At 67.6% G+C, this 48,957-nt stretch carries 44 protein-coding genes (1 of these 44 cut by a window edge); 23 read left to right on the top strand and 21 right to left on the bottom strand.

Going from position 1 to position 48,957, the window contains the following annotated elements:
• Positions 1–52 precede the first annotated feature (52 nt).
• From QMG61_RS09385 to QMG61_RS09365, 5 genes are all read right to left on the bottom strand, one after another.
• Positions 53–931, bottom strand: coding sequence for a hypothetical protein (locus QMG61_RS09385; RefSeq protein WP_283494080.1), 879 nt, complete (start codon positions 929–931; stop codon positions 53–55).
• 315 nt (positions 932–1,246) lie between these two features.
• Complete coding sequence (locus tag QMG61_RS09380; RefSeq protein WP_283494079.1) at positions 1,247–2,227, bottom strand: C-terminal binding protein; 981 nt, start codon at positions 2,225–2,227, stop codon at positions 1,247–1,249.
• Positions 2,228–2,992 carry an amino acid ABC transporter ATP-binding protein gene (locus QMG61_RS09375; protein WP_283494078.1) on the bottom strand — a complete coding sequence of 255 codons (765 nt, stop codon included), beginning with the start codon at positions 2,990–2,992 and terminating at the stop codon, positions 2,228–2,230.
• The gene (locus QMG61_RS09370; RefSeq protein WP_283494077.1) at positions 2,989–3,942 is read right to left on the bottom strand and encodes an amino acid ABC transporter permease; all 954 of its coding nucleotides are present in this window, start codon (positions 3,940–3,942) and stop codon (positions 2,989–2,991) included. The genes QMG61_RS09375 and QMG61_RS09370 overlap by 4 nt, the downstream gene beginning before the upstream one ends.
• Complete coding sequence (locus QMG61_RS09365; protein WP_283494076.1) at positions 3,942–4,811, bottom strand: ABC transporter substrate-binding protein; 870 nt, start codon at positions 4,809–4,811, stop codon at positions 3,942–3,944. Before QMG61_RS09365 ends, QMG61_RS09370 begins: the two co-directional genes overlap by 1 nt.
• A 161-nt stretch (positions 4,812–4,972) precedes the next feature.
• Between QMG61_RS09365 and QMG61_RS09360 the strand changes: the two genes are divergently transcribed.
• Positions 4,973–6,601: a thiamine pyrophosphate-binding protein gene (locus QMG61_RS09360; protein ID WP_283494075.1), complete on the top strand. Its 1,629-nt coding sequence runs from the start codon at positions 4,973–4,975 to the stop codon at positions 6,599–6,601.
• Positions 6,602–6,655: 54 nt separating this feature from the next.
• Here the strand turns inward: QMG61_RS09360 and QMG61_RS09355 are convergent, their stop codons facing one another.
• From QMG61_RS09355 to QMG61_RS09345, 3 genes are all read right to left on the bottom strand, one after another.
• Entirely contained in the window at positions 6,656–7,330 is a 675-nt protein-coding gene (locus tag QMG61_RS09355; protein WP_283494074.1) for a GntR family transcriptional regulator, read from the bottom strand.
• A gap of 70 nt (positions 7,331–7,400) precedes the next feature.
• On the bottom strand, positions 7,401–8,294 hold the full coding sequence (locus QMG61_RS09350) for a LasA N-terminal domain-containing protein (protein ID WP_283494073.1): 894 nt from the start codon (positions 8,292–8,294) through the stop codon (positions 7,401–7,403).
• A gap of 64 nt (positions 8,295–8,358) precedes the next feature.
• A complete protein-coding gene (locus QMG61_RS09345) occupies positions 8,359–8,580 on the bottom strand; it encodes a PLDc N-terminal domain-containing protein (RefSeq protein ID WP_283494072.1) in 222 nt (73 codons plus the stop codon).
• Between the two features lie 170 nt (positions 8,581–8,750).
• Here QMG61_RS09345 and QMG61_RS09340 point away from each other — a divergent pair, with 170 nt between their 5' ends.
• On the top strand, positions 8,751–9,392 hold the full coding sequence (locus tag QMG61_RS09340; RefSeq protein ID WP_283494071.1) for a ScbR family autoregulator-binding transcription factor: 642 nt from the start codon (positions 8,751–8,753) through the stop codon (positions 9,390–9,392).
• Here the strand turns inward: QMG61_RS09340 and QMG61_RS09335 are convergent.
• The gene (locus QMG61_RS09335) at positions 9,389–9,922 is read right to left on the bottom strand and encodes a TIGR02611 family protein (RefSeq protein ID WP_283494070.1); all 534 of its coding nucleotides are present in this window, start codon (positions 9,920–9,922) and stop codon (positions 9,389–9,391) included. The two genes, QMG61_RS09340 and QMG61_RS09335, sit on opposite strands and share 4 nt — an antisense overlap.
• A 20-nt stretch (positions 9,923–9,942) precedes the next feature.
• On the opposite strand from QMG61_RS09335, the gene QMG61_RS09330 reads away from it, so the two are divergent.
• Positions 9,943–10,353 (top strand): Hsp20/alpha crystallin family protein, encoded by a 411-nt coding sequence (locus QMG61_RS09330; protein ID WP_283494069.1) that lies wholly within the window; start codon positions 9,943–9,945, stop codon positions 10,351–10,353.
• Positions 10,354–10,507: 154 nt separating this feature from the next.
• Positions 10,508–12,586, top strand: a complete 2,079-nt coding sequence (locus QMG61_RS09325) for a hypothetical protein (RefSeq protein WP_283494068.1) — start codon at positions 10,508–10,510, stop codon at positions 12,584–12,586.
• A 90-nt stretch (positions 12,587–12,676) separates the two neighbouring features.
• Here QMG61_RS09325 and arsB read toward each other — a convergent pair whose 3' ends face one another.
• A complete protein-coding gene (gene arsB / locus QMG61_RS09320) occupies positions 12,677–13,786 on the bottom strand; it encodes an ACR3 family arsenite efflux transporter (RefSeq protein WP_283494067.1) in 1,110 nt (369 codons plus the stop codon).
• Positions 13,787–13,882: 96 nt separating this feature from the next.
• Between arsB and QMG61_RS09315 the strand changes: the two genes are divergently transcribed.
• Positions 13,883–14,266: an ArsR/SmtB family transcription factor gene (locus QMG61_RS09315; protein ID WP_283494066.1), complete on the top strand. Its 384-nt coding sequence runs from the start codon at positions 13,883–13,885 to the stop codon at positions 14,264–14,266.
• A 335-nt stretch (positions 14,267–14,601) separates the two neighbouring features.
• A complete protein-coding gene (locus QMG61_RS09310) occupies positions 14,602–15,291 on the top strand; it encodes a M23 family metallopeptidase (protein ID WP_283494065.1) in 690 nt (229 codons plus the stop codon).
• A 174-nt stretch (positions 15,292–15,465) separates the two neighbouring features.
• On the opposite strand, the gene QMG61_RS09305 is transcribed toward QMG61_RS09310, so the two are convergent.
• A complete protein-coding gene (locus QMG61_RS09305) occupies positions 15,466–15,789 on the bottom strand; it encodes a metal-sensitive transcriptional regulator (RefSeq protein WP_283494064.1) in 324 nt (107 codons plus the stop codon).
• Between the two features lie 164 nt (positions 15,790–15,953).
• Here QMG61_RS09305 and QMG61_RS09300 point away from each other — a divergent pair, with 164 nt between their 5' ends.
• The 6 genes from QMG61_RS09300 to QMG61_RS09275 all read left to right on the top strand — a co-directional run bounded on the left by QMG61_RS09300 (position 15,954) and on the right by QMG61_RS09275 (position 22,051).
• Complete coding sequence (locus QMG61_RS09300; RefSeq protein ID WP_283494063.1) at positions 15,954–16,193, top strand: heavy-metal-associated domain-containing protein; 240 nt, start codon at positions 15,954–15,956, stop codon at positions 16,191–16,193.
• Positions 16,190–18,511, top strand: coding sequence for a heavy metal translocating P-type ATPase (locus tag QMG61_RS09295; RefSeq protein ID WP_283494062.1), 2,322 nt, complete (start codon positions 16,190–16,192; stop codon positions 18,509–18,511). Before QMG61_RS09300 ends, QMG61_RS09295 begins: the two co-directional genes overlap by 4 nt.
• A 74-nt stretch (positions 18,512–18,585) precedes the next feature.
• A complete protein-coding gene (locus tag QMG61_RS09290) occupies positions 18,586–19,083 on the top strand; it encodes a hypothetical protein (RefSeq protein ID WP_283494061.1) in 498 nt (165 codons plus the stop codon).
• Between the two features lie 256 nt (positions 19,084–19,339).
• Positions 19,340–20,233 carry a prolipoprotein diacylglyceryl transferase gene (gene lgt / locus QMG61_RS09285; protein ID WP_283494060.1) on the top strand — a complete coding sequence of 298 codons (894 nt, stop codon included), beginning with the start codon at positions 19,340–19,342 and terminating at the stop codon, positions 20,231–20,233.
• 20 nt (positions 20,234–20,253) lie between these two features.
• Entirely contained in the window at positions 20,254–20,529 is a 276-nt protein-coding gene (locus tag QMG61_RS09280) for a hypothetical protein (RefSeq protein ID WP_283494059.1), read from the top strand.
• A gap of 10 nt (positions 20,530–20,539) precedes the next feature.
• The gene (locus QMG61_RS09275) at positions 20,540–22,051 is read left to right on the top strand and encodes a multicopper oxidase family protein (protein ID WP_283494058.1); all 1,512 of its coding nucleotides are present in this window, start codon (positions 20,540–20,542) and stop codon (positions 22,049–22,051) included.
• Here the strand turns inward: QMG61_RS09275 and QMG61_RS09270 are convergent.
• From QMG61_RS09270 to lnt, 5 genes are all read right to left on the bottom strand, one after another.
• The gene (locus tag QMG61_RS09270) at positions 22,039–22,968 is read right to left on the bottom strand and encodes a DMT family transporter (RefSeq protein WP_283494057.1); all 930 of its coding nucleotides are present in this window, start codon (positions 22,966–22,968) and stop codon (positions 22,039–22,041) included. The genes QMG61_RS09275 and QMG61_RS09270 overlap by 13 nt on opposite strands.
• An 80-nt stretch (positions 22,969–23,048) precedes the next feature.
• Positions 23,049–23,330, bottom strand: coding sequence for a DUF2933 domain-containing protein (locus tag QMG61_RS09265; RefSeq protein ID WP_283494056.1), 282 nt, complete (start codon positions 23,328–23,330; stop codon positions 23,049–23,051).
• Positions 23,327–26,578, bottom strand: a complete 3,252-nt coding sequence (locus QMG61_RS09260; RefSeq protein ID WP_283494055.1) for a beta-phosphoglucomutase family hydrolase — start codon at positions 26,576–26,578, stop codon at positions 23,327–23,329. The genes QMG61_RS09265 and QMG61_RS09260 overlap by 4 nt, the downstream gene beginning before the upstream one ends.
• A gap of 3 nt (positions 26,579–26,581) precedes the next feature.
• Positions 26,582–28,840, bottom strand: coding sequence for a copper-translocating P-type ATPase (locus tag QMG61_RS09255; protein WP_283494054.1), 2,259 nt, complete (start codon positions 28,838–28,840; stop codon positions 26,582–26,584).
• A gap of 172 nt (positions 28,841–29,012) precedes the next feature.
• Entirely contained in the window at positions 29,013–30,611 is a 1,599-nt protein-coding gene (gene lnt / locus QMG61_RS09250; RefSeq protein WP_283494053.1) for an apolipoprotein N-acyltransferase, read from the bottom strand.
• A gap of 201 nt (positions 30,612–30,812) precedes the next feature.
• On the opposite strand from lnt, the gene QMG61_RS09245 reads away from it, so the two are divergent.
• Positions 30,813–31,169, top strand: coding sequence for a hypothetical protein (locus QMG61_RS09245; protein ID WP_283494052.1), 357 nt, complete (start codon positions 30,813–30,815; stop codon positions 31,167–31,169).
• 69 nt (positions 31,170–31,238) lie between these two features.
• On the opposite strand, the gene QMG61_RS09240 is transcribed toward QMG61_RS09245, so the two are convergent.
• The 5 genes from QMG61_RS09240 to xylA form a co-directional block, all read right to left on the bottom strand.
• The gene (locus QMG61_RS09240) at positions 31,239–31,565 is read right to left on the bottom strand and encodes a CHY zinc finger protein (protein ID WP_349358221.1); all 327 of its coding nucleotides are present in this window, start codon (positions 31,563–31,565) and stop codon (positions 31,239–31,241) included.
• 6 nt (positions 31,566–31,571) lie between these two features.
• Positions 31,572–32,450: a DsbA family protein gene (locus tag QMG61_RS09235; protein WP_283494051.1), complete on the bottom strand. Its 879-nt coding sequence runs from the start codon at positions 32,448–32,450 to the stop codon at positions 31,572–31,574.
• Between the two features lie 128 nt (positions 32,451–32,578).
• A complete protein-coding gene (locus tag QMG61_RS09230) occupies positions 32,579–33,901 on the bottom strand; it encodes a GNAT family N-acetyltransferase (protein WP_283494050.1) in 1,323 nt (440 codons plus the stop codon).
• Positions 33,902–33,964: 63 nt separating this feature from the next.
• On the bottom strand, positions 33,965–35,449 hold the full coding sequence (gene xylB / locus QMG61_RS09225; RefSeq protein ID WP_283494049.1) for a xylulokinase: 1,485 nt from the start codon (positions 35,447–35,449) through the stop codon (positions 33,965–33,967).
• Between the two features lie 177 nt (positions 35,450–35,626).
• The gene (gene xylA, locus QMG61_RS09220) at positions 35,627–36,817 is read right to left on the bottom strand and encodes a xylose isomerase (RefSeq protein ID WP_283494048.1); all 1,191 of its coding nucleotides are present in this window, start codon (positions 36,815–36,817) and stop codon (positions 35,627–35,629) included.
• Positions 36,818–37,089: 272 nt separating this feature from the next.
• Here xylA and chvE point away from each other — a divergent pair, with 272 nt between their 5' ends.
• From chvE to QMG61_RS09170, 10 genes are all read left to right on the top strand, one after another.
• Positions 37,090–38,220, top strand: coding sequence for a multiple monosaccharide ABC transporter substrate-binding protein (chvE, locus tag QMG61_RS09215; RefSeq protein ID WP_283494047.1), 1,131 nt, complete (start codon positions 37,090–37,092; stop codon positions 38,218–38,220).
• Positions 38,221–38,308: 88 nt separating this feature from the next.
• Positions 38,309–39,838 (top strand): multiple monosaccharide ABC transporter ATP-binding protein, encoded by a 1,530-nt coding sequence (gene mmsA / locus QMG61_RS09210; protein ID WP_283494046.1) that lies wholly within the window; start codon positions 38,309–38,311, stop codon positions 39,836–39,838.
• A 6-nt stretch (positions 39,839–39,844) separates the two neighbouring features.
• Positions 39,845–41,032: a multiple monosaccharide ABC transporter permease gene (mmsB, locus tag QMG61_RS09205; protein ID WP_283494045.1), complete on the top strand. Its 1,188-nt coding sequence runs from the start codon at positions 39,845–39,847 to the stop codon at positions 41,030–41,032.
• Positions 41,033–41,037: 5 nt separating this feature from the next.
• On the top strand, positions 41,038–41,661 hold the full coding sequence (locus QMG61_RS09200) for a sugar O-acetyltransferase (protein ID WP_283494044.1): 624 nt from the start codon (positions 41,038–41,040) through the stop codon (positions 41,659–41,661).
• A gap of 208 nt (positions 41,662–41,869) precedes the next feature.
• On the top strand, positions 41,870–43,315 hold the full coding sequence (locus tag QMG61_RS09195) for a GH1 family beta-glucosidase (protein WP_283494043.1): 1,446 nt from the start codon (positions 41,870–41,872) through the stop codon (positions 43,313–43,315).
• Between the two features lie 46 nt (positions 43,316–43,361).
• Positions 43,362–44,531 carry an ROK family protein gene (locus QMG61_RS09190; protein ID WP_283494042.1) on the top strand — a complete coding sequence of 390 codons (1,170 nt, stop codon included), beginning with the start codon at positions 43,362–43,364 and terminating at the stop codon, positions 44,529–44,531.
• 238 nt (positions 44,532–44,769) lie between these two features.
• Positions 44,770–46,047, top strand: coding sequence for a multidrug effflux MFS transporter (locus QMG61_RS09185; RefSeq protein ID WP_283494041.1), 1,278 nt, complete (start codon positions 44,770–44,772; stop codon positions 46,045–46,047).
• A gap of 59 nt (positions 46,048–46,106) precedes the next feature.
• Positions 46,107–46,826, top strand: a complete 720-nt coding sequence (locus tag QMG61_RS09180; protein ID WP_283494040.1) for a phosphatase PAP2 family protein — start codon at positions 46,107–46,109, stop codon at positions 46,824–46,826.
• Positions 46,827–46,920: 94 nt separating this feature from the next.
• On the top strand, positions 46,921–48,204 hold the full coding sequence (locus QMG61_RS09175) for a saccharopine dehydrogenase family protein (protein WP_283494039.1): 1,284 nt from the start codon (positions 46,921–46,923) through the stop codon (positions 48,202–48,204).
• On the top strand, positions 48,201–48,957 hold the 5' portion of the coding sequence (locus QMG61_RS09170; RefSeq protein ID WP_283494038.1) for an NAD(P)/FAD-dependent oxidoreductase. The gene runs 617 nt beyond the window's last position; 757 of the gene's 1,374 nt are visible here — the first part of the coding sequence; its start codon is at positions 48,201–48,203; its stop codon lies beyond the right edge, outside the window. The genes QMG61_RS09175 and QMG61_RS09170 overlap by 4 nt, the downstream gene beginning before the upstream one ends.

Here is a 48,957-nt window from a genome sequence, read left to right as displayed (position 1 = left end):
GGCCGGAGGCGCAGTGCGCCTCCGGCCAGCGGCCTCGTTCGGTTTCGTGCTGTTACTGATCGGCCTTGGCGTGCGCCCCGGCCGGAGCGCCAGCGTCAGCGCCCGCGTCCGCCTCGGCGGTCATGCCGGCGTGGGCATCCGCGTGCGCGCTGCCCGTGGAGCGGGAGTGGGCGCCCGCGTGGGTGCCGCCGCGCGCCTGGATTCGCTCGGCGATCTTCTGGACGTCGCTACCATAGTCGCCGTCGACGGCGACCTTCAGGATCACCTGGGCTGCGGCATCCTGCTCGGACTCCGGCGTGTTCTTCAACTCCGTCAGGGCGGACTGCAGATCGGCCGGGAGCTTCGAGAACAGCCCGGGGTTGTCGACGACACCGAGGGCCAGCTTCGTCACCGAGGGGGCGGCGGTTGCGCCCGGTCCGGCATCATCACCGAGCACGACGTGCAGCGCGGCGGCAAGCGGATGCTTCGGGTCCTTCTGCACGGCGGTCACGATCTGGGTGACCTGCTCGCCGTAGCCGCCGGCGAGCGCGGTGGTCCGGATGGTCTCAACGGCGGTGGCCCGGTCGGTTTCCGACGCGTCCTTGAGGGTGGTCAGGTCGGCCTGCAGGTTGGCCGGCAGGCTCGCGTAGAGGTCGGCGTTGTCGACGAGTGTGGCCGCGACCCTCTGCGCCTTGTCGTTCAGATCCTGTCCCCGGGCGAGGTCGCCGCGGAGTTCCTTCTGGACCGTGGCGAGGAATGCGACGCCTGAGGCGGCCTCGGCGGATGCGTCGGCACTGGCCGTGTGCTCGGGTGCGGCGGTGAGCGGGGCGGCGCTTGCGCCCTGCACGCCGGCACCGAGAAGGGCTCCGGCAGCCAGCACGGAGGCGGCGCCGATGGTGAGGCGCTTGGAGCGGGACGCACGGGGCGTCTGGAAGATCTTGTTCTCGTTCACGGTGGTTCCTTTCGATTGCGGCGGCCGTCCCGGCGAAAAGCCCGAGCCGACAGCACGTCGTCACCGGGTGAGCTTAGGCAGCCGGAATGTGCCGCCGGTCACTGCAGGCTGGGAAACCCCACCACCGGGGCACATCGCCACCCGGCGCGTCGAAACGGCAGCGGCGTCACTGGGCCCGGCGGCGGTCGTCCGGAATGGCCTCTCACCGGGGAATACGCTCACCAGCGCAGCCGGATCGATCGGGTGGCGGTCCGGCCGGACCGTCCATCGCGCGGGCACGGAGATTACGCTCCGCGCGGACACGGCCTCGACGCGTCAGCGCGGATCGACCACCGGAACGGTCTCCGGAACGCCCGTCTCGGCGAGCAAGACCACATTCTGCGCCTGGATGCGGACGTACTCCGCGAGGGTGTGGGCGGAGAGGAACCCGACGTGCGGCGTGACGATCGTGCGCTCGTGCGTGATCAGCGGATGGTCGGCGGGAGCCGGCTCGGTGTCGAGAACGTCCAGTCCCGCCGCCGTGATCTGTCCGCGATCCAGCGCCAGGGCGAGGGCGGGTGAATCGATCAGCTGGCCGCGGCTGACATTGATCAGATAGCTGCCCGGCTTCATCCGGGCGATCGACTCGGCGTTGATGATCCGGTGCGTCTCGCCCGTCAGCGGCAGGTGCAGTGAGAGCACATCGGCGGAGGCGAGCACCTCGTCGAAGCCCGCCAGGCGCACGCCGAGCGATTCCAGGCGCGCGGCAGCCTCCGGGTTCTGCGCGAGGTACGGGTCGTAGCCGACGATCTCGCCGAAGAGGGGCGACGCGAACTCGGCCAGCTTCGCGCCGATGCGGCCCAGGCCCATCAGGCCGAGCGTCTTCTCGCTGAGGCGGGGCGGGGTCACGTCCGGTCGTGCGTTCCAGTCCTGGCCGACGACTCGCTCGAAGAACGGAAGGTCGCGGACCGTCGCGAGGATGAGTCCGAGCGCATGAGTGGCAACCTCTTCGGTCGCGACACCGGGCAGGTTGGTCACCCAGACGCCGGCGGCGCGGGCCGCGTCGAGGTCAATGTGGTCGAATCCCATCGAGATGAGCGAGATGATCCGCAGCTCAGGCAGCCCGGCGATCACCCAATCCGGAATCGGCGCGTAGCCGACCAACAGAGCCTGGGCGCCTCGCGACTCGGCCAGGATCCGCTCCGGGTCGAGCGTTTCAAGGAATCGAACCTCGAAGCCGTGGCGTTCGAGAAGACGGATGCCCGGGGTCGGGTCGATGTCCTCGTTGTCGGTGTAGATCGCCAGCGGCTTCGCCATCTACAGCACCTTCGACAGGAACGTCTGGGTGCGCCGGTGCTGCGGGTTCGTGAGTACGTCCCGCGGGGCGCCCTGCTCGACGACGACGCCGCTGTCCATGAAGACGAGGTGGTCGCCGACCTCGCGGGCAAAAGCGATCTCATGGGTGACGACGATCATGGTCATGCCGCTGTCGGCCAGGTCACGCATGACATCGAGTACCTCGCCGACGAGTTCCGGGTCCAGGGCGCTCGTCGGCTCATCGAAGAGCATGAGTTTGGGTTTCATGGCCAGGGCGCGGGCGATCGCGACGCGCTGCTGCTGGCCGCCGGAGAGCTGCGACGGGTATTTCTGAGCCTGGTCCGCGAGGCCGACGCGTTCCAGGAGCCGCATGGCGTGCTCCTTGACCTCCGCCTTCGGCAGGCGCCGCACATCCATCGGCGCCAGCATCACGTTCTGCAGCGCGGTCATGTGGGCGAAGAGGTTGAAGCGCTGGAACACCATGCCGATGTCGCGTCGTTGGTCCGCGACCTCGTTCTCGTTCCGCTCATAGAGCTTGCCCGCTCGCTCGCGGTACCCGACGAGCTGGCCGTCAACCGACAGCCGGCCCGCGTCGATGCGCTCGAGGTGGTTGATGCAGCGCAGGAAGGTGGATTTTCCCGAGCCAGAGGGGCCGAGCAGGCAGAAGACCTGGCCGGTTCGAACCTCCAGGTCGATGCCCTTGAGCACCTCGACGTGGCCGAACGACTTGTGCACGTTTTCTGCTGTCACCATGGGAGTGCTCATGAGCCGGCTCCACCTTTCCTGTCGACGTCGGGTCGGTCGGCCGGCTCGCGCACCGGAGAGGTGACCCGGCCCGGCTTGAGATTGCGCAGGATTCGCCGGCGGCGAGGCGCTATCCCGGCGACCCCACGGGCGAACCGCTTCTCCAGCCGCATCTGGATCAGTGTGGAGACCGTCGTCAGCGCGAGGTACCAGATGCTGGCGACGATGAGCAGTTCGAAGATGTAGAAGTTGCGGGATGAGATGACCTGCGCCCGGTTCAACAGATCCGGCGCCGCGATCACCGTGACCAGCGAGGTCATCTTCAGCATGGTGATGAGCTCGTTGCCCATCGGCGGAATGATGACCCGCATGGCCTGGGGCAGCACGATCTTGAACATGGTCGACCGGCGGCGCATCCCCAGCGCGCTGGCGGCTTCGCTCTGGCCGTGGTCGACCGAGAGGATGCCACCGCGAACGATCTCGGCCATGTAGGCGCCCTCGTTGAGGCCGAGACCCAGCAGGGCCGCCACGAAGGCGGTGATCACCGTGTTCGTGTCGAGACCGAATTCTCCGAATCCGAGCCGGGGGAAGAACAGGGCGAGGTTGAACCAGAGCAGCAGCTGCACGAGCACCGGGGTGCCGCGGAAGGCCCAGATGTAGCCGCCGGCAACCGAATTCAGCACCCGGTTCGGGGACAGGCGCATGACCGCCACGGTGACGCCCAGGGCCACACCGATGATCATCGAGAGCACGGTCAGCGAGATGGTGACCCACAGCCCGCTCAGGATGGTCGGACCGAAGAGGTTCGCCGCAATGACCGACCAGTCCAGGTTCTCATTCGTTGCGACGGCGTAGATGAAAGCAACCAGCGCGGCGAGCACGATGACGCCCGAGATCTGCTGTCCCCAATGTCGAACCGGGATGGCGCGAATCGGAGTCTTCGCGTCAGTGGACGCCGGCTGGCCGCTCATTACAGGGTGCCGCCGTTGACCGTGACGTCGGTGACCGCACCGGAGCCCAGCTCGTGCTTGTCGAGGATCGACTGGTACCGGCCGTCTTCGATCAGCTTCTCAACGGTTGCCTTGACCGCGTCCCGGAGGTCGGTGTCGTCCTTGCCGAACATCGGGCCCATGACCACCGGCAGGAGCGGCTGGTCATTGCCGATCTCGAACTTGCCGCTGCCGCCGTCGGCCGCCGCGTTGTAGCGGGCGACAGCATCCTGGGAGAAGGAGGCGTCGGCGCGTCCACTGAGCACCTGCAACATGGCGTCGGCGTCGGTGGCGAGAGCCGTCACGGTGATGGGGTCAGCGGTGCACTCTGCGGTGTTGAACCTCTCCAGCAGGCTGACCTGGGTGGAGGCTTCCAGCGCGGCGACCTTGAGCCCGCAGAGATCCTCGACGGTCTTGACGTTCTTCGGGTTGCCGGCCGGCACCACGATGCCCTGGCCGGTGAGGAAGTAGTCGACGAAGTCGTATTTGGCCTGGCGCGCCTTGGTGTCGGTCATCGCGGCGACGACGACGTCGATGCGGTTGGCGTCGAGGGCAGGGAGCAGGCCGTCGAAGGCCATGTTCGTGATGTCGACCTTGAGGCCGAGCTCATCACCGATGGCCTGGAAGAGAGCCATGTCCAGGCCGACGATCGTGGTGTTGTCGGCATCCAGGTACTCGAACGGCGGGTAGAAGGCCTCGGTACCGATCTTGAGCACGCCCGCCTCCTTGATATCCGCGGGGAGCATCGCACGGAGGGTGGAGTCCGCCGACGCGGAGGCGTCAGTGCCGGCCGCCGTGGAATCTCCGGCCGAGCAGCCGGCCAGCACGAGAGCGGAAACCGCAAGGGTCACCCCAAGAACAATTACCTTTCGCGTACCGCGCATATTCATAGACAGCATGGCTCCTCCTTGAGCGTGAAATCGGGACATCGCTTTGCGTGATGGTCAGACGATCATTGCATGAATGTAGAACATTCTGACGTTCTCGCCAATAATTGTCCTACGATGGAGCAATGTTGACGACAATGATGACTGACGCGGCCCCGACCACCCTCCACCACAACGGCGGGGCGGCGGTCGCTGAGACCCTGCAGGCGCACGGCGTCGACACGATCTTCGGCATTCCCGGCACCCACAACCTCGAAATCTACCGGCACCTCGTGCGCCTGGGCATCAGGCCGGTCACCCATCGCCACGAGCAGGGGGCCGGCTACGCGGCGGACGGCTACAGCCAGGTCGCCGGCAAGCCGGGCGTCGTCATCACCACCAGCGGGCCCGGCACCCTGAACGCCATGGTGGCCGCCGGAACCTCGTACGCGGAGTCCCGTCCGGTGCTCATCATCTCGTCCGGCCTCCCCGCCGGCACCGAACACCTCGACGGCGGCGAGCTCCACGACACGAAGGACACCCTCGCGGCCATGGCGAGCATGACCGAGTGGAGCACCCGGGCGAACACGCCGCGGGAGGCAACCGAGGCGATCGCCCACGCCTTCGAGGTCATGGGCACGGGGCGTCCGCGGCCGGTCTACGTGGAGATCCCGTGCGATGTGCTCGGTCAGGACTGGGACGGCGAAATCGCGCGGGCCGGCACCATCGCCACGCCGGCCCTGGACGACGCGGTCGTGCGGCAGGCGGCCATGCTGCTCGCCGGTGCCGACCGCCCCGCGCTCATCGTCGGCGGCGGCGCACGCGGGGCCGACGATCAGGTGCGCCGGTTGGCCGAGCGACTCTCGGCTCCCGTGATCTCGACCTGCAACGGCAAGGGCGTGCTGGCGGAGGATCACGCCCTGTCGCTGGGTGCGGGCATCCGTCTGCGGAGCGCCCAGGATTGGCTGAATACCAGCGACGCACTGCTGGTGATCGGAAGCGAACTCGGGGACTCCGACCTCTGGGAGGGAAAGATCACCTCGCCCAACGTCATCCGCATCGACATCGCGGCGAGCCAGCTGACCCTGAACGCCCCGGCGCGGGTCGCCATCCATGCCGATGCGGCCGAAGCGCTCGCCGCGATTCAGGCGGTCCTTGACCGGGAGGATGTCGTCGCCGAGGCCGCCGCGGCCTCGATCGCCGAGCTGGCCGAGCTCAAGGCCGCGCTCGCGGCCGAGGCCCGTTCCGAGGGCGAGGCCTGGTTCGACCTCAACCACGAACTCCGCACGGCGCTACCCGCCGACACGATCATCACGGGCGATTCCTCGCAGGTGACCTACTTCGGAACCGTGCACTTCTTCCCGGTTCCCTCGAAGAATTCGTTCCTCTACATGCCCCGGGTGGCCACCCTCGGTTATGCCCTCCCCGCGGCGATCGGCGCGAAGGTCGCCAAGCCCGATGCGCCGGTCGTCGCTCTCCTCGGCGACGGAGCGCTCATGTTCTCCATCCAGGAGCTGATCACGGCGGTCGAGCAGGGCCTGTCGATCGTTGTCGTTGTCGCGAACAACGGCGGCTACCGCGAAATCCGCGACCAGCAGGCGGCACGCGGCATCGCCCCGGTGGGCGTGGACCTGCACGTGCCCGACCTGGTGGCCCTGGCGAACGCGATCGGGGCGATCGGCGAGCGAGCCGCCAACGCGCGGGATGCCGCGGACCGTGCCCGCGCGGCCCTCGGGCGCCCGGGTCCCACCGTGATCACCCTCGACTTCCCCTAGCCTCGCGCGGTGTTCTTCCCGGGCGCGGCAGCTCCGGGAAGAACGGCTGGGCGGCTAGCCTTCGACGGCGTCGAGCCGGGCGCGGAGTCGACGAATGGTTTCGTCGATGTGCTCCTGCACGAAGCGCGCGGCGCCCGCCCGGTCCTCACTGGCGATCGCCTCGTAGATGCGACGGTGCTCGTCGAGGAAGGTTTCATCCTCCGCATAGTCCAGACGGGAGGCGGCGAGGGCGTTGAGAAAGAAGGAGAGCTCCACCGCGAGCTGGGCGTAGAACGCGTCGATGCGTTCGCTGCGGAAACTGCGAACCGTGGCGGCGTGGAAGGCGAGGTCCTTCGCCACGATCTCGCGGTCGTCGCCGCCCTCTGCCGCACGTTCCAGATCGTCGAGCGCCGACTTGATCCCGGCGGTGATCTCCGCGTCGGCGGGGAGGGAGACGGCGCCCACCTCGAGTCCCCGACGAGCGTCGTAGAGGTTGATCAGCGCATCCTTCGTCGGCTCGGCGACGATCGACCCGTGGTGCATCTCGTGGCGGATGAGTCGGCTCTGGCCGAGCAGCAAGACGGCTTCACGCACGGTATTGCGAGAGACCCCGAGAGTGGTGGCGATCGCGTTTTCCCGCAGGGGAGTGCCGGGCTTCAGGTCGCCGTTCAGGATCAGCGTCGTGATGTGGTCTCGCACGTGTTCCGCGGTACTGACCCGCTGAACGGACATCTTCGTCAAACCCTTCATGGGCGTCATTCTATTGCCCACATTGTTGTACGTTCCAACATCGGGACTTCCTGGTCAGCCGCTGTCCGCGTCAGTGCGGCTCGAATTCCGGAACCGGGCACGGCTGGCCGCCGACCAGATTGAGGCAGGACCCGAACAGCGCGGGGTAGCCGTCCGTCTGAGACGGGCCGAACCAGTTGTTGTAGAAGAGCCAGAAGTTCAGATTGCCGTGGGTCGAGCATCCGTCGCCGTCGGAGCCCGGATTTGCCAGGGCCGCCCGGTTGGGCTGGTACGGCGTGTAGTTATAGAGGTTGGCCGTGGCCTGATTTCGAATGCGCACCGGGGTCGCCCCGCAGGAGGCGTCCGGGTTGTAGCCCACCTCGACGACGCCCACCTTGTAGGCGCGCTCGGGTTCCTGGGTGTACTGGCGGAACTGCCAGGCCGCCCGATAGACCTGGTTGAAGAAGCCGAAGTATTCCGTGTCGCAGTCGGCCGTGTCGGGGCAGCCGTACCCGGTCGCGCGCAGGTAGCCGGAGGCGCTCGGCCGGGTCAGCAGGGACTGCTCCTTCTGCAGGAGCACGAGCAGCACGCGCGGGCTGATGGTGCACGCCTTCGCGACCTTGGCGATGATGCGGCTGGCGCGCTCGTCGGCGGCCGGTCGGTAGGCCGTGCAGTGACCGTCGCCCTGGGCGGGCTCGGCCGTTGTGGCCTCCCTGAACTCCCACAGGCACGGCGCGTCGCGCTGGGCGACGCAGTCGCGATGCTCCAGGAAGGACTGGATGTCGGCCTCGGTCATGGCGTCGGGGTTGAAGAAGTTGTAGTCGCTGATGATGGCGCCGGGGTCGAAGTCCGCGGGCGAGGCCTTCGTCTCGATCGGCTTGACGGAGCCGCCGAGTGCGAGGCCGGTGCCGATAACGACAACGACCACGGCGACTGCGGTCACCAGTGTGATGAGTGTGCGGCGCGGCGTGCCCGGGTGCGTCATGGGCATGACCCTATCGGGGCAGAGCGGGAGAGCGCTGGGAGGGAGATCGGGATGGCCCGGCCGGTCACTCCGTGTGCAGGCGATTCCCGATCGCGAACCAGGCGATGGCGCCGAACAGGGGTGCGCAGACCACGGCCAGCACCCAATTCGTGCGGGCGACCGCTCGGAGGTGGACCGCCCCGGCGATCTGCACCAGCGCGCCGACGATCAGGCCGCCGGCGCCCACCACGGCCAGGCCCGCCAGCGACAGGGCCGCCCACTCGATCAAGCTTGAGTCGAATTCCACGTGCGGCCCCGCTAACCCTCGATACCCCCGGTGATGCCGTCGACGTATCGAGGGCGCCGTTTGGCGACGCCACGATTTTCCCCCGCGAAGGCATCCTGTCCCCAAACCATACCAGTTAGTATTCTTTTAAGTGGGAATCGCACCAATTCCTTGTCGACCGGAGGATGGGCATGTCGAAGCAGCAGCGTGGGATCGAAACGCGCGCGGCAATCGTGCGCGGCGCGGCGGAGACATTCCGCCGAAGCGGCTATGGAAGCACGTCGCTCGATGACGTGTCGGCGGCGGCGGGCGTGACCAAGGGCGCGCTCTATTTTCACTTCGATTCCAAGGAGGCGATCGCTCTCGCCGTCATCGCAGCCCAGCACGAGGCCTCGATCGCCCTCGGCCACCGAATGCTGGATGCCTCGATCCCCGGGCTGGAAGCCCTGATCACCATGTGCTTCGAGCTGGCCGGTCAGTTGAGATCCAATCCGGTCGTCGCGGCCGGCATTCGCCTGACCATGGAGTCCTCCCTGTTCTCCGTGCCGATCGACGGACCGTACCGGGATTGGATGACCGTCTGCGAGGAACTCCTCGGACGCGCGATGGTCGAGGGCGACGTCGTGGACGGCACGGATGTCGCGGCGGCGGCCCATTTCATCAGCCCGGCCTTCACCGGGGTGCAGCTCGTCTCGGAGGTGCTCACGGGGCGGGACGACCTGGACCAGCGGGTCGAAGAGATGTGGGCGCTGATCCTTCCGGCCCTGGTCGCGCCGGACCGGCGCGAACTGCTGCTCGGCCTGCCCGCGAGAATGCGGAGTGCGCGCGGCTAATCGGTGGCGGCGGTGCCGCCGGGTACCCGGCGGGTCCTGCCGGCGGCCGTGCCGCGGTCGCGCCACCAGGTCAGGAGCCTGGTCAGGATGCGCCTGAGGAACGCGCTCACCCTGTGGGCTGCCGGGAACTCCGTGCCGAGGACCGCGATCCCGAGGAAGACGATCAGCCAGCCGGGGCCCGGCAGGGGAACGAGGATGAGGCCGACGCCGACGATTCCGGCCCCGAGCAGGCCGACCAGGACGCGGTAGACCCAGCGCACCTTGGGATGAAGCTCGACCCAGGCCCGACTGCGCCTGAGCATGTGTCGGATCGGGTGTCCGGGGTCGCTTCCGCTGTCGATCTCCTCCGGAATGCTCACGCCCATGCCCCGAGGATAGGACCGATCGCTGAGAATGCGCTGCGGGCTGCGGATCTGTTCCCGCCAGTCCGACGCGAGCGACTCCGGGGGTACTGTGTGGGGCAGCCGGGCCTGGTCGGCCCGGCCGGCGGCGGCCCGGCGGGCGGCCACCGTTCCCGTCCGTCGTTGCACCAGAGGAAGGAGAGCTCATCATGGCAGGACCTGCAAAACGCGAACGTTCCGAGGTGTCGGATTCCCTTCGCCGGTTCTTTGACGGCGACTGGGACGTGCCGGCTATTCGGGTGGAGGTCTTCACGGATGGCAACACTCTCGTCGTCAAGGCGGAGCTGCCCGGCATCGATCCGGACAAGGACGTCGACATCTCGGTGAGCGACGGGATGCTGCATATTCGGGCGGAGCGGGAGGAGACGAGCGAACAGAAGGAGAAGGTTGGGTACCGCTCGGAATTCCGCTACGGCACGCTCTCCCGGGACCTCACCCTGCCTCCGGGTAGCGTCGGCGACGACGTGACGGCCAGCTATCGGGACGGGGTTCTCGAGGTGCGGGTTCCCCTGCCCGCCGTTGCCGCCAAGCGGGCGAAGATCCCGATCAGACGGGACTGATTCTCGCCGCGGCCCACCGGCCGTTGACGGGCCGCCTCCCGAACGTGCCGCGTTCGGGGGGTGAATGTGGGCGATTTCTCTTGACACTCGCAAGCTTAACCGGTTTAGTTGAGAACACTGAACCGGTTCAGTGCTCGAACCAGGAGACAAAAAAATGACGTACACCGCCGTTCGCTCACCATTCATCCTCCAGACCGTCGCCCTCACGGCCGCCGTGTCGATGCTTCTCCTCGGAGCGGGCACGGCCGCCGCGGCCGCGTCGCCACCGACATCCCTCGCCCATGGAGGGACCGCCGCCTCGGCGCCCCTGACCAATCTGGGCCACCTCAATTTCCTCCTCGATACCGTGCCGCTGACGGCCGTCGAGGGCCACACGACCTATGACATCGATGTCACGCCGACCGCCCAGGCCCCGTGGACCTACGCGGACAAGAAGGCCGACGGCAGCTACGGCCGGGTCGGCGGCGGATCGCTCGATCCGGCCACGGGCCACTGGAGCCAGGGAGCGTACAACGCCGACGACATCGCCCGCACGGCGGTTGTCTACCTGCGCCACTGGCAGCAGACCGGGGACACCGCCAGCCGGGAACACGCCGTGCAGACCCTCCGCGCGCTGACCTACCTGCAGACCTCCACCGGCCCCAACTCGGGCAATGTCGTGCTCTGGCAGCAGGCCGACGGCACGCTCACGCCGAGCGCAACGCCCAAGGAACTGCCGGACCCGAGCGACTCCGCCGAGTCGTATTGGGTTGCCCGCACGGTCTGGGCCCTCGGCGAGGGCTACGCCGCCTTCGCGGACGCCGACCCGCAGTTCGCCGCGTTCCTCCAGGACCGCCTGCACCTCTCCCTCGACGCGCTCGCACGGCAGTCGCTGGCCAGGTTCGGCCAGTTCGACGTGGCCGACGGTGTGCAGGTGCCCGCCTGGCTGATCGCGGGCGGCGCGGATGCCTCGGCCGAGGCCGCGCTCGGGCTCGCCGCCTACGTCACGGCTGCCCCCGCCGACACCGCGGCACGTACCAGCCTCACCCAGCTGGCCGAGGGCGTCGCGGCGATGTCGTCCGGATCGGTCAGCGAATGGCCCTTCGGCGCGATCATGCCGTGGAACAAATCGCAGACCCTGTGGCACGCCTGGGGCGGGATGGCCCCGGCCGCCGTCGCGACGGCGGCAACCACGCTTGACCGGGCCGACCTGCTCGGCGCGGCCGTGAAGGATTCCGCCCAGTTCACTGCCCAGCTGCTCGCCGCCGGCGGACCGGACAACGCGTGGAGCCCGACCCCCGGTGAGGCTCAGATCGCCTATGGCGTCGACTCGCGGGTGCAGGGTCTGGTCGCCACGGCCAAGGCAGCGAACGCCCCCGGGCTGATCGACCTCGCCGCCGTCACCGCCGGCTGGTTCTTCGGTGCCAACCGCAGCGGCCTGCCCGCGTACAACCCGGCCACCGGCACCGCGATTGACGGAATCGAACACGATGGCCGGGTGAACCCCAATTCCGGGGCCGAGTCGACCATCCATGCCCTGCTCACGATGCTGACTCTGGACGCGAACCCCGCGCTCAAGGCCAAGGCGCTCGGCATCAATGAGACGATCGGCACCAACGGGCTGAGCGTCGTCGAGGCGGAGGCCGGCACGATCACGGGAACCGGCGCCGTCGTCACGCCCGCATCCGCCTGGACAGGCGAGGCCAATCTCTCCGGCGGGGCCTACGTCGCCCTCGCGGCGGGAGACACGCTGAGCATTCCCGTTCCGGCCGCCGACCAGGCGCGCAACGTGTATCCGATCGTCAACCAGACCGAGGCGCCGTCCGGCAACACGGCCTGGTCCGCCGGCCGGACGAAGCTGGGCAGCACCGCCAACGGCGGCGCGGGCGCGCAGGGAATCACGGATGCGCCGGGTCGGCTCTTCCCGCTCTCGCTGAAGCGCTCCCTGCCTGCTGATGCCACCGCCGTCGTCGGCGCCTCCGACGGACCGTCCGCCGTGGACGCACTGCTGATCCAGCCGCTCGTCTCGACCATCTCGGTGACCGGACCGGCCGGGGAGAGCACCGTGTATGTCAGTGCGGCCCAGAAGGCGAGCGTGCGATCCGTGGACGTGCCGCGCGGCTTCCGGCTGCAGCAGCAGGCGTTCGATGCGACCGGCAAGCCGGTGGCCGGTGGAGACGGCACCACGAGCACGGCGTCGTCGGTCCTGGTTGCTGCCGGTGGATTCACCGTGGCGAAGCTGGTGCGCAAGTAGGCGATAACCGCCGCGCAGCACGACGCCCGCCGTTCCCCACCTGAGCGGCGGGCGTCGTGCTGTCCGCGGGCAGCCGCGTGGGGGGAAGGCCTAGACGCGGTCCGGCACCCGCTCGGCGGTGACGGTCGACCGGGGCGCCGCGCCGGGGAAGAGGCGGGGGCGCAGCCACAGGGCCAGGTAGACGAGAGCGACCAGCGCCGGAACCTCGATCAGCGGGCCGACAATCCCGGCGAGGGCCTGGCCACTCGACGCGCCGAAGGTGCCGATGGCCACGGCGATCGCCAGCTCGAAGTTGTTGCCCGAGGCGGTGAAGGCGAGGGTCGTCGTGCGCGGATAGCTCAGACCGACCAGCTTGCCCAGCAGGAATCCGGTCAGGAACGTCACCGCGAAGTACACCAGCAGGGGCAGGGCGATGCGTGCGACGTCCATCGGGCGGGCGATGACCTGGCTGCCCTGGAGGGCGAAGAGGAGCACGATCGTGAACAACAGCCCGTAGAGGGCGAACGGGCCGACCCTGGGCAGGAACCGCTCTTCGTACCACGCGCGCCCACGGGTGGCCTCGCCGACCCGGCGGGACAGGTAGCCGGCCAGCAGCGGAATGCCGAGGAAGACCAGCACGCTGCCCGTGATCGCCCAGACCGAGAACTCCGCGCTGGTGGTGGACAGGCCGAGCCAGCTGGGGAGGACCTGCAGGTAGAACCAGCCGAGGGCGCCGAAGGCGACGACCTGGAAGACGGAATTGACGGCAACGAGGAAGGCCGCCGCCTCCCGGTCGCCGCAGGCCAGTTCGTTCCAGATCAGCACCATGGCGATGCAGCGGGCGAGGCCGACGATGATCAGGCCGGTGCGGTACTCGGGCAGGTCGGGCAGGAAGATCCAGGCCAGGGCGAACATCAGGGCCGGACCGACGAGCCAGTTCATCACCAGCGACGAGATGAGGAGCCGCCTGTCTCCGGCGACGGCGCGGGCATCCGAATAGCGCACCTTGGCGAGCACCGGGTACATCATGACCAGCAACCCGACGGCGATCGGAACGCTGACCGACCCGATCGTGAAGGCGCCGAGGGCCTCGCCGACGCCGGGCGTGTAGACCGCCATCAGCAGGCCGAGGCCCATCGCCGCGAGGATCCAGACCGGCAGGAACCGGTCGGTGAAGCCCAGCCGTGCCGGTGAAGTTGCCTGGGGCGTGGGGGAAGACATGAGGCTCCGTCGTTCGAGCCACACCGGATCGAGTGACGCGCTATGGAGTCTGGCGAATGCATCGATGGATGTCAATTTATGGGGGATACTGTCAACATGTCGTTCCTCGAGACCCAGCCCGCACCGACCGGGGCCCCCGGCCGCGCCTCGACCAAAGAGACGGATGCCGCCTGCTGCGCCCCGGCGACGCGCGACGCGATCGGAGCGGACGCCGCCGAGGGGCTGGCGAGGTCGCTCAAGGCCCTCGCCGACCCCGCGCGGTTGCGCCTGGTCTCGATGGTGGCCGCCCACGCCGACGCCGAGGCCTGCGTCTGCGACCTGACCGAGCCGCTCGGGCTCAGCCAGCCGACCGTGTCGCACCACCTCAAGGTGCTCGTCGAGGCCGGACTGCTCACGCGTGACAAACGCGGCACCTGGGCGTACTACCGTCTCGTGCCGGGGGCACTCGAATCGCTCGCGGCGCGAATCACCGCGGTCTGACGTCGCTCGTCTGACCGTCGCCGATTGACCGCCGACGATTTGACCGCTGACGGCTGACCGCCCCTGACGAGTTCGGGGCGGAGTTTGGCGGCACCGTGATGGCATTCACAGGATCACGAGGTATCCTCAAGTCTTGCGCGCCTGACCCGATGCCGATCCAGGTGTGCCCCAGGACACTTCCCGACGCGGGAGCGTCGTTCCCTTGGGCCAGCTCCATGCCGTGAACGCATCCCCGTCTGCTGAGGTCTCCGCTCCCCGACCCTAGACGAGAGATGCCACGATGCCCCACAACATTTCCCCTGCGCCTTGCCTGAACACGCCGACCGAGAGTGCCTATGCGGACGCGTAGGCCTGGCGCTTTCGCCTTCCTCGCGATGGTGTTCGCGGCCCTGCTCACGACGGTGCTCGCCATCCCGGCCCAGGCCGTCGAACGGGAAACCGTGACCGGGCCGGCGGTCAACGCCGCGGCGTCGGAGGCCGACCCGGTGCAGAGCCTGACTGCCGGCAACGTGATCGTGGCGGCGATCGCGCGCGACGGCTACTCCGTCGAGCAGGCGCCGGTCGCCGTGGCGAGCACCGCAGCCTCGACCGGACCGGCCGTGCAATGGCCGTTCCCGACGGCGGTGCGGCTCTCCGACCGCTTCGGTCCGCGGGACTCCCCGTGCGCCGGCTGCTCGTCGTTCCACAAGGGGCTCGACCTGTTGCCGGGGGAGGGAACCCCCGTTCATGCGATAGCCGACGGCGTTGTGCGCGAGGTGTCGGCCTACGACGACGGCGGCCTGGGCGTGCACGTCGTACTCGACCACACTATCGACGGACAGCTCGTCAGCAGCGTCTACGCGCACTTCCAGGCGGGCTCGCTCGCCGTGGCCGTCGGGCAAGCCGTGTCCGTCGGCGACCAACTCGGCGCCGTGGGCAACACCGGGCAGAGCACCGGGCCGCACCTGCACTTCGAGATCCTCCTCGACGGGGTCACCCCCACCGATCCGTTCGCCTGGCTGACCGAGCGAGCCGGACCGCAGTAAACCCGCCATGACCGGCGGGGCGTACGCGATCAGGTGGAGGGAATCGGAACCTCGGCGTGCAGGTACGCGGGTGCTCGGTTCGCTCGCCGGGCAGTGAGTCGCGCTCTGACCGCACTCGCAACGGCCGAAACAGACTCCCGTTGGTACGATCAGCGTGCCCGGCGACCGCCCGCGTCAGGACTTGACCAGGCGCGAAATCGCGTCGGATGCCTCGCGCATCCTGGCATCCGCCTGATCGCCGCCGACGATCGCGGCCTGCAGTAGGCAATGGTTCAGATGCTCGTCGAGCAGCCCCAGGGCCACCGACTGGAGCGCGCTGGTCATCGCCGAAATCTGGGTGAGGATGTCGATGCAGTATTTCTCCTCGGCCACCATGGCCTGCAAGCCTCGGGCCTGCCCCTCGATTCGGCGCAGTCGCGTGAGGTAATTGTCCTTGTTGGACAGGTACCCGCGGCCACCGTCCTGAGCCGTGACTGTGGTGGCGGTTGCTGTGGTCATGTTTGCTTCCCCAATGGTTCGGCGCGAGTCATGCTTGTCGCATGTCACTCAATATATACCCCCGGGTGGTATCTGCGCCCGGAACGGAGTATGATTCTTTCATACCCCCGGGGGGTACTTTTAATTCCCGGGGACCGTAACCGATTGGGAGAGAAGTGAAGAGCATGAGCGCTACGAACAGGGTCGTCGGCAGCTATGGGGTATCGGGGATGACCTGCGGGCACTGCGTCGGCAGCGTCACCGCGGAAGTGGGTCGGCTGGCGGGCGTGGAGAGCGTCTCCGTCGATGTGGTTCCCGGTGGCGTGTCCACGGTCACCGTGGAGAGTGCCGTGCCGCTCGACCGCACGGCAGTGGCTGCGGCAGTCGACGAGGCAGGGTACGAGCTGCTCGCTGAAACACGATGAGTGGCCAGCAGATCGATCTCGTCGTCAGTGGCATGACCTGCGCCTCCTGCGCCACGAGGATCGAGAAAAAGCTCAATCGGATGCCCGGGGTCGAGGCCTCCGTCAACTTCGCCACCGAGAAGGCCCGCGTCCTGATGCCGGAGGGCACGACGGTGGCGGATGCGATCGCCACGATCGAGGCGACCGGCTACTCGGCCAAGCTTCCTCGGGTGGTTGAACAGGAGGAGACGAGCGCGGACGAGGCCGAAGCGCCGGATCCTGAGCTTCAGAGCCTGCGGAGCAGGCTGATCATCTCGACGGTCCTGGCCGTGCCCGTGATTCTCCTGTCGGCGATTCCGCTGCTGCAGTTCGCGAATTGGCAGTGGCTCGCCCTGATGCTCGCCGCACCGATCGCGGTGTGGGGCGCCTGGCTATTTCATCGCGCGGCGTGGATCAACATCCGCCACGGCGCGACGACGATGGACACATTGATCAGCGTCGGCGTGATCGCAGCATTCGGCTGGTCGCTCTACGCGCTGTTTTTCGGAACCGCGGGCGTCGCCGGATACACGATGGCGTTTGAGTTCACGGCCAAACCACAGGGCGGCGGTGCGGACATTTATCTCGAGGTCGTCTCCGCGGTCACCGTGTTCCTGCTTGCCGGCCGATACTTCGAAGCCAAGGCAAAGAGAAGCTCCGGCGCAGCATTGAAGGCGCTGCTCGAGTTGGGGGCGAAGGAAGCCACCGTCGTGCGCGACGGCGAGGAGATTCTGATTCCGACCGCGTCGCTCGAACTGGGCGACCTGATCATCGTGCGTCCGGGCGAGAAGATCGCAACCGACGGTGTGGTCGTCGAGGGCAACTCCGCAGTGGATGCCAGCATGCTCACCGGTGAGGCCGTGCCCGTTGAAGTGGGACCCGGCGACGCCGTCGTCGGTGCGACGCTCAACGCCGGCGGCCGACTCGTGGTTCGAGCTACCCGGATCGGCGCCGATACCGAACTCGCCCAGATCGGGCGACTGGTCGAACAGGCGCAAACCGGCAAGGCCGACGTTCAGCGCCTGGCCGACAGAGTGTCCTCGGTGTTCGTACCGATCGTGTTTGCACTGGCCATCGGCACGCTCGTCGTGTGGTTGCTGCTCGGCGTCGGACCGGAACTGGCCTTCACGGCCGCCGTCGCGACACTGATCATCGCCTGCCCGTGCGCGCTGGGACTGGCGACACCGACTGCTCTGCTCGTGGGAACCGGTCGTGGAGCTCAACTCGGCATCCTGATCAAGGGGCCGCAGGTTCTCGAGTCGACCAGGCGAGTCGACACCATCGTGCTGGACAAGACCGGAACCGTGACCACCGGACGGATGTCGCTCGCTGCGGTCATCCCCGCAACCGGCGTCGACGAGGAAGAACTCCTCCGGCTGACCGGGTCAGCGGAAGACGGGTCCGAACACCCGATCGCCGCGGCGATTGTGGCGGGGGCGAAGGCCCGTGTCAGCGCGCTTCCGGCAGCGGAGTCGTTCACCTCGGAGCAGGGATTCGGCGTGCAGGCGCTTGTCGAAGGCCACCTGGTCCTGGTCGGACGTCCGCGCTGGCTCGCCGAACAGTGGAACATCGAGCTCTCCGCCGAACTCCGGACGGCTCTGAACGCGTCCGAGGCGCAGGGGCGGACTACGGTCGCCGTCGCGTGGGATGGACAGGCCCGCGGCATCCTCGCCGTTTCCGATGTGGTCAAGCCGACCAGCAGGGCGGCGGTCGCCGAATTCCTTCGCCTCGGCCTGCGACCGATCCTGCTGACCGGTGACAACGAGATCGTGGCTCAAGCGGTCGGCGCGGAGGTCGGAATCACGGAAGTGATCTCCGGGGTGCTCCCCGCCGAGAAGGCGGACGTCATTCTCGCGCTCCAAAAAGAGGGACGCGTTGTCGCGATGGTCGGAGACGGTGTCAACGACGCCGTGGCGCTTGCGAGCGCGGATCTGGGCATCGCGATGGGAACCGGCACGGATGTCGCCATCGAGGCCGGTGACCTGACTCTGGTCAGAGCCGACTTGATCGCGGCAGCGGATGCGATCCGGCTGTCCCGACGCACGCTCACGACGATCAAGGCGAATCTATTCTGGGCGTTTGCCTATAACATCGCCGCGATCCCGCTGGCGATGTTGGGACTGCTCAATCCGTTGATTGCGGGAGGCGCAATGGCGTTCTCTTCGGTCTTCGTGGTGAGTAATAGCCTCCGGCTGCGGGGATTCCGTGGGCTGAAGGTAGACACCACCCTGGTGGGCTCCGGAAGTGCAGGGGCTCTCGCACTCGACCGCGGATCGGATGCACGACGCGCTCACAGCTAGGCCCATGGAAGTTCGATACTCTATGGGGGTATGTCCGGCTCTGGGCCTGCACCAGTCGTCGTAGTGGAGGTGGCATGGCACGGAACAACGCTGCGGCCATACCCCGCTCCGGCGGCCGTGCCGTCCCGGTGATCCTTGCCGTCCTGGCCGGGGTGGCAATGCTCGTCGCCCTGCTGGCGATGCACGCAACGAGCGACACCCTCCCCGCAGTGACCGGAGTCTCATCCGGGTCTTCCGAACCGTCCTCCGGGTCGGCCCGGTTTGTTTCGCCTGTGCCGCCGGCCGGCACCGGCATGATCATCGAGGCGGCAGTGGTTAGCCTCCCCGTGGCCGTCGCCGCGGCGCGAACGTTTTCGATGCCGACGGGCTCCACCGGCACCGTGCCGGACTGCGTCCTGGTCGGGGTGATCTGCGCAGTCCTACTCACCGTCGCCGCGTTGATCGGATTCGGACCACGCGTGCTGAGGCACCACCTGGTGCGTAACATCAGTGTCCTCGTACGCCGGTCTGTGTCTCCGCCTTTGCACATCTACCGGCCGAGCCTGACCGTCCTCTCCATAAGCCGCACGTAGACGGCGGTGCCTGCGCCGAGTGGCGCAGTCCTGCCCAGGATCGAGCCACGGCCCCTGCCATTCGACCCGAGCCCGCTCCCATCCGAGACGCTCAGCTCACCGGAGACGCACCTCTTAGTCGCCGCAGTGACCTTCGCCGCGCTTCTGGCCGCGAATGGTCTCCGTGGACGCGATCATTCACGACACCCCTGATTTCCTCACTGGCTTCCGGATTCCGGGGCCGCCGCCACCTCACCCAGGAAAGCATGCACTTCCTATGAACGTCTTCACCGGCATCTCCAGCCCCGACATCAGCTTCGTCGATCTCGGGCCCTTTCGACTCCATTTTTATGCACTGTTCATTCTCACCGGCATCGTTCTCGCCGTCATCCTCACGTCACGCCGGCTCAGTCGCCGTGGCGGGGAGCCCGGAATCGTCCTGGACATCACCATCTGGGCGGTTCCATTCGGAATCGTCGGTGGCCGTTTTTACCATGTGATCACGCACCCGAACGACTACTTCTTCCCGGGCGCGGACCTGTTCAAGACCCTCTACGTCTGGGAAGGCGGGCTGGCGATCTTCGGCGCCATCGTCTTCGGAAGCCTCGGCGCGTACATCGCCTGCCACCGGGCTGGACTGCGTTTCTTCTCGTTCGCCGACGCCCTGGCACCGGGGATGCTGCTCGCACAGGTGTTCGGCCGTATCGGCAACTACTTCAACCAGGAACTATTCGGCACGCCGACCACCTTGCCGTGGGGTCTGCAGATCGACCCGTCGAGGCCGGCCTTCCCTGCCGGGCTCCCGGCCGACACGCTCTTCCACCCTTTGTTCCTGTACGAGATGATTTGGAACCTCGTCGGCATCGCGGTCATCCTGCTCGCCGACCGACGGTTCGACCTGCGTTGGGGCAAGGCGCTGGGCCTCTACCTCATCGTCTACGGCACGGGCCGGACCTGGTTCGAGTCCTTCCGCCTCGACCCCACCGAATTCGAGCTCCTCGGGGTCAAAATCAACATGGTCATCGCGGCTGTCATCGCGGTCATCGGCCTGGTCCTGATCATCGTCCAATCGCGGCGGCACCCCGAACCCGAGGTCAGTCCCTACTTTCCCGGCCGCGAGTGGTCCGAGCAACCGCCCCCCGTCGACACCGCCCACGCACACCACAAATAGGTCCGAGAACGGAGAACAAGATGGCACAACTCAGACGCAGAACAGCACAGGCAGGGGCGCTGCCGGCACCAAGTGCGGAGGACGAGGCGCGCCGAAACTACCGCCGCAAACGGAGGTTCGTGCGAGCGGGCCAGGCGATCATGCTCGTAGGCGCCCTTATGGCCGTCGTGCATTGGCTGACCCACATCGAAGCGTTCGGACCCGAGCAGCCGGCCGTCTGGCTTGACCTTGTCGCAGGGTATCCGATGGCGGCAATCCTGCTCATCGTGGGTGCCAGTACGGCCGGACGAAAGTAATGAGGAACCCATGAACCACTCCCTGACCCGACGGTCCTTTCTCGGCGTCTCGCTCGCAACCGCCACCACGGCGGCACTGGCGGCCTGCAGCGGCCCGCCACCGTCATCCGGTTCCGTTGTCCGGATCCTGCCGACCGATCCGCTGGTCGCCACGTTTGAGGCGAAACGCGCTGCGAGCGGCCGCACCATCAGCCAGCAGCTGACCGCCGGGATGGTCGGGGCAACCCTCGCCGGGACGGCCGTTTCGACCTGGGGCTACAACGACGCCCTCAACGGCCCGCTCATCCGCGCTCAGGTGGGCGACCTCCTCGACGTCCCCCTGACCAACGGCCTCGCGGAGGCGACGTCGGTGCACTGGCATGGCCTGGCGCTGCGCAACGATGCCGACGGCGTCCCGGGTGTCACCCAGAAGCCAGTGCTGGCCGGGGCAGACTATAGCTACCAGTTCCGGCTCAACCGGCCGGGAACGTACTGGTATCACTCCCATGTCGACACGCAACGGGAACGCGCCCTCTACGGCGCCCTCGTCGTCGATGATCCGAAGGAGCCGCTGGCCTATGACCAGGAGTGGGTGATCGTGTTGGACGACTGGCTCGACGGCATCACCGGAACCCCCGAAGACGTCCTCAGTGAGCTCTCGATGGGGATGGGGATGGCCGGGATGGACATGTCCTCCGGCATGAAATACGCTCTCACGGGCTCCAACAGCGACTATCTCGGTGGTGACGCCGGAGACGTGAAGATTCCCGTGCACCTGTTCAACGGTAAAGCCGCGCAGGAAGCCGAGGTGATTCAGGCCAGCCCGGGCAGCCGCGTCCGCCTGCGCATCATCAACGCGGCCGGAGACACCGCCTATCGGGTAGGCGTGCCGGGGCAAAAGATCACGCTCACGCATTCGGACGGGTTCCCGGTTCGGCAGCAGGAAGTCGACGCGGTTGTGCTCGGCATGGGCGAGCGCATCGATGCCCTTCTCACTGTGAAGGAGGGGTACACACCTGTCCTGGCCCTCGCGGAGGGCAAAGAAGGCGGCGCCCACGGTGTCATCAGCACCAGCGGGGTAGGGTCGGCCCCGGCGGCGGCAGATCTGCCCACGGTCCTCGCGGGCACGGTCATGGACGGGGGGCGGCTGAAGGCCGACGACTCGGTTCTCTTGGACAAGAAGTCTCCGGACCGCACCCACACGATGCGACTGACCGGGTCGATGGAGAAGTACGAGTGGGGCATCAACGGGCGGAGCTTCGACCCCGACAAACCGTTCGAGGGTGCCTTCGACATTTCGCTGAAGGATCGCGTGCGGGTCAAGTTCGTGAATGAGACCACGATGTGGCACCCCATGCACGTGCACGGGCATACCTTCCAGGTTTCCGGCGGCGGGGCGAGAAAGGACACCGTCATCGTCCGTCCCAAGGAAACGGTGACAGTCGAATTCGACGCCGACAACCCTGGACAGTGGATCGCGCACTGCCACAATGCGTACCACGCCGCCCGCGGCATGATGGGACTCTTCTCCTACGTGCGCTGATCTTCCAGGCTGCAATCGGCACGAACGTCACCCACCCGGCCACCCAGGTCGTCGGGTGGGTGACGTCGGAGTTCAGCCCGGGCGCGACCGGACCGCACGAGTCCCGGCAGGATCAGGACGATCATGGACGCGACCACCAGGCCCATACCCGCCAGGCCCCAGGTCGTCTGCTTTTCTCCGAGGACGAACGCCGAGAGCAGGATACCGAAGACCGGAACGAGGAACGTCCACGCCGTCAGGTCGTCGAGCCGGCAGTTCTGGGCCTCGGTGAACCAACCGAGAAATGCCGCGGCGGTCCCCACCAAGGATAAATAGAGCAGCACGGCGATGAACTTCGCACTCCAGTTGATCACGGGCGGGCCGTCGAACAGCCAGGCTGCCAAGGCGAGGATCGCGCCGCCGACGATGAATTGCCAGGCGATGAACGGGAGAATGTCCGACCGCACCTGCCGCGAGATGAGAGTCCCCGCCGTGATCGCGACAGCCGCAGTGATGGAGAGCCACGCTCCTGTCCCGCCGCCGCCCGGCACGGCCACGGCGAGCAGGCCCGTGAAACCGATCGCCATCGGGATGAAGGTGCGAACTGAGATGGCTTCCCGATAGAACCACCAGGCCGGCAGCAGGATCAGCAGCGGCTCGGCACTTGCCAGGACCGAGGCGGCCCCCGTGGACAACCCGACGACGCCGCCGAACATGGCCGCGAAGGCGAATGCCACATTGACGACGCCCATCACGCCGATCAGAAGCCAGGTTCGCGGGGCGCGGGGAACCGCCGCGCCGCGAATCCCGGCGACCGCCAGGAGGGCACCTCCTGCGATCAGCGCCCTCAAGGCGGCGAACCACAGGAGGGGCGCATCGGCCAATCCGATGTTGATCGCGACGAAGCAGGAACCCCACGCGAAGGTTATCCACAGCATCCGGAACGGTTTTGGCTGCCGAAGCCGTGTTTGAGATATGGGCGTGGACACAGTCCCTCCCCTGCCAGACGTGTCCCGGTCTACCTGACGTCGCCGGAGGGTTTCGTGCCCTGGGCGTGGCCGCTCGCGGACCCACCCCCGTGGCTGTGGCCCTTATGCATGAAGAGGTGCATCACCAACATGAGAACAATTCCGGCGTAGGGCAGGGCGACGAGAACGTGCGGCCAGTGTTCGGTGACCAGGTAGAAGGCCAACCAGGTGACGGCCAGGCCGACGGCGATCCAAGCGTAGAGTTTCGTGCGATCGGGACCGGATGCGGGCTCGTCCTTGGAGGGGGCGGTGGCGTGCTCGTCGTGGTTCATGAGTGGACTCGCGTGGTGTCGAGGAGGTTCGTGCGCATTGATTTGATGTCCTTCTGTTTGGGTTGGTCTGCAGAGAGCGATCGTGCCGTGGAATCGGTGCCCGACTCCAGAGGGAATTCCGCGCTTTCTCCGCCGGTGAGCACCACGAACCGGCCGTTCACGCCGACGTGCACGGGAGGGGCGCTGCACAGGTGCAGCTGTAGCTGCAGGCTGTCCTGGGTCACGGAAATATCGATCCGCTGGTCGCGGTACACCACCTGGAAGGCGAGACCGTTCAGGCGCGGCGGCAGACGGGGGCTGAACGTGAGCGAATCCACATCGGTGTGCAATCCGGCGAATGCGCGCACCGCCAGGTCGGTGGTCCCGGCCATCGCGCCGATATGGATTCCCTGCCGGGTGGTTCCGCCTTGGGTGTCATCGAGATCGGCGACCAGAGCCTCACGGAAGGCCGCCCAGGCCCGCGCCGGATCGATTCGGGAGAGGACAGCGGCCTCGACCACCCGGCTGAGGGTTGAGCCGTGGGCGGTGCGGGACAGGTAGTACTCGACCGTGCGCCGCAGGTCCGCCTCGGTGGTCGGGTAGCCGAGCCGGCCCAGCCGTGCCAGGGTTGCGTCGGACCCCAGCAGATAGAGAAGCATCAGCACATCGGCCTGCTTGGCCAGCTTGTACCGGTTGGTCGTATCGCCTTCGGCCTCCAGAATGAGGTCGAGGCGGCCGATCTTGCCGTACGTCGCCCGATATCGGGCCCAGTCCAACTCCACCAGATCGGCGTAGCCGTCGAACTGGCTGAGGACGCCGTCCGGATGGAACGGGACGGCGAGGCGCCGGCTGAGGTGCTCCCACCGGGACACCTCTTCCGGACGGATGTGCAGCCGCTCGGCCAGGTCGTCACAGGAATGACCGGCCAGGGCGGTCAGGGCGTCAATGGCCCGTTCGCACACCCAGGAGACGAGGACGTTCGTGTACGCGTTGTCGCGGACCCCCTGACCCGGTGCGTCAGGGTAGCCGTCGTGGTACTCATCAGGACCCATCACTCCCGAAATGTGGAACCGGTCCGAGTCGGGATCATAGTCGGCCAGCGAGGAGAACAGTCTGGCCACCTCGACGATGATCTCGGCCCCGCGCACCGCCAGCCAGTTCCGATCGCCGGTCATCTCGAAATGCTGCCAGGCGTTGTACGCGACGGCCAGGCCGACGTGCCGCTGGCGGCGTGAGTTGTCGGACATCCAACGGGCGGAACGAGCGTTGAAGAGTTGTCGGGGAGTCTCTTCCCTGCCGTCGCTGCCGCTCTGCCAGGGGAAGAGAGCGCCCTCCCAGCCGGCGTCCCTGGCCGCATCCCGTGCCGTGTCGAGGCGGCGCCAGCGGTATTCGAGCAGAGCGGCGCTCACGTCGGGCCTGCGCAGCCCGATCACCGGAAGGACGAATAGCTCATCCCAGAAGACGTGACCTCGGTAACCCTCGCCGTGCAGACCCCGGGCAGGCACGCCGGCGTCGAGAGCCGCGGTGTGCGGCGAGAGCGCCTGCAGCAGGTGGAACATGTGCAGGTTGAGAATCAGCTGACTGTGCCGGTCGGCGTCGATCGTGACCGCAAACCTGTCCCAGAGACGGTCCCAGGCGGCACGGTGGGCGTCCAGGAGGCTGTTGACGCCGTTCCCGCTACGCGCCAGCTCGGCAAGCGCACCCAAATCCGGCGATGCCGTGGCCGGATCCCTGGACGTGAACGTGGCGGTCGTCTTGGACACGGTGACCGGCCGGCCGTCGTGTAGCTGAACATCGAACTGGCGACTGTAACGGCCTCCCGTGATGCTCGTGGTCTGGTCGCTGACAGTGGCGTCTTCGGTGACGGTGGTGCGGACGGCGACGGCGATGCGCAGGTGGCTGTGCAGGGTCTCGACGGAGCACAGGACCGTGTCGGCGTCCGTGTCTGCGAAACTCGGAACGGACAGGTGCTGCCCGCTGGTGGCGTCGTAGCCGGGGACGTTGGTATTCGAGACCGCCCCGTCGACCCCGGCGCGCACACTGATCTGACCGCTCCAGCCCTCCGGAGTGAACGTCGTGTCGAGGGCGGCGAGGTGCGGGCTGGCCATGGACACGAGACGTCGTTGCACCACCGTCAACCTCTGCCCGCCGGGCCCGGTCAGCGTGGCGTGGCGGGTCAGCAGGCCGTGGCGCAGGTCGAGTTCGTGCCGTTCCGTGCCGGGATCCGCCTGGTCGGCCGACCACCACCGCCCTCCGCCGATGCGCAGGTCGAGCGGCAACCAATTGGGAACGTTGACGAGGTGTTCCTCCTCCATTCGGCTGCCGTGTTCGGTGCGCACCATCCGGTTGTAGATACCGGCCAGGTAGGTCCCCGGGTAATGGATGCCGTCGGCGCAGCGTTCGGGCCGGGCGCCGCGGGTGACCTGGTAACCGTTGCCGAGGGCCGTCAGCGTTTCGCGGTGCCCCTCGTGGCTGGGATCGAAGCCGTCGTAGACGAGCAGCCAGGGGTCGGTGCGAGAGGCACCCAGGTCCAGCTCGCTGACGTCCCCGAGCACGAGGTCGGCTCCCGCGGCCTCAAGCTGCTCCCGGTGGCCGTTGCGGTCGATCCCGACCACCAGGCCGAACCCGCCACGCCGCCCTGCCTCGACACCGGCCAGCGCGTCCTCCACGATGGCCGTCCGTTTCGGAGACACCCCGAGATGCCGAGCCGCCTCAAGGAACATGGCCGGGTCGGGTTTGCCCGCCAGAGCCAGCTCCCGAACCGTGCTGCCGTCAATGACGACATCGAACAGAGAGTCCAGTTGTGCGTTCGCCAGGATCAGACGGGCGTTCATGCTCGCCGTCACCAGGCCGACGGGCACCCGGCCGGCCCGCAGCCGGTGCAGCAGAGCGGTCGTGCCCGGGTACGTCCGGAACCCGTCTCTGGTCAGTGCGGCCAGGAAGATCTCGTTCTTTCTGGCCGCCAGGCCGTGGACAGTCCACGTTGACGGGGGGTCCCCCGCCAGACCCGCAGGCATCTCGAGGCCGCGCGAGGCCAGGAAGGTGACGATGCCGTCTTCCCTGGCCCGCCCGTCAATATAGCGGCGGTAGTCCGCATCCGGGTCGAAGGGAGGTTGACCCTCGTTGCCGGTCAACCGAGGGTCCGACAGGACCGAATCGAAGAGCACCTGCCAGGCCGCGGCATCCACGGAGGCGGTGTCGGTGACGACCCCATCCATATCGAAGAGGACCGCATCGAACGGGTTGCCGAATCGATCGCCGTCGGTCATTTTTTACCTGGAGCCGACTGGCGCCGGGGTGGGCGCCGCTTTCGTGGCGACAGGGACGGCCGCCGGGAGGTGAAGCCGCTTCAGCAGCAGGGCGTTCACGGCGACGATGACACTGGAACCAGACATCGACAGGGCCGCGATTTCGGGGCTGAGGCGGATGCCGAAGCCGGGGAAGAACACGCCGGCGGCGATGGGCAGCGCAATCACGTTGTAGCCGATCGCCCAGCCGAGGTTCTGACGCATCTTGCGTACTGTGCCCTTACCGATCCGGAGGGCGACGGGCACATCGAGCGGGTCGGACCTCATCAAGACGACGTCGGCCGTGTCGATCGCGACATCCGTGCCGGCGCCGATGGCGATGCCGAGGTCGGCCTGCGCCAGTGCGGGTGCATCGTTGACTCCGTCGCCGACCATGGCGACCCGTTTGCCGGCCGCCTGGAGTTCCTTGATTTTAGCCGACTTGTCTTCCGGCAAGACCTCGGCGATGACGGTGTCGATCTTGAGCTGGGACGCGATGCGGGCGGCGGTTGCTTCGTTGTCGCCGGTGAGCATGACGACCTGGATGCCGGCCTCATGCATGGCGGCGACGGCGGCGGCCGCTGTCTCACGAACGGCGTCGGCAAGGGCGATGACCCCGACCGCTTTACCGTCGACGGCCACGAGCACGGCGGTGCGTCCGCTGGCGGCTAGAGCCTCCCTTTGGTCGGCGATGGGGGCAATGTCGATGTCCTGGGCGGCCATGAGTTTGCGGTTTCCAACGAAGACCTGGTGTCCCGATACGGTCGCGCCGGCGCCGTGGCCGGGAACGTTGCGGAACGCGGAGGCGTCCAGAGTGGGTGCGCCCTGGCTGACGGCGTGAGTGACGACGGCTGCCGCCAGGGGGTGCTCGGATTCACGCTCGACGGCGGCGACCAGGGCCAGCAGCTCGCTATCGTCGAACCCGATCGCGACGAAGTCGGTGACTTCCGGCTTTCCCTGGGTCAGGGTGCCGGTCTTGTCCATCACGACGGTATCGATGCGGGCGGCCGATTCCAGTGCGGTGGCGGTTTTGAACAGGATGCCTCGTTTGGCGCCGAGCCCGGTTCCGACCATGATGGCGGTCGGAGTGGCGAGCCCGAGGGCATCGGGGCAGGTGATCACGACGACGGTGATGGCGAAAAGAATCGCGGTCGACAGGCTGGCTCCCGTCAGCAGCCACGCGGCGAGGGTGACGCTGCCGCCGATCAGGGCGACAAGGACGAGCCAGAATGCGGCGCGGTCGGCCAGGCGCTGGCCGGGTGCCTTGGAGTTCTGGGCGTCCTGGACGAGGGCGACGATTCGGGCCAGAGCAGTGTCTGCGCCGACCGCGGTCGCGCGGACCCGGAGGGTTCCGGTGGTGTTCACGGTCGCGCCGATGACGGGGGAGCCGATGGCCTTGGCAACGGGAAGGCTTTCCCCGGTCACCATCGATTCGTCGATGTCGGACTCGCCGTCCTCGACCGTACCGTCGGTGGGGATCTTGGATCCCGGCCGCACCATGAGCAGATCCCCGGGGACGACCTCGCTCGTGGGTACTTCGACTGGTTCGCCGTCACGGATGACGAGGGCCATCGACGGGGCGAGTTCCAGCAGAGTGCGGACAGCGTCGTTCGCTCCGCCTCTGGCACGCATTTCGACCCAGTGCCCCAGCAGGACGAAGCTGGCGAGGACGGTGGCCGCCTCGTAGAATACGTCGCCACCACCGGTGAGGGTGACCACCAGACTGTAGAGCCAGCCGGCGCCGACGCCGACAGCCACCAGGACCATCATGTCCAGGGTGCGAGCTCGCAGGGCACGGACAGCGCCGTCGAAGAAGATCCACGCGGAGTAGAAGATGACCGGCAGGGACAGGATCAACGCGAAGACGTCATCCCGGAGTCCGAACGGGGACGGCGCGGTGAAGCCGAACGCTTCGCGTCCGATCGGCGACCACAGCGTGATCGGCACCGACAGGATCGCGGCCACAATGAATCGGTTGCGCATGTCTCGGATCATGCCGTCCATTGACATGCCGCCATGGCCGCCGTGGCCCATCGTTTCCTGCATTGTTCGTTCGGGCGTCGCGTCCTTCGCGCTGCCCATCTTCGAGTGGTCCATCTCCATCTTGGCGGGGTCCTCCTTCGTGGAGTGGCCCATGTCCATCTTCGAGTGGTCCATCGTTCCCATCCCTTGCATCTTGCCTGTCTTGCCCGACTGTTCCGAGGCGGCGTGACCGCCGGCCGCGGATGTGGATTTCTCGCTCATGCGAAACTTTCCCTTCAGAAATCGAACTTTGCCGTGAGGCAACGCTGTGCGACAAAATCAATTGTATACCCCAGGGGGGTATCATTTGCAACCGCAGGGGGGCGTGAATTGTTCCCGGGGGTATCGGTCAGGCTCTGGCGTGGCCCACCCCGATGGACCTGTCGGGCTGTAGTCAGCGGGGAACGGTTGTCGATCGGCGCCGGAAAGAGCCGAGAAGGCACAGCGCCAGACCCGAGAGGCCGAGGCCGGACACGAGCCATTCGATGCCGCGGCCGACCCGCATGGCCGGGGTGACGGTGTCGCTCAGCGGTACCGTCTGCACCATTGCGCCCGGTTCCCAGGTGGGGAGGCTGTCGAGGGTCTTACCATCGGGCGTGATGATCGCGCTCGAGCCGACGGTCGAGATATTGACGACCGTGCGACCGGCCTCGATGGCGCGGAGTCGGGCGATGGCGAGCTGCTGCACGCTTTCGTCGGTGCGTCCGAAGTCGGCATTGTTCGTCTGGGCAAGAATTATCTGTGCCTTGCCGTCGATCATTTCCCGGACGAGTTGGTCGTCGGCGATGTCGAAGCAGATCGCTATCCCGGCAAGGATGCCATTAATGTCAAAGACGTTGCCGCGTGTGCCGATCTCGTAGTCACGCCAGACGAGGTCGACGAGTTCCGGTGCGAAAGGGCGCCAGAAAGACCGGTCCGGCATGTATTCGGCGAAGGGCACCGGGTGCACCTTGTCGTAGAGGGCGACGGCGCCCTGGCCTGACTTCCACAGTAGGGAGGAGTTGTAGAACTTGCCGTCGCGTTCCATGATTGTGCCGGTGACAAGAGGTGCGTTCATTTCTCGACTGATGTGGTCGCTGACGTTGGCGGCATCCGCGGACCGGGTTGGGTCGATGTCGCTGCTGTTTTCGGGCCAGACCACGAAATCGACCTTCTCGCCGACGAGCGGCAGGGTCGCGGAGGCGTGGTCGGACAAGATCTGGCCGGGCGCAAAGCGTGCGAAGAGACCGGCATCTGAGGCGCCCTGAACGGCCGCGAGCCGAGTGGTGCCCGTCTGAATGGTGGGCCAGGCCGGGATCGCCAGCAACAGTGCGATTGCACCGATGGCGATGCCCGTGCGGAGGAGGCGCCCGAGCCGGTACTCCCGGAGCAACTGCACGATGAGGGCACTAAGCCAGACCAGGATGAAGCTCAGACCGGACATGCCGACCCAGGCGATGAGGGGGCCGAAGGGGCTTTCCGACTGGGAAAGGGCCACCCGCCCCCATGCGAATCCGCCGTAGGGCCAGACCGCCGCGAGGGCTTCTCGTGCCGTCCAGAGCCCGGCCACGACAACCGGGACAACTCCGAGACGCCCAGGCGCGCTGGGCCAGATCCGTGGTCCTGCCCGCAACACGAGAGCGATCAGTGCGAGGCCAGCCCCGAAGAAGATGGCCTGCAGGACGGCCAGGGCCAGCCAGGGAACCGGTCCGAGGTAGAGGGTGAGCCAGCTGATGTGAATCAGCCAGAAAGACAGGCCGGCGACCATGCCGACCAGCAGCCCCGACCACGGGCCACGACCAAGCAGCGCCAGGAGCATGAGGATCACCCCGATAGGGGCGAGAATCCACCAGCCGCGGTCCGGGAAGCCGGCGTCGAGAATCGCGCCGGCACCCGCCGCGAGCAGCACGGCGGCCCACGTCGGCAGGGCGGTGGCCCCCGCCGCATTGACGGACCCGTCGTCTGCTCGTCGGTGCACATCCCGTCCGGCCGGGAGCCCCGTCTGGGGCCGCATGGGCCGTGCTTCGAGATCAATCAGGGCTTTGTTGATGTTCCCTATCCCTTCGGGCCGGCACGTTGCATCCGTCCACTTCTGTGAGCGGTCAGTGCCTGGTGGAAAACACCGTCACAGGACGTGCCGCTCGTCACTACATTCACTCAAGTTTTCCTGTGCATCGTCCCAAGTCGATGTCCCTGTCGAACCTCAGCTCATACGGTGAGTAGTGGTTACAACAAACCTGAAATGGAGGCGCTCATGCGCTCACGAATCTTGATTTCTTCTCTCGCGGCCACCGGACTGCTCGTGCTCGGCTCGGTCGCCCCAGCCTATGCGGCCCAAAGTTCGGTCGAGGACGAGGGCTCGACGGTCGTCGCGGAAACGCAGGAAATGCAGGACCACGCCGGGATCCCCGGTATGGCAAAGATGCACGAGCAGATGAAGAACGACATGACGGACATGGCCGACATGACTGACATGGCCGACATGACTGACATGACTGACATGACGAAGATGGGCCCGATGATGAAGGCCCACCATGCCAACTCCAGGGCCACTGACAAGCAGCGTTCATAAGACGAGTCTTCCTGGGTCGCCCGAAGGTCGCGGCCTGCTCACCGACGCCTTGCTGTCGCCCGGCCGGGGTCAGGCGGTGGGCGCCGGGACCTCGAAATACAGGTGCGCGTGCGCGCGGCATCCGTCATTGAACGCCGCCAGGCAGTGCGGGCACCGGGTGACCCGCCGGTACTCGGTGATGCTCAGCAAAACCCGGCAGGCACCGCAGAGGATGGCCGGCTCCGACCACTCCGCGGCGGGCCACTGCCGGGCCGGGTGGTTCTCCCCGGCCGTGTGGCACTGGAAGCAGGGGTAGAACCGGCCACAGCAGGCGAACTTGATCGCGACGATGTCCGCCGGCGTGCGGTAATGCACGCAGCGGGTCTCCTCGTCGACGGTCTGACCGAACACCTGCACGAGGCGCTACTTCGCGGCGGTGACCTGCGCGGTGACGAAGTCAGAGAAGGTGGTCGGGTTGTCGAGGGCGCCGGTGTAGGTGACGCCGTCGACGAGCACGGTGGGCGTGCCCTTGATCTTCTCGATGTCGGCGCCCGGGAGCGGGCCGGCGAGGGCGCGCTTGGTGGCGGTGCTCACCCAGCTCGTGAAGGAACCATCGGTGATGCAGGATGCCACCTCCTTGTTCGTGACGCCGGCGGACGTGACGAGGTTGACCAGGTCGTCGTCGGTGAGCCCGGTCGTGTTCTCCTTGGGCTGGGCCGAGAAGAGGGCCGTGTTCACGGCGAGGAAGTCGTCGGGCTGGTAGTTCGCCACGCAGACGGCGGCGTTGGCGGCGCGGGTCGGGTACTTGCTGCCCGCGGAGGCGGAATCGAGGATCGAGATCGGGTGGAACTCGAGCGTGGCGTTGCCGGCCTTGACCCAGGTCGCGATCTGCTCGCCGTTGGTGGTCTCGAACTGGCCGCAGTAGGGGCACAGGTAGTCGGCGTAGATCTCGATGTTCGCCGTGTCGGTGAGGGCGGTGCGGTCGGTTGCGACCGGCTTGGCGTCGGCCGGGAGGGCCTTCGTCGGGGTCGCCGAGACCGCCGTTCCGTTACCGGTGAGCAGGATGCCGTCACTGGCCATGTTTGCCGGGCCGGGCGCGGCCGGTCCGACACTGTTCACGATGACCAGGGCGACGATCGCCGCAACGGCGAGCAGTCCGACTCCGATCCCACCGCGCAGGGCGAGGCGCTTGCGCTTGGAGCGCTTCTGCTGCTCCTCGCGCATCAGCCGGGCGCTTTCGCGCGCCTGCTCGCGGCGGTCCTTTTTCGGGGGGACTGACTTGCCATAGGCGTTGCTGTTCATCTGGCTGTGCACCGTTTCGTCTGGTCTGACTCTTCGATTCAAGGTTACGGGGTGCGCTTAGCCGGGAGGAACGGCCCGGCTGTGAGGGGGCTGTGAGGCGCGCCGGCCGGCCGGGCCGCCGGAGCGACTCAGAACCAGGTGCTCAGGTGAGGCGGGACCGCGGTGTGGAAGGCGGTATCCAGGCGGGCGGCGGCATCCGTGCTGCCTTCGACGAGCCGACCGGCCCTGGCCAGGGTGACCGCGCTGGTGCCGCCGAGGTAGAGGCTGGCCAGGTCCGCCACGGACAGTGACACCCGCACCTCGGATGCCTCCGGTCGGGTCGCCGGCCGGGCTTCGCCCCGGCCGTGCTCGTCCACGGTGAGCCGGAATTCGCCGTCGGCGAAGCCGAGTTCGTCACTCACCGTGAGGTGAAAGCTGCCGGGTGCGGAGTAGACGCGTCGGCCGAGCACGACGGGAAGGTCGAGGATGCGCAGCCAGAGGTGGTCACGCTCGTCGATCTTGCGCAGGGCGCGCGGGTCTCCGAGCTGCCAGCGCACGGGCTCGGCCACGCTGCGCAGCGGGGCGGAGATCTCGCTGACCAGGTCCATCTCGAGCAGGAAACGCCAGAGCGCCGCGTAGGCGTCGTCTGTCGCCGCGACCAGGTCGGCGAGTTCCAGCCGGGCGGGGTAGGCGTTCGGCCCGAGCATGATCCGGTAGAGGGCGAAGCCCTGAGCGGTGCCTCCGGCATCGTCGAAGCGCACCGCGCGGAGGGTGTGCTCCGGCGCGCCGGGTGCCGGCGGCATCAGATCGAGGGCGTTCTGCCACCAGCTGTCCCGGCGGTCGACCTCCCCGGCCGCGCCGGCGCGTGCCCTCGCCCGGGCGAAGACGGGCGGGCCGTCCGTGAGGAGGGTCTGGGGGGCAACCAGGTGCAGGCGCCCTTGTGGGGCCGGCCGGGCCCAGCGGGCACGGGCGGTGTCGATGGTGTAACCGGCCTGGTTCACGGCGGGGCCGAAGCCGTAGCGGGCGTAGATGGTGGCCTCGGACACCGTGAGCATGGCCAGCGGCAGGCCGAGCCGGTGCGCGGTGCGCAGCTCGGCGGTGAGCAGGCCGCGGGCGATGCCCCGGCGCCGGTGGGTGGGCGCCACGGTGACCGAACTGATCGCCCACGCCGGGAGGCTGCCGCCGGGAACGGTGAGATCCATCGGCCAGCAGCGCACCGTCGCCACCGGGGTGGCAGGGTCGGCGGCCGCGGGGTCGAGCACGGCGGTGATCCGGTCGCCGGCCACCGCGAGGGTCTGGGCGGCGAGTAGCTTCTCGCCGGGCTCTGAGTCGTGGAAACCGCGGGCATCCGCCTGCAGCCACCGCGTCACCGCGGCCGCGTCGGACTGGTCGACGAGGCAAAGCTCGAGGTCCTCGGCGGCCAGGGAGGCGTGGGATTCGGGGTCGATGGGCAGGTCGGCGTAGTCGGTCACGGGCTCACCCTAGCCGGGATGAGGCAGTGCAGCCGGGGCCTGTGCCCGGACGACACCGGCCGCTCAGGCGGTGACCCGGTGCGTGGCGTACTGGCTGCGGATCACCGGGTGGAAGTCGGGCGCGGGCTGGGCGGCGAGGGACAGCGGCCAGGTCGGCCGGCGCCCGGTGAGGGTCCAGGCCGCCTGGACGGCGGCGCCGTCCGCGACATACTCGCCTGGGGAGGGCACGACGACCGGGTTGTCGAAGAGCTGAGCGGCGATCGTGCGCAGCGCCGGGTTCTGGGCGGCGCCCCCGATCAGGAGGATGCGGCCGACGTTCACTCCCTGGGTTCGCACGGCGTCGAGGCCATCGGCGAGGCCGCAGAGGAGCCCCTCGATCGCGGCCCGGGCGAGGTTCTGTCGGGTCGTGGACGCCAGGGTCAGGCCGAACAGGGTCGCGGTCGCATCCGGGAGGTTCGGGGTGCGCTCGCCCTCGAAGTACGGCTGCAGCACGAGTCCGTCGGCGCCCGGCTCGGCCTCGAGGGCGAGCCGCCCGAGTTCGTCGTGGTCGACGCCGAGCAGCCCGCGCACGGTGTCGAGCACCCGTGCCGCATTCAGGGTCGCGACGAGCGGCAGGTAGAGCCCGCTCGCGTCGGCGAAACCGGCGACGGTGCCGCTGGCGTCCGAGGCCGGCTGGTCGGTCACGGCGAAGACCGTGCCGCTGGTGCCGATCGAGACGATCACGTCGCCGTCGCCCGCGCCGAGCCCGAGCGCTGCGCCCGCGTTGTCGCCCGCACCGACGCCGACGACGATCCCGGCTGGGATCTCGGCGCTGCCCCGAGCGGTGGTGCCGGAGGTCTCGGCTGCCGGCGTTGCTGCGGCGGGCGCCGCGGGGAGGGCGACGGTGGTGCCGGAGGTTTCGCCGGGGCCGAGCACGCGGGGGAGGACCGCGGCGTGGCCGAGTGCCCGTTCGAAGAGTTCGAGGTCGTAGTCGCCGGTGAGCGGGGACCAGTAGCCGGTTCCACTCGCGTCGGAGCGGTCGGTGGTCAGGGCCGCCAGATCGGGGCCGAGGGGGCTTTGGCCGGCCGGGCCGTAGCCGAGCAGCCGCCAGGTCAGCCAGTCGTGGGGGAGCGCGACGGCGGCGACGCGCGCCGCGTTGGCGGGTTCGGCATCTCGCAGCCAGCGCAGTTTGGTGGCGGTGAAAGAGGCGACGGGCACGACGCCGGTGCGCCGCGCGTATTCGGCGGCGCCCACCTCGGAGACGAGGTCGGCGGCTGCGGGGGCGCTGCGGGTGTCGTTCCAGAGCAGGGCCGGGCGAATGACCTTGCCGTCGGCATCGAGCACGACCATGCCGTGCTGCTGGGCCGCGATCGAGATGGCGGAGACATCCGCGAGTCCGCCGGCATCGGCCACGGCGGTGTGCAGGGCCTCCCACCACAGCTCCGGGTTGACCTCGGTGCCGTCCGGATGCGTCGCCCGCCCGCTACGGACGAGGGCGCCGGTGTCGGCATCCCGGATAACGACCTTGCAACTCTGGGTCGACGAGTCGACTCCGGCAACCAATGTCATGGCCAAATTCTCCGCTCAAGGGGTGGTGTCGTGGTGGTTCTCTGTGCATAACTCCTGCAATTTCTGCCGGAACCGGCCGGTCGCCCCGGATTTCCGGGGGCGGCTCCGTGTGTCCGGCGAATTTGCAGGAGTTATGCGCGGGGAGGTGGGGATATGAAGAGGCGCGTCGGATGCCGGTTAGCGGGCGCCGAGCAGGTGCTCGAGGGCCAGCTGCTGCAGCCGCACGAAGCCGAAGCCCTTGCCGCCGAAGTAGGCGTCCGTGTTGAAGTCCTCGTAGGAGGCGCGGTCGGCGAGCAGGTCGTCGTAGCTCTCGCCGGCGGCGAGGGTCGGCATGGCGAGCTCGGGCACCATCGACGCGGAGAGCATCTGCTGCACCTCGGGGTCGGCGCGGAAGGCCTTGGCGCGCTCCTTGAGCAGCAGGTAGGTCTGGATGTTGGCGGCGGCCGAATCCCAGACGCCCGTGATGTCCTCGGTGCGGCTCGGCTTGTAGTCGAAGTGGCGGGGGCCGTCGTAGGCCTGACCGCCGTTCGGGCCACCGTTTTCCAGCAGGTCGACGAGGGCGAACGCGTTGTGCAGGTCGCCGTGACCGAAGACCAGGTCCTGGTCGTACTTGATGCCGCGCTGGCCGTTCAGGTCGATGTGGAACAGCTTGCCCTGGTAGAGCGCCTGGGCGATGCCGGCGGCGAAGTTGAGCCCGGCCATCTGCTCGTGGCCGACCTCGGGGTTGACGCCGACGAGTTCGGGGCGCTCCAGGGTGGTGATGAACGCCATGGCGTGGCCGACGGTCGGCAGCAGGATGTCGCCGCGCGGTTCGTTGGGCTTGGGCTCGATCGCGAAACGGATGTCGTAGCCCTTGTCGGTGACGTAGTCGCCGAGCAGGTTGACGGCCTCGCGGTAGCGCTCGAGGGCCGAACGGATGTCCTTGGCCGAGTCGTACTCGGCGCCCTCGCGGCCGCCCCACATCACGAACGTCTTCGCGCCGAGCTCGGCGGCGAGGTCGATGTTGCGCAGCACCTTGCGGAGCGCGAAGCGGCGCACGTTGCGGTCGTTCGAGGTGAAGCCGCCGTCCTTGAAGACCGGTGCGCTGAACAGGTTGGTGGTGATCATCGGAATGATCAGGCCGGTGTCGGCACAGGCCTGCTTGACCCGGTCGATCTGCGACTGGCGGGCGGCCTCGGTGGAGCCGAAGGCGAACAGGTCGTCGTCGTGGAAGGTGAGGCCGTAGGCACCCAGCTTGGCCAGGTTCTCGACGGCGTCAACGACGTCGAGCGGCGGACGGGTCGGCCCTCCGAACGGGTCGGCGCCGTTGTAACCGATGGTCCAAAGGCCAAAGGAGAACTTGTCTTCGCGAGTGGGCGTGATTGCCATGGTGATCCTTGTCTGTCAGCGACTTTGATGATTTGTTGTAGCTAAGAACATATTAGGGCAGATTCCGCACGAGCGCGACCGCGGCGGCAAGCCCGGGAGGAAAAAGGGCTGGGCGGCGTCACGGCATCGGGGTTGTTCTGACGGCGGTTCTTGCTATATGTTGTGCGAGTCAACATAAACGGGTCGGCCGGATGTCGACCCAGCGTTACGAGGAAGTGATCTGTAGTTCTGCCTCCTCGTGCGATCACAGCATTCAGAGCAGAAAGCAGATCATGACGTCAACCAAGAGGCTGTCAACCATCCTTGCCACGGGAGTAGCCGTCGCGCTCACCCTCACGGCGTGCGCGGGCACCAGCACAACCACCGACTCAGCAGGCAGCTCGGGCAAGGCCATCGCCGACTGTAACGTCGGCATCTCGATGCCCACCCGCAGTCTCGAACGTTGGATCAACGACGGCGAGGGCCTGAAGACCCAGCTCGAGGGCGCCGGCTGCACGGTCGACCTTCAGTACGCCGACAACAAGACCGACCAGCAGATCAGCCAGATTCAGAACCAGGTCGCCGGCGGCGCCAAGATTCTCGTCGTGGCATCGATCGACGGCAAGGTCCTCTCTCCCGTGCTCGCCGAGGCCAAGAAACAGGATGCGACCGTCATCGCCTACGACCGGTTGATCAACGGCACCGAGGACGTGGACTACTACGCGACCTTCGACAACTACAAGGTCGGACAGCTCCAGGGCCAGTTCATCGAGAGCCAGCTCGGCCTGGCCGACGGAAAGGGCCCGTTCAACCTCGAGCCCTTCGCCGGCAGCCCCGACGACAACAACGCCAAGTTCTTCTTCTCCGGCGCCTGGGACGTGCTGCTGCCCTACGTCGAGAGCGGCCAGCTCGTCGTTCCCAGCGGCAAGGCCCCCAAGTCCAACGACGACTGGACCACGATCGGCATCCAGGGCTGGGCTTCGGACAAGTCACAGGCCGAGATGGACAACCGTCTGTCCTCGTTCTACCGGGACGGCTCGAAGGTCAACGTCGTGCTCTCGCCCAATGACAGTCTCGCCGTCGGTATCGAGGCATCGCTCAAGTCAGCCGGCTACACGCCCGGCGCCGACTACCCGCTGATCACCGGGCAGGACGCCGACAAGGCCAACGTCAAGGCGATCCTCGACGGTGCACAGTCGATGACGGTCTGGAAGGACACCCGCACCCTCGGCGAGCAGGTCTTCACGATGATCAAGTCCATCGCGGCCGGCGAAAAGGTTGAGGTCAACGACACCAAGACCTACGACAACGGCAAGAAGGTCGTCCCGTCGTTCCTGCTGGCCCCTGAGGTCGTCACCAAGGACGACGTGCAGACCAAGCTCATCGACTCCGGGTTCATCAAGGCCTCGGACGTCGGCCTCTAGGTCGACTCCTGGGGTGGGGGGGGCGCGCGCCCCCCCCACCCCCACGGCACAGACAACCCAGACGAACACGCTGACAGGAGCGCCAGTCATGAATGGTCCGATTCTTCGGATGCAGGGCATCGAGAAGAACTTCAGCGGGGTGAAAGCCCTCGACGGCGTCTCGATCGAAGTCGAGCGCGGCAAGGTCCACGGCATTTGCGGCGAGAACGGCGCCGGCAAGTCCACCCTGATGAAGGTGCTCAGCGGCGTCTACCCGCACGGCAGCTACGAGGGCAGGATCGAATTCGAGGGGGAGGAGACGACATTCCGGTCAATCAATGACAGCGAGGATGTCGGCATCGTCATCATCCACCAGGAACTCGCCCTGAGCCCGTACCTCTCTATTGCGGAGAACATCTTCCTCGGCAACGAGAACTCCAACCGGGGCGTGATCGACTGGAACAAGACCAATCTCGAGGCCTCCAGCCTGCTCGCGCGGGTGGGGCTCGACGAGAGCCCCGCGACGAAGGTGCTCGAACTCGGCGTCGGCAAGCAACAACTCGTCGAGATCGCCAAGGCCCTGTCCAAACGGGTCAAGCTGCTCATCCTCGACGAACCGACCGCCGCTCTCAACGACGAAGACTCCGACCATCTGCTCGACCTGATCGAGCACCTGCGCGGGCAGGGCATCACCTGCATCATCATTTCCCACAAGCTCAAGGAGATCCGCCGGATCGCCGACACCGTCACGGTCATCCGCGACGGCAAGACGATCGAGACGATCGACATGCACGGCCCGGATGCCACCCAGGCCCGGATCATTCGCTCCATGGTCGGTCGCGACCTGAACAGCATGTTCCCGCCGCGTGACCCGAAGATCGGCGCCGAGATCCTCCGGGTCGAGGACTGGACCGTCTATCACCCCGTCGACACATCCCGCAAGGTCGTCGACAACGCATCCTTCACCGTGCGCGCCGGCGAGGTGGTCGGCTTCGCCGGCCTGATGGGCGCCGGGCGAACCGAGCTGGCGATGAGCATCTTCGGCCGCTCCTACGGCACGAACATTTCCGGCCGGGTCTACAAGAACGGCGAGGAGATCTCGGTGCGCACGGTCGAGGCGGCGATCAAGAACGGGATCGCGTATGCGACGGAAGACCGCAAGAAGTACGGTCTCAACCTGATCGGCGACATCACCGTGAACGTCTCGGCCGCCGCGCTGGCCACCCTCGCGAAGTACGGGGTGATCGACCGGCACCGCGAGTACAAGGTCGCCGAGAGCTACCGCACCCGGATGAACATCAAGGCGCCGAGCGTGTCGGCGATCACCGGGAAACTCTCCGGCGGCAACCAGCAGAAGGTCGTGCTGTCGAAGTGGATCTTCGCCGGCCCCGACATCCTCTTCCTCGACGAGCCGACCCGAGGCATCGACGTCGGTGCCAAGTACGAGATCTACGGCATCATCAACGAACTCGCCGCGGCCGGGAAGGCAGTCGTCGTCATCTCCTCGGAGCTGCCTGAGCTGCTCGGCATCTCCGACCGCATCTACGCGATCTCCGACGGCCGGATCACCGGCGAGGTCGCCGGCGCGGACGCCACCCAGGAATCCCTCATGCACTACATGACTGCGGGAAAGGACTAAACCGCCATGACCACCACCACTCCAGCCACGCGCAAGCCGCGGCTGGCCATCAATTTCCGCCAGTACGGCATCCTCGCCGCCCTGGTCGTCATCATCGTCCTCTTCCAGATCCTCACTAATGGACGGCTGCTGCTGCCCGGCAACGTCAACAACCTGATCCAACAGAACGCCTACGTGCTGATCCTCGCGGTCGGAATGGTGGTCGTGATCATCGCCGGCCACATCGACCTGTCGGTCGGTTCGGTGGTCGCCATGGTCGGCGCCGTCTCGGCGATCGCGACCAACGTCTGGGGCTTCCCCTGGTGGGCGTCGGTGCTGCTGGCACTGCTCGTCGGGGCGCTGGTCGGCGCGTGGCAGGGCTTCTGGGTCGCCTTCGTCGGCATTCCCGCCTTCATCGTGACGCTGGCCGGCATGCTGATCTTCCGCGGGCTCACCCTCGTTCTGCTCACGGGCGGAACCATCAGCGGGCTGCCCGACGAATTCACCGCGATCGGGGCCGGCTGGTTGCCCGGCTTCCTCGGCGAGCTCGGCGGTCGTGACGTGCTCACCCTCGGCCTCGGTCTCCTCACCAGCGTCGCGCTCGTGGTGCAGCAGCTCCGCAGCCGGGCCACCCTGCGTCGCCTGGAGCTTCCGCGCGAGACGCTCACCCAGCTCTGGCTGAAGAACGGCATCGCGGTCGTCGCGATCATGTGGCTGGCCTGGTTGCTCTCCGGCTACAGCGGCACCCCGATCATCCTGATCATCCTCGCCGTGCTCATCCTGCTCTACACGTTCATGCTCAACCAGACCGTGTTCGGTCGCCACGTCTACGCCATCGGCGGCAACCTGTTCGCCGCCATGATGAGCGGCGTGAAGACGAAGTGGGTCAACTTCTACGTCTTCGTGAACATGGGCGTGCTCGCCGGCCTCGCCGGCGTCGTGAGCACGGCCCGTGCCGGTGGCGCCGTGGCCTCGGCCGGCCAGAACTACGAACTGGATGCCATCGCGGCCGTCTTCATCGGTGGCGCCGCGGTGCAGGGCGGCATCGGCACCGTCGTCGGGGCCATCGTCGGTGGTCTGGTGATGGGCGTGCTCAACATGGGACTGTCGATCCTTTCGGTCGACGCCGCCTGGCAGATGACGATCAAGGGACTCGTGCTGCTGCTCGCCGTCGCCTTCGACATCTTCAACAAGCGCCGCAGCGGCGGGCGCTGACCGGCATGAATCACCTGGAGAAGCCGACCCCGGATCCGGACCGCACCGAATACGCCAAGATGGTGGCGGGGGACTGGTACCGGTACCGTTTCGGCCCGGAACTCGCCGTCCTCACCACCGACACCCAGCGCACCTGCCGCCAGATCACCGCCCTCTTCGACGAGGACAGGGACGGTGCCCAGGCGCTCTTCGTCGGCATGCTCGGCACGGCCGAGCAAGGGGTCGACTTCCGGCCGCCGCTCTACCTGGACTACGGCTCGCGCCTGCACGTCGGGGCCGGCACCTTCATCAACGCCGATCTCCTCACGATCGGCGGCGGCGAGATCACGATCGGCAGCAACGTGCTGATCGGACCCAGCGCGCGGCTCTACACCCCGATCCACGCCCTTGACATCGACGATCGCCGCGCGGGCTACGAACGGGTGCTGCCGATCCAGATCGGCGACGACGTCTGGCTCGGCGGCAGCGTGGTTGTCTGCCCCGGGGTCACGATCGGTGCCGGCAGCGTGATCGGTGCCGGTTCCGTCGTCACCAGGGATGTGCCGCCCGGGGTCATCGCCGTGGGCAACCCCGCACGAGTCGTTCGCGTCCTCGCCGAGGGCGAGCCCGCCCCTGAGTTGCGGGCATAACACCCTCGACGTGAAGTTGACGGTGTTGTCTCCGGAACTCACCGAGCTCGACTCCGGGATGGGCTCGGTTTGGCGCCACCATCGTGACCTTTACGATTGTGGAAGACGGCGACGGTGTCACCGTGCACAGTGACTCGGCCGCGGCATTCCGCGTTCGGCGCGCGGGAGGCGACACCACAGAATCCGCCCACCGAAAGGCAACACTCTCATGACCGTTACCCGCCAGGGCAACTCCGACTACCGCGACTCCGGACTCGAATTCCCGGAGGGCTTCATCTTCGGCTCGGCCACCGCCGCGTACCAGATCGAGGGGGCCTTCGACGAAGACGGCCGGGGCCCGTCGATCTGGGACACCTTCAGCCATACGCCGGGCAAAGTCTCGGACGGCGACACCGGAGACAAGGCGAGCGACCACTACCACCACCTCGAAGAAGACCTCGATCTGATGGAGTCCCTCGGCCTGCACGCGTACCGGTTCTCGATCGCCTGGTCCCGGATCCAGCCGACCGGCCGCGGCCCGGCCAACGAGAAGGGCCTCGCGTTCTACCGGCGCCTGGTCGACGGGCTGCTGGCCCGCGGCATCCGCCCCATCGCGACGCTCTACCACTGGGACCTGCCGCAGGCCCTGGAGGACGAGGGCGGCTGGGCCAACCGGGACACCGCGTACGCGTTCGCCGACTACGCGCGCATCATGGGCGAGGCGCTCGGGGACCGGATCGACACCTGGACCACCCTCAACGAGCCCTGGTGCTCGGCCTACCTCGGCTATGCATCCGGCGCGCACGCACCCGGACGCACCGAGGGTGCGGCTGCGCTCGCCGCGGTGCACCACCTCAACCTCGCGCACGGCCTCGCGATCACCGAGCTCAAGAAGGTCGTCACCAACGACCCCGACTTCTCGATCACGCTCAACCTGCACGTGATCCGCGGCGAGGGAGAGACCGGCCCGGAGGCGGTGCGGCAGATCGACGGCATCGGCAACCGGGTCTTCCTCGGACCGCTCCTGACCGGCGAATACCCGGCGGATGTGCTCGCCGACACCGCGGGCATCACCGACTGGGCTTTCGTGCTGCCCGGCGACACCGAGATCATCCACCAGCCGCTCGACGTGCTCGGCGTCAACTACTACTCCACGACGCTCGTGCGCCTCTGGGACGGCAGCTCGCCGCGCCAGCACTCCGACGGGCAGATGGATGTCGGCGCCTCGCCCTGGCCGGGCGCAGACCGGGTCGAGTTCCTCGCCCAGCCGGGCCCGTACACCGAGATGGGCTGGAACATCGAACCGGCAGGCCTCGAAGAGTTGCTGGTCAAGCTGCACACCGAGTACCCCGACCAGCCGTTGATGATCACCGAGAACGGTGCCGCCTTCGCCGATGTCGTCGTGCAGGAGGCGTCCGGTCCCGCCGTGCACGACGTGGAGCGGACGGACTACCTGCGTCGTCACTTCACGGCCGCCCACCGGGCGATGGCCCGCGGGGCGGACCTGCGCGGCTACCAGGTCTGGTCGTTCATGGACAACTTCGAGTGGGCCTACGGCTACTCCAAGAGGTTCGGCATCGTCTACATCGACTACGACACCGAGGCGCGCATCCCCAAGGACAGCGCGCTCTGGTACCGACGACTCGTGTCGACCGGAATCATCCCGGAGGACTAGCGCCGGGGCGCTAACCTGAGGGCTCACAAGTGGAATGGAAATCGCCGTGCAGGGGAACAACCATGACGATGTGCGTCGGCACAACCTGTCGACGATTCTCCGCATCGTCCACCGCAACGGACCGACCTCGCGCGCGCAGCTGACCCGGCTGACCGGGTTGAACCGTTCCACGATCTCGGCGCTGGTCGGTGAGCTCGGCCAACTCGGCCTCGCCGGCGAACGCGACCCGGATTCCACGAACCAGGTCGGCCGGCCGAGCCCCATAGTCTTCTGTGCCGAGGAGGTCGTCGCGCTGGCCGTGAACCCGGAGATCGACGCCGTCACCATCGGAATCGTCGGCCTCGATGGCACGGTGCACCGCCGCATCCGGCACCCGACCGACCACTCGCCCAGTGCGAGTGAGGCCGTGAACATCGCCACGAGCGTCATCGAGGGGATGCGCGGCGACCTGGAATCCCGGTTCCGGGTCGTCGCGATCGGCGTCGCCGTTCCCGGCCTCGTGCGCGCCCACGACGGGCTTGTGCGCCTCGCCCCGCACCTCGGCTGGACCGATGAGCCGTTCAAGGAGATGCTCGCGGACGCGACCGGGTTCCCGGTCTTCGCCGACAACGACGCCAGCCTCGGCGCCCTCGCCGAACAGTACTTCGGGGCCGGCCGGGGCATCACCGATCTGATCTACCTCAACGGCGGTGCGAGCGGCATCGGCGGCGGCATGATCGTCGGCGGCAATCCGGTCGGCGGCATCGCCGGCTACGCGGGCGAGTTCGGCCACATTCGGGTGAGCGGCGGCTCCCGCACCGATTCGGCCGGGATCCAGGGCACCCTCGAGGCCGAGGTGACCCGGGAGGAGCTGCTCGCGGTGCTTGGGCTGGAAAGCGCGGATCCCGACGAACTCGAACAGGCCTTGCTCGCCTCCGGCTCGCCCCAGGTGCGGGAGGAGGTCTGCCGGCAGCTGGACTTCCTCGCGGTGGCCCTGGCCGGTGCGATCAACATCCTCAACCCGCAACTGGTCGTGCTCGGAGGGTTCCTCGCGGCGCTGCTCGCCGTCGACCCCGACCGGCTGCGCGCCGCCGTGGAGTCGATGACCCTCGGGTCCTCGTTCGGAAGCGTGCGGATCAGCGCGGCCGAACTGGGCTCCAACCTGCTCCTGATCGGCGCGGCCGAGCTCGCCTTCGAGGAACTGCTCGACCACCCGAACGGCGTCGCGCTCGTCTGACACCCGCCGTCCGGTCCCGTCGCGCCTCGGCACGGCTCGCTGCGCGATCCGGCCGTTTCGCGCAATCTTCGGTGCAGGTCCCCCGCGCGGGGAATAGGAACGGCCGCGCGGGGCTTATCCCCCAGAGTGGCGCCGCTGCCTGGAGCGACGCTTGTGCCCACAGGCCGGCTCCAGCGGTCTCCGCCCACTTCCCTTGCACATTTGAACCGTCCGCACCCAGATCGAGGAATTCCCCCACGTGACTACCGCCGTCATCCCCGTGATCACCCAGGCCCAGCTTCGGTCGACCGGACCGCACCCCGGGGATGCGCTCACCAGGCGCCAGCGTCTCGTCTACGTGCTCGTGCTCGGCGCCCTGACCGCGCTCGGCCCGTTCACCGTCGACCTGTACCTGCCGGCGTTCCCGGTTCTGCAGAACGAGCTCGGCGTCTCGGTCGCGGCCATCCAACTCACCCTGACCGGCACGATGATCGGCTTCGGTTTCGGCCAACTCATCGTCGGCCCGTGGAGCGACAAGGTCGGTCGCCGACTCCCGCTCATGCTCGCAACGGGTTTCCACATTCTGGCGAGCGTCGGTGCGGCCCTCTCCCAGGACATCGTCTGGCTGGGCGTCTTCCGCCTCTTGCAGGGCTTCGGCGCGGCGGCCGGCGCCGTCGTCGCCCTGGCCATGGTGCGCGACCTGTTCGGCGGCAAGCCGCTGGTGCGGATGCTGTCCCGCCTCGCCCTGATCAGCGGCCTCGCGCCCGTGCTCGCCCCGGTCATCGGTTCCCAGCTGTTGCTCGTGATGAACTGGCGCGGGATCTTCTGGGTGCTCGCCGCCTACGGAACCGTGGTCATCCTCGCCGTCGCCTTCCTGATCGTCGAAACCCTGCCCGCGACCGAACGCCACAGCGCCGGCCACAACACCCTCGCCCAGCGCTACCGGGCCGTGCTCAGCGACCGCATCTTCATTGGGGTCGCCATCATCGGGGCGATGACATTCACCGGGCTGTTCTCCTACCTCTCGGCGTCATCGTTCCTTTTCCAGGAGGTCTACGGCTTCAGCGCGCAGCAGTACGGCATTCTCTTCGCCGTCAACTCCCTCGGCATCGTGATGGGGGTGCAGCTGAGCTCGCGGCTGATGCACCGGTTCAACGTCGGCCCGCAGTGGATCCTGTCCGTGTCCACGGTGGTCCTGGCGATCACGGCGGCGGCGATCGTTCTGCTCGATCTTGCCGGCGCCGGACTCTGGGGCACTCTCGTGCCGCTGTGGTTCTTCATCGCCGCCTTCGGGTTCACCATGCCGAGCGTGCAGGTGATCGCCCTGAGCGCGCACGGTCACGAGGCGGGCACCGCAGCGTCTCTCCTCGGCGCAGGGAACTTCGGAGTCGCCGGCCTGATCTCGCCGATCGTCGGCGTGCTCGGCGTCGGCAACGCGATCCCGATGGGCGCGTTGATGGGCACCACCGCCCTCGTCTCGATCGTCGTGCTCTGGACCGTCGTGCGTCCGCGCTCCGTACCCGCGCTGGGGCACTGAGCCGCGGGCCACGCTGAACCGCGCCGCACCATAACCGCGCCGCACCATAATATTGACGGATGACCCGCGAGAGATCTCCTGAAGCGGCCGCGACCCCGGCATCGCGTCGCATCGCCCGGCGCTGGCCGCTCATCAGCGCCCTGGCCGCTGTCGCCCTGTCGTTCGGACTCGGCGCGCTCATCGTCTCCCGCGACAACAACAAGCCGTTGCGGATCGACACCGCCTGGATGGACGAGATCATCGAACACCGGGCACCCGTCTGGGAGTACCTGTCCCTCGCGATGAACTTCATCGGCGCGGGCATCGCCGGGATCATCGTCATCCCCCTGCTCGTCCTGGTCACGTTCCTCCTGCTCCGACGATTCTGGGCGGCCGGCTATTTCCTCGCCGCGACGATCGTCAGCAGCGGCCTGGTCCAGGTGTTGAAGAACCTGTTCGGGCGGGCCAGGCCGGAGGACATGCTGGTGACCAGCGACTTCGGCTCCTTCCCGTCCGGGCATGTGGCCAACGCGGCCACCATGGCAGTCGTCCTGGCCATCCTCTTCCCCCGGGTCTGGGTGTGGCTCGCCGGTGCGCTCTACACCGGGGTGATGATGGTCAGCCGCACCTACCTGGGTGTGCACTGGCTGTCCGATACCATCGGCGGGCTGCTGCTGGGTGTGGGGGTGGCCGTGCTGCTCTGGGCGCCGGTCGCCGCGAAGCTCGACGGTGAACGGCAACTCGCGGCGCAGCATCCGTCACCGCGTCGACTGCGAAGAAACGCCGAAACCGACTCCTGAAACACGCCAAAGCGTCGTTTCCGCCCCTGTTCTCCGCCGAATGCGAGGGAATGCGGGGCAGACACGAGTGGATGCCGCGCGGTAGCGTCATGCCATGAGAATTCTCCTTGTTGGGGCGGGCGGCGTCGGCGACGCGTTCGTGAAGATCATCGCCCGGCGCACATTCTTCGAACACGTCATCGTCTGCGACTATGACGTCGCCAGGGCGGAACGCACCGTCGCATCCGTCGCGGCGGGGCAGGGGCCGGAGGTCGCGAGCCGATTCACGGCGGCGCAGATCGATGCCGGCGACCCGGACCGGGTCGCGGCCGTCGCCCGGGCACACGGTGCCACTCACGTGATGAACGCGGTCGAGCCCAGGTTCGTGCCGACCATTTTCGCCGGGGCCCTCGCCGCCGGCTGCGACTACCTGGACATGGCGATGACCCTGTCCGAGCCGCACCCGACCAACCCGTACGCGGAGACCGGCGTCATGCTCGGCGACGACCAATTCGCGCAGGCCGGCGACTGGGAGACCGCCGGCCGCCTGGCCCTCGTGGGGATGGGCGTCGAGCCGGGACTGTCCGACGTGTTCGCGCGCTACGCCTCCGACCACCTGTTCAGCGAGATCGACGAGCTCGGCACCCGCGACGGCGCGAACCTGGTCGTGCACGACGAGGCAGGCAACGAGATCTTCGCGCCCTCCTTCAACATCTGGACCACGATCGAGGAGTGCCTGAACCCGCCGGTGATCTTCGAGAAGGAGCGCGGCTGGTTCACCACCGAACCGTTCAGCGAGCCGGAGATTTTCGATTTCCCCGGCGGCATCGGCCCGGTCGAGTGCGTCAACGTGGAGCACGAGGAGGTGCTGCTGATGCCGCGCTGGCTCGACGCGAAGCGGGTCACCTTCAAGTACGGCCTGGGCGAGGAGTTCATCGGAGTGCTGGGGACCCTGCACCGGCTCGGCCTCGACGACGTCGAACCGGTGAGCGTGCGGAGTGTGGATGGCCCGGTGCTGGTCGCCCCGCGCGACGTCGTCGCCGCAGCCCTGCCTGACCCGGCCACGATCGGCCCGCGGATGACCGGCAGGACCTGCGCCGGGGTGTGGGTCACGGGCACCGGACTCGACGGCAAACCGCGCGAGGTCTACCTCTATCACCTGAGCGACAACGAGTGGACGATGCGTGAGTACGACGCCCAGTGTGTCGTCTGGCAGACCGCCCTGGGCCCGGTGATCGCGCTCGAACTGCTGGCCGCCGGCACCTGGTCGGGCATCGGCGTGCTCGGTCCGGAGGCGATGGACGCCAAGCCTTTCCTCGACCTGATGAGCGCTCCGATCGAGGAGGGTGGCTACGGGCAGGCGTGGGGGATGGAAGACCGGCTGGCCGCGCGCGCATGATCAACGGGGAGGTCTCGTTCTGGTGGAACCAGATCGGCCGGGCCGAGACCCGGCCGTCGTTGCCCGGCCCGGTGACGGCCGATGTGTGCATCGTCGGAGCCGGGTACACCGGACTCTGGACGGCCTACTACCTGAAGAAGGCCGCGCCGGCGCTGCGGATCGTCATCATCGAGCAGCGCTTCGCCGGCTACGGCGCCTCGGGGCGCAACGGTGGCTGGCTGACCAACTCGGTCACCGGCGGCCGCGAGCAGTATGTCGCGAGCCACGGTCGCGAGGCAGCCGCCCGGTTCCAGACGAGCATGAACGAGACGGTCGACGAGGTGATCCGGGTCGCCGCGGCCGAGGGCATCGACGCCGACATCGTCAAGGGTGGAGAGTTCACCGTGGCCTACGACGGGCCGCAACAGCAGCGGCTCGAGGCGACCGCGCGGGCCGAACAGCGCTGGGAGATGACGGATGTCGAACTCCTCTCCCCGGCGGCGGCGCGCGCCCGCATCGACGTGGCCGGCACCACCGGCGCGATGTGGCATCCGCACTGTGCCCGGATCCACCCGGCCCGGCTCGTCGCCGGGCTCGCCGCGGTGGTCGAGGCACTCGGCGTGGAAATCTACGAGAACACCCGGGTGAGCGAGATCACGCCGCGCCGGGCGGAGACCGAGCACGGGGCGGTGACCGCGGAATTCGTGGTGCGCGCCACGGAGGGCTTCACCGCGGGGCTGAAGGGTCTGCACCGGGCCTGGCTGCCGATGAACT

The sequence above is a fragment of the Cryobacterium sp. PH31-AA6 genome (genome assembly GCF_030063195.1).
Taxonomy (GTDB): Bacteria; Actinomycetota; Actinomycetes; order Actinomycetales; family Microbacteriaceae; genus Cryobacterium.
The sequence above is the reverse complement of the archived record's forward strand: the minus strand, read 5'-3'. Positions and strand labels throughout refer to the sequence as shown.

What these genes read in the sequence shown, in the direction of transcription:
- QMG61_RS09380 (WP_283494079.1), bottom strand. Translation starts at nt 2,227, where the DNA reads ATGGCGAAGCCGCTGGCGATCTACACCGACAACGAGGACATCGACCCG.
- QMG61_RS09375 (WP_283494078.1), bottom strand. Translation starts at nt 2,992, where the DNA reads ATGAGCACTCCCATGGTGACAGCAGAAAACGTGCACAAGTCGTTCGGC.
- QMG61_RS09370 (WP_283494077.1), bottom strand. Translation starts at nt 3,942, where the DNA reads ATGAGCGGCCAGCCGGCGTCCACTGACGCGAAGACTCCGATTCGCGCC.
- QMG61_RS09360 (WP_283494075.1), top strand. Translation starts at nt 4,973, where the DNA reads ATGTTGACGACAATGATGACTGACGCGGCCCCGACCACCCTCCACCAC.
- QMG61_RS09355 (WP_283494074.1), bottom strand. Translation starts at nt 7,330, where the DNA reads ATGAAGGGTTTGACGAAGATGTCCGTTCAGCGGGTCAGTACCGCGGAA.
- QMG61_RS09350 (WP_283494073.1), bottom strand. Translation starts at nt 8,294, where the DNA reads ATGACGCACCCGGGCACGCCGCGCCGCACACTCATCACACTGGTGACC.
- QMG61_RS09340 (WP_283494071.1), top strand. Translation starts at nt 8,751, where the DNA reads ATGTCGAAGCAGCAGCGTGGGATCGAAACGCGCGCGGCAATCGTGCGC.
- QMG61_RS09330 (WP_283494069.1), top strand. Translation starts at nt 9,943, where the DNA reads ATGGCAGGACCTGCAAAACGCGAACGTTCCGAGGTGTCGGATTCCCTT.
- QMG61_RS09325 (WP_283494068.1), top strand. Translation starts at nt 10,508, where the DNA reads ATGACGTACACCGCCGTTCGCTCACCATTCATCCTCCAGACCGTCGCC.
- arsB (WP_283494067.1), bottom strand. Translation starts at nt 13,786, where the DNA reads ATGTCTTCCCCCACGCCCCAGGCAACTTCACCGGCACGGCTGGGCTTC.
- QMG61_RS09315 (WP_283494066.1), top strand. Translation starts at nt 13,883, where the DNA reads ATGTCGTTCCTCGAGACCCAGCCCGCACCGACCGGGGCCCCCGGCCGC.
- QMG61_RS09310 (WP_283494065.1), top strand. Translation starts at nt 14,602, where the DNA reads ATGCGGACGCGTAGGCCTGGCGCTTTCGCCTTCCTCGCGATGGTGTTC.
- QMG61_RS09305 (WP_283494064.1), bottom strand. Translation starts at nt 15,789, where the DNA reads ATGACCACAGCAACCGCCACCACAGTCACGGCTCAGGACGGTGGCCGC.
- QMG61_RS09300 (WP_283494063.1), top strand. Translation starts at nt 15,954, where the DNA reads ATGAGCGCTACGAACAGGGTCGTCGGCAGCTATGGGGTATCGGGGATG.
- QMG61_RS09295 (WP_283494062.1), top strand. Translation starts at nt 16,190, where the DNA reads ATGAGTGGCCAGCAGATCGATCTCGTCGTCAGTGGCATGACCTGCGCC.
- QMG61_RS09290 (WP_283494061.1), top strand. Translation starts at nt 18,586, where the DNA reads ATGGCACGGAACAACGCTGCGGCCATACCCCGCTCCGGCGGCCGTGCC.
- lgt (WP_283494060.1), top strand. Translation starts at nt 19,340, where the DNA reads ATGAACGTCTTCACCGGCATCTCCAGCCCCGACATCAGCTTCGTCGAT.
- QMG61_RS09280 (WP_283494059.1), top strand. Translation starts at nt 20,254, where the DNA reads ATGGCACAACTCAGACGCAGAACAGCACAGGCAGGGGCGCTGCCGGCA.
- QMG61_RS09275 (WP_283494058.1), top strand. Translation starts at nt 20,540, where the DNA reads ATGAACCACTCCCTGACCCGACGGTCCTTTCTCGGCGTCTCGCTCGCA.
- QMG61_RS09270 (WP_283494057.1), bottom strand. Translation starts at nt 22,968, where the DNA reads ATGCTGTGGATAACCTTCGCGTGGGGTTCCTGCTTCGTCGCGATCAAC.
- QMG61_RS09265 (WP_283494056.1), bottom strand. Translation starts at nt 23,330, where the DNA reads ATGAACCACGACGAGCACGCCACCGCCCCCTCCAAGGACGAGCCCGCA.
- QMG61_RS09260 (WP_283494055.1), bottom strand. Translation starts at nt 26,578, where the DNA reads ATGACCGACGGCGATCGATTCGGCAACCCGTTCGATGCGGTCCTCTTC.
- QMG61_RS09255 (WP_283494054.1), bottom strand. Translation starts at nt 28,840, where the DNA reads ATGAGCGAGAAATCCACATCCGCGGCCGGCGGTCACGCCGCCTCGGAA.
- lnt (WP_283494053.1), bottom strand. Translation starts at nt 30,611, where the DNA reads ATGCGGCCCCAGACGGGGCTCCCGGCCGGACGGGATGTGCACCGACGA.
- QMG61_RS09235 (WP_283494051.1), bottom strand. Translation starts at nt 32,450, where the DNA reads ATGAACAGCAACGCCTATGGCAAGTCAGTCCCCCCGAAAAAGGACCGC.
- xylB (WP_283494049.1), bottom strand. Translation starts at nt 35,449, where the DNA reads ATGACATTGGTTGCCGGAGTCGACTCGTCGACCCAGAGTTGCAAGGTC.
- xylA (WP_283494048.1), bottom strand. Translation starts at nt 36,817, where the DNA reads ATGGCAATCACGCCCACTCGCGAAGACAAGTTCTCCTTTGGCCTTTGG.
- chvE (WP_283494047.1), top strand. Translation starts at nt 37,090, where the DNA reads ATGACGTCAACCAAGAGGCTGTCAACCATCCTTGCCACGGGAGTAGCC.
- mmsA (WP_283494046.1), top strand. Translation starts at nt 38,309, where the DNA reads ATGAATGGTCCGATTCTTCGGATGCAGGGCATCGAGAAGAACTTCAGC.
- mmsB (WP_283494045.1), top strand. Translation starts at nt 39,845, where the DNA reads ATGACCACCACCACTCCAGCCACGCGCAAGCCGCGGCTGGCCATCAAT.
- QMG61_RS09200 (WP_283494044.1), top strand. Translation starts at nt 41,038, where the DNA reads ATGAATCACCTGGAGAAGCCGACCCCGGATCCGGACCGCACCGAATAC.
- QMG61_RS09195 (WP_283494043.1), top strand. Translation starts at nt 41,870, where the DNA reads ATGACCGTTACCCGCCAGGGCAACTCCGACTACCGCGACTCCGGACTC.
- QMG61_RS09180 (WP_283494040.1), top strand. Translation starts at nt 46,107, where the DNA reads ATGACCCGCGAGAGATCTCCTGAAGCGGCCGCGACCCCGGCATCGCGT.
- QMG61_RS09175 (WP_283494039.1), top strand. Translation starts at nt 46,921, where the DNA reads ATGAGAATTCTCCTTGTTGGGGCGGGCGGCGTCGGCGACGCGTTCGTG.